Origin of the sequence: Planococcus chinensis (genome assembly GCF_020071995.1) — a bacterium.
GTDB lineage: Bacteria > Bacillota > Bacilli > Bacillales_A > Planococcaceae > Planococcus > Planococcus chinensis_A.
Genome location: NZ_JABWTK010000008.1, coordinates 113923 through 171043, shown reverse-complemented (window position 1 = coordinate 171043; position 57121 = coordinate 113923). Strand labels below are relative to the sequence as shown.

Genomic DNA, 57121 nt, shown 5'->3' with positions numbered 1-57121 from the left:
CCGCTTTGTAAAGCCGGTATTTAATGACTCGCGGGATATTTCCATTATTGAAGGCCGCCACCCGGTTGTTGAGAAAATGCTGAACAAGCAGCATTATGTGCCAAATGACTGCGTGTTGACCGATAATCAGAACATGCTGCTCATCACAGGCCCGAACATGTCCGGTAAAAGTACGTATATGCGCCAAGTCGCATTGACGATTGTGCTGGCGCAAATCGGCTCATATGTACCGGCCGAGTCGGCAAATCTGCCGATCGTCGATCAGATCTTCACGCGCATCGGCGCAGCGGACGATTTGGTGTCCGGACAAAGTACGTTCATGGTGGAAATGCTCGAATCGCAGTACGCCATTACCCATGCGACGGAACGGAGCCTGCTGCTGTTTGATGAAATCGGACGGGGTACGTCTACATATGACGGCATGGCACTCGCGCAGTCGATGATTGAATACATCCACGAAAACATCGGCGCAAATACCTTGTTTTCAACGCATTACCATGAATTGACGGCATTGGACCAGTCGCTTGATAAATTGAGCAATGTCCATGTGGCTGCGATGGAACAATCCGGTAAAGTGGTATTCCTCCATAAAGTGAAAAAAGGGCCGGCGGACAAGAGCTACGGCATCCATGTAGCGGAACTGGCAGAATTGCCGCAGCCGATATTAGCGCGTGCACGTGAATTGTTGGTCAGCTTTGAAGCCGAAAACAAAAAGCATGTGAGCCAAGTGGAGCAATTGTCATTTTTCGACGACCGCGACACCGAAAGCGAAGAAGTGCTGCAAATGATTGCAGATGTTAACATAGCGGCCATTACACCGCTGCAGTCCCTGCAATTATTGAACGACCTGCAAGTGAAGTTAAGCAAAAAGGAGTGAGAATATGGGAGTCATTCGATTAATGGATGAACCGTTATCCAATAAAATAGCTGCCGGTGAAGTGGTTGAACGGCCTACTTCGGTCGTCAAAGAATTAGTGGAGAACGCCATTGATGCGGGTTCAACAGCGATCGAGGTGCTGTTGGTTGAAGCCGGACTCACCTCTATCCAAATCATTGATAACGGAGCAGGCATGGACTCGGAAGATGCATTATTGTCCTTTTCCCGCCACGCCACCAGCAAAATCGCCAACGAACACGACCTTTTCCGCATCCGGACGCTCGGGTTCCGCGGCGAGGCTTTGGCGAGTATTGCATCGGTATCAAAAGTGACGCTCCATACCTCCGACGGGGAAAACGGGACATTTGTCCAAATGGAAGGCGGACGCTTGATCGAGCACCGGGCAGGTTCGCTCCGAAAAGGCACGGATATTAAAATTGACCAATTGTTCTTCAACACGCCGGCGCGTTTAAAATACTTGAAAACGCTGCAGACGGAACTTGGCCATTCGATTGATTTGATGAACCGGCTGGCGCTCAGCTATCCGGCAATTTCGTTCAAATTGGTCCATGACGGCAGAACCATTCTGCAGACATCCGGCAGCGGGGAGATTAAACGGGTCATTTCGGATATTTACGGCGTGTCGATTGCCAAGAAAATGATTACGTTTGAAGCGGAGTCCCATGACTACAAGATCTCGGGCTACACATCCCTTCCTGAAGTGACCCGCGCCAATAAAAATTACATTTCACTGTTCGTCAATGGGCGCTGGGTCAAGCATTATGCCATCGCCAATACGGTGCATAAGGCGTATCACACGTTTCTGCCGCTCGAACGCCAGCCGATCACGATTTTGAACATTGAAGGCGATCCGTATTTGACGGATGTCAACGTCCACCCCGCCAAGCAGCAGATCCGCCTGAGCAAGGAAAAAGAATTGATGGACCTGGTCCATGAAACCATCCGCCGGACGATCAGCGGAGCGGTGCGGGCGCCGATCATTGAACAGCCGAAAGCGCCGAAGCAAGCACCGAGCAGACAGCTCGATTTGTGGAAAACAACGCATACGGTAAAGGAAACCGAAATGCAGCCGTCCCGTTCGTTTGTCCCGCCGGCCTCTGCCCGTACGTTCGACCCGACGCCGGTGCTGGAATCAATGGAAGTGGACAGCGCAAACGAAGCTGAACCACCGGTGATTGCCGAGCCGCCAATTCCTGAGGCAGAGCCTGAACAAATCCCTGAACCACCGGAACACCGTTTTGAAGATCCTTTTGAAGAAGAAAGCCCTCAATTTCCGGAATTGGAAGTGGTGGGGCAAATTCACGGCACGTATATTGTGGCGCAAAGCACCGACGGTTTTTACTTGATCGATCAGCACGCGGCGCAGGAACGCATCAAATACGAGTTCTTCCGGGAAAAAGTCGGGGAAGTCGATATCAGTGAACGCCAGGCTCTTTTGCTGCCGCTGACGTTCCACTACAGCCGCGATGAAGCCCTGCGCTTGAAAGAAGCGCTGGAAGTACTTGCGGAAAGCGGCGTCTTTTTGGAGGAATTTGGCGATACGTCCTTTATCGTCCGCGAATATCCGACCTGGTTCCCGAACGGTTTCGAACAGGAAGTCATCGAGGATTTAATCGAGCAGGTACTGAATGAGCGTAAAGTCGATGTGAAAAAACTGCGGGAAGATGCCGCCATCATGATGAGCTGCAAACGTTCCATCAAAGCCAACCATTATTTGCAAAAACATGAAATGGAACGCTTACTGGCCGATTTGAAACTTGCAGAGCAGCCGTTTACTTGCCCGCATGGCCGACCGGTAATCATCCATTTCAAAACTTACGATGTGGAGAAAATGTTTAAACGGGTTATGTAATAGGGGAGAGTTATTATATGGGATACCAGCCCGGCCGCTTGAAAAAGCGGTTATTTTCAACTGCAAAGGGGGAAGCGGAATGTTTTCAGCCAAACAGCGGAGTATGCAAATGAATTTATTGGCCCTTCGCGAATTTGATTTGCTTGTAATCGGAGGCGGCATCACGGGTGCCGGGATTGCGCTTGATGCCATATCGCGCGGCATGAAAGTAGCGTTGGTCGAAATGCAGGATTTTGCAGCCGGCACATCAAGCCGCTCAACAAAGCTTGTGCACGGCGGCTTGCGGTATTTAAAGCAGTACGAAGTGAAGATGGTGGCAGAAGTCGGAAAAGAACGGGAAATCGTTTATGAAAATGCGGTCCATGTGACCGAACCTCAGCAAATGCTCCTGCCGTTCCATAAGGGAGGGACATTCGGGCCGTTGATGACTTCTTTTGGATTGCGCTTTTATGATTTCTTGGCAGGCGTCAAGAAGGGGGAACGGCGCATCATGTTATCAGCGGATGAAGTGCTGAAACGGGAACCTTTGATCAAAAGCGAAGGTTTGCTGGGAGGCGGCACGTATGTGGAATACCGGACCGACGATGCCCGGTTGACGCTGGAAGTTTTGAAGAAAACGGCTGAACTCGGGGCGGTTTGCCTTAATTACATGAAAGCGGACGGCTTTCTTTATAAAGACGGAAAAGTTTCAGGTATACAGGCGACGGACACGGTTACCGGGAAAAAACTTGAGATCAGTGCACGAAAAGTAGTCAACGCGACGGGGCCTTGGGTCGATGGAGTAAGAGGGCTTGATTCGGCAGACGGAAACAAACAGCTCCGTTTGACGAAAGGCGTCCATATCGTTGTGGACCGCAGCAAACTGCCCCTGCGCCAAGCGGTGTATTTTGATGCGCCGGACAAACGCATGATCTTTGCGATTCCGCGGGACGATAAAGCTTATATCGGAACGACCGATACCTTTTATGAAGAAGACCCGGCCGAACCGGCAGCGACGGAAAAAGACGTGGAGTATTTGATTGGGGCAGTGGCTTCAATGTTTCCTTCTGTCCGTTTGGTTCCCGAAGACATCGAATCTACGTGGGCAGGGCTCCGGCCGCTGATTTATGAAGAAGGGAAAGACCCTTCTGAAATCTCGCGGAAAGATGAAATCTGGGAATCGGACAGAGGCTTGATTTCGATAGCGGGCGGCAAACTGACCGGCTACAGGAAAATGGCTGAAACGATCACGGATTTGGTGGCGAAGCGATTAAAGCAACAAACCGGCAAGAAGTACGGAAAAAGTTCGACCAAAAACCTTCCGTTATCCGGAGGGGATTTTGGCGGATCGAAGGAATATCCGCGTTTTGTCCATAAAACCGCTTTGGAAGCCGAGAAGTATGGGCTGTCGCCTGAAGAAGGGCAGATGTTTGCCCAGTTTTTCGGCACTAACGCCAAAAAAGTGTTCAAGCATTACAGCAAGCTTCCGGATGCAATTCCAGAAAACATTCCGAAAACCTTGGCGGCCGTTATCGAGTATGCGGTCGAAGAAGAGATGGCGCTCACGCCTGCCGATTTTTTCATCAGAAGAACCGGGGATTTGTATTTTCATATGGAAGACGTTTTAAAGTACAAAGAAGACGTACACCATTATATGAACCGCATATTGGGTTACACGCCGCAGCAGCAGCAAATGTACCGGGATGAATTGCAGCGGGAAATCGACAATGCGACCCGGTTCAGAGAAGGGGTGCAGTCTTGAAAATTACCAAGACCTTTTTAGAAGCATCCGATGGCCATGAAATTTACTATGAACTCTACGAACCGGAAGCGCCGGTGGGCCATGTCCATATTGTTCACGGCATGGCAGAACATATTGCGCGGTACGGAGAGTTCGCGCAGTTCCTTGCATCGCATGGATTCGCTGTGTCGGGGCACGATCAGCGGGGACACGGAAAAACCGCCGAGCGAAACGGCGTGCAAGGCTATTTCGGAGAACAAAAAGGTTTTGACCGGGTGGTTAAGGATGTCGAAGAAGTGATCGCTGTCGTGCAAAACCAGATTGGTCCTTTGCCGTTGATTCTCTTTGGCCATAGCATGGGCTCTTTTGTAGCGCGGCGCTATATCCAACTGCACAGCCAAGACATTAGCCGCGCCGTTTTATCCGGAAGCGGCGGCAATCCAGGTGCTGCCGGAAAAGCCGGTCTTGTAGCCGCTCTGGCAGCAGCGAAAGCTAAGGGCAAGGATCAGCCGAGCGCACTTCTCGGGAAGATGACATTCGGCAGCTTTATGAAGCCTTTTAAAGATGAGGAATCGCCTTTTGCATGGCTCAGCCGTGACCAAAACGAAGTGGCTGCGTATGAAGCGGATCCGATGTGCGGTTTTCCATCGACCAACCAATTTTATGTGGACTTGTTCACCGGCCTCGCTTTAATCCATAAAAACGCGGAAGTAGGAAAAATCCGCAAGGACTTGCCGATGTTATTGATCAGCGGCTCGAATGATCCGGTTGGCGCTAACGGCGAAGGCATTTTCAAAGCTGCCAAACAATACGCAGAAGCGGGATTGTCGGACGTTACCGTTTATCTCGCGGAAGATGCAAGGCACGAACTGCTGCATGAAACCGATAAAGAAAAGCATTTCGAAACAATTTTAGAATGGATGTTGGCAAATGATTGACGTATTAGCCATTGTCGGCCCAACCGCTTCAGGCAAGACCGCACTAAGCCTGGAACTAGCGGAACGGTTTGACGGTGAAATTATTAACGGAGATTCCATGCAGGTTTACCGGGAGATGTCGATTGGTACGGCGAAAATCGAGCCCCATGAAATGCGTGGAATCCCACACCATCTTTTGGATATCAAAGATCCGGACGAGTCGTTTTCGGTTGCGGAATATCAAAAACTGGTGCGTGAAAAAATCAAAGAAATCCAGTTGCGCGGGAAATTGCCGATCATTGTCGGGGGATCCGGCCTGTATGTACAGGCGGTGCTGTTTGATTACCGCTTTGCGGAAGAACAGGCGGATGAAGGCTTGCGCGCTGCTTTGCGGGCGGAACTGGCTGAGCACGGACCGCTTCACATGCATGCGCAATTGCTGGAGCTGGATCCCGAAGCGGACATCCACCCGAACAACACGCGGCGAGTTCTCCGGGCAATTGAAATCATCAAAAGCGGCCATGGAAAAAGCGAACGCAATTTGGCGCTTTCACCGATGTACAACGAAGTGATCATCGGCCTTGATATGCCGCGGGATATTTTGTATGACCGGATCAACCAACGGGTAGACATCATGATTGATAAGGGATTGCTGCAAGAAGTTCAAATGCTGCGTGAACGGGGAATCCGCGATGCGCAGTCGATCCGCGCAATCGGCTATAAAGAAATCTATGACTATTTGGATGGTAAAATGGATTGGGAACAGGCAGTGGTTTTACTGAAGCAAAACTCGCGGAAATACGCCAAACGCCAATTTACGTATTTCCGGAACAAGCTGCCGATTTTCTGGATTGATGCATTGGAAAATCCGGGAAAAAACATTCGGAAAATAGAATCCTTTATGCAGGAAAAAGATCGGCAGCGTCGAATTGGAATTATAGAACACCAAAATCTAGATAAGAGGTTATGAGGGGGATATTCATGAAGCCAGTAAACATTCAAGACGTTTATTTGAATCAGCTGCGTAAAAATAATATTTTTGTTACAGTCTTTTTATTAAATGGTTTCCAATTAAAAGGGACCATTAAATCCTATGATAATTTTACGGTGCTGGTTGAAACAGACGGCAAGCAACAATTGATCTACAAACATGCAATTTCCACTTTCTCGCCTGCAAAAGCGGTGCCGATTGAGCACCAGGAATAACTGGTAAACCAGCTGGAGAAGCTTCCAGCTGGTTTTTTATTATTCTGGAACAAATATGGGGTGAACAGCTGTGGAATAAAGCGGCGCTTTATTTGACAGCACCGCTTTTGGCAGTTAACATTTTCAAAGGAAAGCCATTTAAAGCAGGAGGCAATAACAGATGAAATCCATTACAACCGATGATTTGCTTGAAATTGTAGAAGCCGGACAGGAAATCCAATTGATCGACGTCCGTGAATATGAAGAAGTGGCATACGGCATGGTGCCGGGCGCGAAACACATTCCGCTTGGCGAATTGCCGGAACGCATAGAAGAACTGGATGCCTCTGCACCCGTTCATATCATTTGCAAAGCGGGGGGCCGCAGTGCGATGGCGTGCGACTTTTTGGAAACGAACGGCGTGGAAACAGTCAATGTTGAAGGCGGCATGATGAACTGGAGCGGTGAAACCATCGCCTAAATAAAAGAACGGCCCAGCGTAAGAGTGAACTGAACCCCAAATGGTAGACACTTTAAAAAAGTGACCCCATTGGGGGTTTTTTCTGTTTTCAGACCCCGGTATACTAAATTTAGCGAACTTGGACGGGAGAAGATCATATGAGTAAAATTATATTCAACGAACACCAACAACGGGTCTTGGAGGCGAATCCGAACGTCGCTTCCGTATCGGATCGAGCGATTCAATACACGCCGGAATTCAAAATCCATGCAGTGAAGGAATATCAGACAGGCAAAGGCCCTGCCCAGATCTTTAGTGAAAGTGGGTTTGACTTGACCGTTATCGGCTCCAAAAAAGCGACGTCTTCCTTGAACCGATGGCGGACGACGTATCGGACGTATGGAGAAGATGGCTTCTTTGAAGAGCGTCGTGGAAAAGGCAGTACCGGCCGACCTTCTGAAAAAGAGCTCTCAGCGGAGAAAAAGCTGGAGAAGACGGAAGCGCGCATCAAGTACCTGGAAGCGGAAAATGAGTTGCTAAAAAAGCTCGAGGCGCTCGAGAGGCAGGCGAAGAAACGCAGCTGACCCCGGCGGAAAAATTCGAAGCGATCAATGCCGTGGTCCGGAAATTCCAACTGAAGAATCTGGTGGGAACCCTTTGCCGCACAGCGGGTGTCAGCCGAAGTGGCTATTACGCTTGGCTGGAGAACGTGGAACAGCACGCCATCCGCGAAGAACAAGACTACGAAGATTACCGGTTGCTCAAAAGCATCTACGATGCGCATCGGGGGAAAATCGGGTACCGCACCTTTTACATGGTGCTCACTGAACTCCTGTTAACGCCGATGAACCACAAGAAGATTCTGCGCCTCATGCGCAAATTCAACCTATTTGCCAAAATCCGGCGTGCGAATCCCTATAAGCAAATCGCCAAAGCCACCCAGGAACACACCGTCTGCCCCAACCTGTTGAATCGCGCGTTTGAACAGGAGGAACCCGGCAAGGTATTCGTCACCGATATTACCTATCTGCCCAACCGTTCGGGGCAAATGGCGTATCTGTCCGCCGTGAAAGATGTCGCCACCCGGGAAATCGTCGCCTATGAAGTCATGACGACGCTCACGATGGAAATTGTGTACCGCACGTTGAAGAAACTGAAGGAAGCATTGGATGGCACTGTTCACCCGGAAGCGATGATCCATTCCGATCAAGGCTTCCACTATACCCATCCCGAATATCAACAACGCGTGAAGGAAATGGGATTGACCCAGTCGATGTCCCGACGGGGCAACTGCCTCGACAACGCTCCCATCGAATCGTTTTTTGGTCACTTTAAAGATGATGTCGAGTTTAAACAAGCAACCAGCCTGGATGAATTGAAAGGGCTAATGGATGAGTACATGGAGTATTACAACGGAACGCGCAAGCAATGGAATCTAAAAAAGATGACTCCGGCACAATACCGAAGTCATCTGATCGCAGCTTAGCTGCAGGGTACCTTTTTTATAAACTGTCCATTAAATGGGGCGCAGTTCAGAGCTGAGCCGTTCTTTTATTTATCTATACGGAGTGGATTTTGCGTGTCGGCAGTCTCCATTTATAGAGATAAGACAGAACGCGCAAAGTTGTAATGCAGATGAACAGTCCGTACAATATCAGATCGGTCTGGATCATATCGAAACTGATCAGAATTCCGGCAATGGCTGCCCAGACGGCATAAATTTCCGCCCTTAGCACCAATGGTTTTCTGCCGGCCAGCAGATCCCGCACCATGCCTCCGCCGGAACCGGTCAAGACAGCTGCCACGACGACGGCATAGACCGGCATATTCAAATCCACGGCGTAAAGCGCACCTTGGATGGCAAAAGCTGATAAGCCGATGGCATCGAAAAAATTCCCCCAGCGATTCCACGGGCCAAGCAGCCGGTTTGGAAACAAAAAGGCCAATGTAATCGATGCGAGCGCCAGCTGGAACATCATTTCCTGTTCCCAGAGCGCCGACACCGGAACCCCGATCAGCAAATTCCGGATCGCTCCACCTCCGAATGCCGTCACCACCCCTAATAAGTACACCCCGAAAATATCATATTCTTCTTCCATTGCGATAATAGCGCCGGACACCGCAAAAGCGATCGTCCCGATAGCACTCAATACTTCCCACGCCATTTTGGCATCCTCCCAATCTCTTCAACTCTATGAATTGTAGCAGAATTTGACGCATTTTCAAGTTTCCTTGCATAATAGATAAGTAAGTACACGAGAATGGAGAATTGGATGCAAACGATGATCAGAGATATAGAAGAAACCATACAAAACGAGCTAAGAAAAGCAGACGATATTGCTTTCCTCAATCAAAAGAAAGTACTGGATGCCTTCCACCGGCAGAAAGTCAGTGACCACCATTTTAATCCGTCGACCGGCTACGGATATGACGACGAAGGCCGGGATACATTGGAACGGGTGTATGCTGATGTTTTCCGGGCGGAAGCAGCGCTTGTGCGCCCTCAGATCATTTCCGGCACGCACGCCATCACGATTTCCTTGTTCGGCGTTTTGCGCCCGGGAGACGAATTATTGTACATTACCGGCAAGCCTTACGATACACTCGATTCCATAGTTTCCGGAGGGGAACAAGATACCGGATCGCTGAGAGACTTCGGCATCAGTTACCAGCATGTCCCATTGACGGAGACGGACGGGATTGACTGGGCTGCTGCCGAGGGCATGATCCACGCAAAAACGAAAGTCATTGCCATCCAGCGTTCGCGCGGCTATGACACACGCCCTTCATTTACGGTAGATGAAATCGAAGCCATGGTGACAAGAATCCGTGAGCTGAAATCCGATGTCATCATTTTTGTCGACAATTGCTACGGTGAATTCGTTGAAGAACGCGAACCGATTGAAGCAGGAGCAGATTTAATTGCCGGTTCGTTGATTAAAAATCCCGGCGGCGGCATGGCGAAAATCGGCGGCTATATTGCCGGAAAAAAAGATTTAGTTGAAAAATGCGGTTACCGCATGACTTCTCCGGGTATAGGAGGAGAGGCTGGGGCTTCTTTAAATGCGCTTCCTGATATGTATCAAGGATTTTTCATGGCTCCGCATATCGTATCGCAAGCGTTGAAAGGCGCTATTTTCACATCAGCCTTGCTAGAATCGGTCGGTATGCACACCACGCCTCATTATTCAGCCAAGCGGACAGACTTGATTCAATCTGTGTCGTTCAAAACAGCTGAGCAAATGATCGCTTTTTGCCAGACCATCCAAGCGAGCTCGCCGGTCAACGCGCAGTTCAAACCGGAGCCGGCCTATATGCCGGGCTATGAAGACGATGTCATCATGGCTGCTGGGACGTTTGTCCAGGGATCCAGCATCGAACTGACGGCAGATGGCCCGATTCGTCCGCCTTATACCGCTTTTATCCAAGGCGGCTTAACTTATGAACATGTAAAAATTGCCGTATTAAATTCAGTGGAGACCTTAAAAAACAGCGGATTGCTGTAAGCTTAGTCCCGCATTTAACTATGCGGGACTTTTATTGTGTCAGATTACCTAACATCGTGTTGACAGATTATCTAACATATCTTATACTGAAAGAGTAGTAATAAGTGAAAAGGGTGAAAATAATGACGAATCGGGTTCGCCGGACGATGCCGCTTCTTCCTATCAGCATTGTCATGCAGCTGACGGAACTCACAGCGCGCCAAATCCGTTACTATGAAGAGCACGAGTTGATCAGCCCTGCCCGGACAGAAGGAAACAAGCGCATGTTTTCATTAAATGACGTGGACACTCTTCTGGAGATCAAAGATCATTTGGATCAAGGACTCAATATCGCAGGAATCAAGAAAATCTTTGATATGAGAAACCAGCCAAAAAATGAAATGGCAGAACCGAAAAACTTAAGCGATGCCGAACTGCGGAAAATTCTGCGCGAGGAATTGCAAGGAACCAGATCGTATGAGCGCGGCGGTCTTAGACAAGGTGATTTATCCCGTTTCTTCAAAGGAAATGGGTAATTATAAAAACTTACATAGGAGAGTGGAAAGAACATGGGGAAATATTCAAAAGAAGACATTAAACGATTAGTAAAAGAAGAAGAAGTTAATTTCATCCGTTTACAGTTTACAGACATTCTTGGAGTAATCAAAAACGTGGAAATTCCAACATCTCAACTAGACAAAGCACTCGATAACAAAATGATGTTCGACGGTTCTTCCATCGACGGATTTGTGCGCATCGAAGAATCGGATATGTATTTATTCCCTGACTTGGATACTTGGGTTATCTTCCCTTGGATTACGGGCAAAGGAAAAGTGGCGCGATTAATCTGTGACATTTACCGTGCAGATGGAACTCCATTCGAAGGAGATCCACGCAATAACTTGAAACGCGTTTTAAAAGAAATGGAAGAATTGGGCTTCACTCATTTCAACCTGGGACCAGAACCGGAATTCTTCCTGTTCAAATTGGACGCGAGCGGCGAACCTTCTCTTGAGTTGAATGACAACGGCGGATACTTCGATTTGGCTCCGATGGACCTTGGCGAAAACTGCCGACGCGATATCGTATTGGAATTGGAAGAGATGGGCTTTGAAATTGAAGCTTCCCACCACGAAGTGGCTCCAGGACAACACGAAATCGACTTCAAATACGCAGATGCGGTCAAAGCCTGCGATGACATCCAAACATTTAAATTGGTTGTTAAAACCATTGCCCGCAAACACGGATTGCACGCGACATTCATGCCGAAGCCATTATTTGGTGTAAACGGTTCTGGAATGCACATGAACGTTTCATTGTTCAATGGAAAAGAAAATGCGTTCTTGGATGAAGACGGCGAATTGAAACTAAGCGAAACAGCTTACCAATTCCTTGCCGGCATCATGGAGCACGCACAAGGATTTACGGCGGTAACGAACCCGACCGTCAACTCTTACAAGCGCCTGGTTCCAGGATACGAAGCGCCTTGCTACGTAGCTTGGTCTGGACAAAACCGCAGCCCGTTGATCCGCATCCCGGCTTCACGCGGCTTGTCAACTCGTGTAGAAGTACGTTCTGTTGACCCGGCAGCTAACCCTTACCTGGCAATGGCTGTACTGTTAAGCGCTGGCCTTGACGGCATCAAAAAGAAAATGACGCCGCCAAAACCAGTTGACCGCAACATCTATGCAATGAACAAAAAAGAGCGCGAAGCTGTCGGCATCAAAGACCTTCCGCCAACATTGTATGCAGCTCTTCAAGAACTGCAAAGCGACGAAGTGATGACAAAAGCTCTTGGCGAGCACATCCTGAACAACTTTGTTGAAGCGAAAGAAATCGAGTGGGACATGTTCCGCATTGCCGTACACCCATGGGAGCGCGAGCAATACTTGAAGATGTATTAATATTTGACCTTAAACCGTACAGGCGTCTTGCCTGTACGGTTTTTTCCCTTTTAATGCATTTATTCTTTTCCCATATGAATAAAAATTTATGAGTGTAATATTATCAAAATATCTTTGGGAAACATTCTCTTCTCAAAGAATTCCAGTATATACCATGATAAACTTATATAAGGAGGGTGGTTATGAAGAAAAAGATATTTATAACCTTAGGATTGGTTTGTCTGGTTATACTAGGAATTGTTGGTTGGATTGCTTATCCATTTTTAGCTTTCTTTTATTATGCCAGTGATTCTGTGTCTGATGATGTGGCTAAGTCTTATATGAAAGAACATTATAATGTTGAAATCACAGTGGTTGATAAGTACTCAAATGCTATAGAACTTGGGGAAACAACCTTTACCGTCATGCCAAAAGGCGAGGAGAACAAGAAGTTTACAATGGTCTTCAGCACAACTGACGATTCCCTTATATCGGAGAATTATGTTTCGGCCGTTAAAGCGAATCAAGAGCTCGATAAGCTAGATAAAGAATGGTCGGCCATTGATAAATTAGGCTTTAAACCGGCTAAAGAGAACGGCGAAGAACAAGCGCTTTTTGTCTTTGAGAATTTCAAAGCGCTGAACTTAATGCCAAAAGAGGAAATCAAAGCGCCGCCGTTGAAAGATGAAGATTTGGACCGGTTTTATCAGCTTGCGGTAATTATCATTAACAGCGGGGCAAAGATTGATAATATCCATATAAGAGGATCAGAGGACGATGAATCCATTCAAGATTTTGTTATGGAGTTAACAAATCTCAACAAAAATGATACAAAAGAGGATTTTTTCATCATGCTGAAGCAGCAACATCCAGAACTTGCGGCATACGAGATCCAAACAGCTTGGAAAAATGATGTAAGGAAAATTGAGAATGAGCGCTTTCAGTTTCAGTTAGAGGGATTTGAAAAATGGATTTTTTGTGATTTTGTTGAAGAGAATGGAGTATGTTCATCCTTGCATATTTGTCTCGAATACGCAAAAGATGGATTAGTGCAAAGCAATCCTCATTTAAGAAACGATTTAGAAATCATCTTTAATTTCATTGATAAAAATACTCTACCGGGCACGATGACTGATATATCCTTTTCAGATGGGCAAGATGAAGTGTTTATTCGGCATGATGACCGTACGGCTTACCAAAATACAGATGAGCTGATCGAAGCTTTATTCGTGGAGTAGTCCTATTCATTTGTTGGGTTTTAAAGCTTGTCAATAGAGAAAGTCTTATTACGCCGTGTTATACTGATGCCAATAAGTAAGTACGCGCAGGAGGCACAACATGAAAAAGACATATATAGCATTTCTTTTAGCAAGCGGCATGTTGCTCAGCGGCTGTTCAGCGCTTGAAGGGGTCAACAATACATTAAATTACGCCACGGAAGCTTCCGAATACGCAAACGAGGCCACTGCTTTTGGCAAGGAAGTCCCGGACCTGGCGAAAAGAGCCGTCAGTGACGAACAGGCTGCCCAAGAACTGGAAACAAAGCTGGAGGAAATGAAAGCGAATATCGAAGAATTCAACGAGCTGGAGGCACCTGAAATCGGGACAGATCTCCATCAGCAAGTGGTAAACCAGAACAACCGCGCAATGGAAGGCATCGACTTGTATTTGAATAATATAGAGGGCGGCAAACTTAATGCAGAAGTGCTGAAAAACAACCAGGCTTTCCAATCCCTTCAGGAAATCACCGGCATCATTGAACAAATCAAAAACCTAGGCAATTAATATAGAATATTTTCAAAAAGGGACCGCCGGCAGAAAGTTGCTGGCGGTCTTAATGTGCGACTAAAAGCGGACATCTATCATAGGACATAAAGAAAATCGCTGAAATTCGTTATTTTTAAAGGATTCAAGCGGACGGTTGAAGAAAGTTTAAAGAGGAGGTGAGACCGTGAAGAAGTTTGTAATCCAGTATTTTTTGGAAAAAGGGCTTACTGTCGAAAGAACGGTAGAAGCAGAGTCAAGAGAAAACGTGGCTGCAATGGCTCTTTCTGAAAACATCGTCCAGTTTGAAGACGTCTTTGGCGAATTGAATATTTTCAACAAAACCGATATTAAATTAGTGAAAATCAAGAATTACACGGAACCGGTGACCACTTCGAGAAGAGGGGGTTAAAATAGCGCTAAACCGGGTATCAATAAAAGTACCCTTTTAATAAGTTAATAACTCGTACTGAATTTTCTATGGCATATTTGCCAGGAGGATTTTGTGGGGGTGATTAAATGAAAAAGATACAAGGGATAAAAAGCCTTCTGGAATACTTGGAAACAGTGGGTTACCCAATGACCGAAGAGCGGGTGCAGCACTTTATGGCCCAACGAAAGATTCCGCATAGCCAGGCATATGGAGACATGATCTTTTTTGATTCAAACCATATTGATTGGTGGATAGCTGAGCAGCGGAAACTGAAGAATGAAAACTAAGTGAGCATTGACCCCCAACACCCTGAAACTGGATCCTTTTCTAGAAAAGAGTCCAGGTTCAGGGTATTGTCGATTTAAGAGACTGTAACTTTTTGAATGGATCAGCGTCTTAATAGCAAAGACAAATTGGAGGATTCCTAGATGAAACTATTGAAAGTCTTAATTGTACTGCTCGTTGTGTTTTCTTTGGGCGCCGTTGCTGTTTATTACTTCGGAACAAATATGGCTTCGGAAAAAATCGTAAATGATGCAACTGAGCAAATGGAAAGCAGCGGGAAACTGGACGAAGTTAAGAACTATGTAGAAAATGATCCGGAACTCTCGGGTTATATCGAAGAGGCAAAAGCTGCAGATGAGAGTTCTTTGCCATTCAATACGACAGGACAGGCGACCCGGGTATTGGTAAAAAAAGTCGGCATGTCTGAACTGAATACTATCCGCACTGGAGTGCAGAACGGCACCATGACCCCACAGGAAGCCGTGCAGAAATTGGAAGGGAAACTGACCGAAGAAGAAATGCTGGCCCTGAAAGTTATTGCTTATAAAGAAATATATAATCAGCAATAATCGGTAGGTGTGTTACACTTAAGAAAGAGTCTCAAAGCGATAACAGAGGAGGTCATTGAATGAAAACATTTCAAGTGGAATTTTATTTCGACCAAGGCAATACAATTGTTCTTTCTGTACAAGCTGTAGACAAAGAATCCGCTTTAGCCAAAATCCCTTCGAACGGTACATATGATGTAGTGGATGAAGCAAGCAATAAAATATACCGGATCACGATTAATCTTGTAAAATATATCGTAGTCAATGAATCTTGATAAAACAAGCATCGCTCTCGCAGCGTATGCTTTTTTTATAGCCAAAAAGGGATGAAAAACTAAGGGGGAATCGCTGCAATGGAATTTAAAGGCTCCAGTGTTTATGATCAAACTGATTTTTTATCGAATTATTTAAAACGCAGAGGACGGCAAGAAAGTCCAAACAATGCAATTGAAAAGCCGATCATTTATGAACTGCTGGGAGAGGCGATGGGGAAACACATCTTGGATTTAGGGTGTGGTAATGCGGATTTTGGCCGAGAGCTTCTCGCCGCAGGAGCAGCTTCTTATGAAGGCGTTGAAGGATCTGAAGCTATGGCTTTATTAGCCGAAGAAGCTTTAAGAGAGACCCCTGGAACTCTTTTTCAAGGGACAATGGAAGAATACCCATTCCCCGAAAAACAGTTTGATTTAGTGACATCCCGTTTTGCGATTCACTATGTGGAAGATATCCAAACACTGTTTGCCAAAGTGCACCGCAGCTTAAAGGAGCAAGGACAGTTCTTGTTCAGTGTGCAGCATCCTTTGACGACTTCATCCTTTGCCAGCAAGCTTTCGGGAGAAAGAAGGGAAAACTGGCTGGTCGATGACTATTTTATCCAAGGTGAACGAAAAGAACCGTGGATTGATAAAATTGTCGTCAAGCACCACCGGACGATTGAAGCGTATTTTACGGCGTTAGCAAAAGCCGGCTTCAAAATAACCGCCTTGCGTGAAGGGGAACCGGATCGCCGATTATTCAACAGCGAAGAAGAGTATCAGCGGCGCCGGCGTATTCCGGTCATGCTTGTATTTTTGTGTGAAAAATAAATAGTCCGGACATTCTAAGATACAAAAAACGCTGAGAATGGCTTCTCAGCGTTTTTTCGTATGGTTCATTATGCTCTTTTATGCGGCTTAGGAAAAAACCGTCTGTTTTAGTGGATTTGGCGGTAAACGCCGACCACTTTGCCCAGAATGGAAACCTGGTCTACGATAATTGGATCCATCGATGAGTTTTCAGGCTGCAAACGGAAGTAGCCCTCTTCGCGGAAAAAGCGTTTGACGGTTGCTTCGTCATCAGCTGTCATTGCGACAACGATGTCTCCGTTGTTTGCGGATTGCTGCTGCCGGACGACAACATAATCTCCGTTCAGGATACCTGCTTCGATCATACTTTCACCCATGATTTCAAGCATGAAAATATGGTCTTCTTCCGTACCGTAGCTCTGAGGCAGCGGGAAGTATTCTTCGACATTCTCAATTGCCGTAATTGGTACACCTGCAGTAACTTTACCAATCAAAGGCACATGCAATACAGGGTTTTTTTCAATTAACGCATCGTCTGTGCTGATAATTTCAATTGCTCTCGGTTTTGTCGGGTCGCGCCGGATTAAGCCTTTGCTTTCCAATCTTGCCAAATGGCCATGGACAGTCGAACTTGATGCCAAGCCAACTGCTTCTCCAATTTCACGTACGGAAGGCGGATAGCCTTTTGCCCGAACTTCATCTTTTATGAAAGTCAAAATATCTTCTTGGCGTTTCGATACTTTTTTCAACAGTTTCACCTCTTTTTAGTTGTTCAGTTATGTTTTTCTACCCATAGTATATCAACTTGGGCTATGAAATGCAAACATAGGTTCGAATTTATTTGTTGACAAAAACACCTGTTCGCATTAACATAAGAACATATATTCCGAACACACATTCCTAGGAGGCGGTTCATATGACAATTATCCAAAAAAATTCTTATTTTACAGCATTATTTACATTGATACTTATATTCTCACTATTTACTGTGGTAAACCACAATAACGAAGAAGCTCAAATGAGCCATGTGCAAATTGAAGAAGGCGATACTTTATGGACACTTGCGGAATCTTTCAGCGGAGAAACTCCCCATCAGCAGTGGATTGACGAAATTATGAAGGAAAACGGTTTAACTACTTCGAAAATCGTCGCCGGTCAATCGATAAAGATTCCCAGTGATCGACTAAAATACGCCCCAGATGAAACCATCAAACTGGCAGGTGACGCAGAATGAAAAAGACTGCGTTAATTTATTGCCGTGTCAGTACCACGAAAGACACTCAAGAAACTTCGCTCGAAAGACAAGAAGAAGAACTGCTGAAATTTGCATTTGAACAATCGTATATCGTTGACCAGATTTTTTCTGATCAGCATAGCGGCTACGAAATGGATCGGGAAGGTCTGCTTGAAATGCTGAATTGCATCAAGACTGAAAAAATCGATGCGGTCTTTGTCCAGGACGAAACCCGTCTTGGGCGAGGCCATGCCCGCATTGCCCTTTTGCATGTCATGAAAAAATACGGAGTCGAAGTGTATACTCTGTCCGACCGGGGACCGATTGCGTTAAACGATATGGACGATATGGTCTTGGAAATTTTAGCAATTGTAGAAGAATATCAACGGAAAATACATAATGCCAAAATCAAGCGCGGCATGAAACGCGCAGTCGAAAACGGCTATAAGCCTGAAAAAAACTTAAAAGGCAAAGGCAATCCGGAAGGGCGGGAGCGCCTTGATTTGCCGATTGACCAAATTGTCAGCCTGAAAGAAAACGGACTGACGTTCCATGAGATTGCGGTCACCTTGCAAGGGTTTGGCTACAAGGCCAGCAAAGCGACCGTCCATCGCCGCTATAAAGAATTTGAACAGATGAAACAGGGCTAATATATTGCAGAAACGCCTCTTCTTTTGTACGATATGAAAGAAGAAAGGTGGTATTTGATGTTATCTCCAGACAAATTAAAACGAATTAACGAATTATCGCGTAAATCGAAAACTGCTGGCTTGTCCGTTGAAGAAGCAAAAGAGCAATCTTCCTTGCGGGAAGAATATTTGCAGGTTTTCCGCAAAACGATGCGCGGAACAATTGAAAACGTAAAAGTGATCGATCCGAACGGCGACGATGTAACGCCTGACAAAATTAAAAATATCCGCGAGAATAAGTATTTAAATTAATACTTATTCTTTTTTTATGTCCAGGCTTCAACGTCCAGCCCCTCGAGTCGCTTCAGCCTTTCCTGCAATGGCTAAAAGCGCCATTTCCGTTAAGGCTTCCAGCGCTTGTCGGGGCTAAAATGGCCGTTTACGCTTTTCTAGTTGTATTCTTTTCTATTGTTGACTACACTAGAAAGGGATGAAATTTTGTATTAGAGAGGATGTTTTTTTATGTCAAACCATGCAGATCAACTTGCAGTGACTACGATTCGCACACTTTCCATAGATGCTATCGAAAAAGCTAATTCAGGCCACCCTGGATTGCCAATGGGCGCTGCTCCTATGGCTTATACTTTATGGACGAAACACATGCACCATAACCCGAGCAATCCGGACTGGTTTAACCGCGACCGTTTTGTGCTTTCAGCGGGACACGGTTCCATGCTTCTATACAGCTTGCTTCACTTGAGCGGATATGGCTTGTCATTGGACGAAATCAAAAACTTCCGCCAATGGGATTCCAAAACACCTGGACATCCTGAATACCACCACACGAAAGGTGTAGAAGCCACTACTGGCCCGCTTGGACAAGGGATTGGGATGGCAGTCGGTATGGCGATGGCAGAACGCCATTTAGCAGCTACATACAACAAAGAAAACCTGGACATCGTTGACCACCACACATTCGCTTTATGCGGAGACGGGGATTTGATGGAAGGTGTTGCTGGTGAAGCGATCTCACTTGCCGGCCACTTGAAATTAAACAAATTGGTTGTCCTTTATGACAGCAACGACATTTCGCTTGATGGCGACTTGAGCATGAGTTTCTCGGAAGACATTCAAAAACGTTTCGAGTCTTACGGCTGGAACTACTTGCGTGTTAACGACGGCAATGAATTGGACGATTTGTCTGAAAAAATTGCTCAGGCTAAACAGTCATCCGACAAACCGACAATCATTGAAGTGAAAACCGTAATCGGCTACGGAGCTCCAAACAAATCCGGTAAAGCGGATGCGCACGGTGCACCACTTGGCGAAGACGAAATGAAACTGGCTAAAGAATACTACAAGTGGACATTCGACCAGGACTTCCACGTTCCTGAAGAAGTCTATGAAACATTCAAACAAGCAACTGATGAGCTTGGCGGCAAAGCGGAGGCAGCTTGGAACGAGCTTTACAAACAGTACGAATCCGAGCATCCGGAACTTGCGGCTCAACTTCAAAAAGCGATCAAAGGCGAACTTCCTGAAAACTTCGATGCGGAATTCCCGACTTATGAAGTTGGCAAAAAGCAAGCGACGCGTGCGTCTTCAGGCGATATGGTGAATGCCATTGCCAAAGCGGTGCCATCGTTCTTCGGAGGCAGTGCGGACCTTGCCGGATCAAACAAAACCAACATCAAGGGCGGAGGCGACTTTGACGCTGAAAACCCAGCCGGACGCAATATCTGGTTTGGTGTGCGTGAATTTGCGATGGGTACTGCGTTGAACGGAATGGCGCTTCACGGCGGCCTTCACGTATTTGGCGGCACGTTCTTCGTGTTCAGCGACTACGTACGCCCGGCTATCCGTTTGGCAGCACTGATGGGCCTTCCAGTAACGTTTGTCTTCACTCATGACAGCGTAGCGGTCGGAGAAGATGGACCGACTCACGAGCCGGTTGAACATCTTGCGTCACTTCGCGCAATGCCGAATTTGAGCGTTGTTCGTCCAGCAGATGCGAACGAAACAAAAGCAGCTTGGAAGTTGGCATTGACGGCAAAAACAACTCCGACTTTGCTTGTTCTTTCCCGCCAGGACTTGCCGGTGCTTGAGCATTCAGGCGAACTTTCCGAAAGCGGCGTGGAAAAAGGTGCTTATGTGGTTTCTCCTGCAGAAAATCCGCAAGCATTGCTTCTTGCGACCGGATCTGAAGTCAGCCTTGCTGTAGCGGCACAAAAGCAATTGGCTGAAGAAGGAATTTCGGTTTCTGTTGTATCGATGCCGTCTTGGGACCGTTTCGAGAAACAGGACAAAGAATACAAACAGTCAGTTATTCCAAAAACAGTGAAAAAACGTTTGGCAATCGAAATGGGATCTTCATTTGGCTGGGAACGCTACACAGGCGACGAAGGCGACATTCTTTCCATCGACCGCTTTGGTGCAAGTGCACCGGGCGAGCGCATCATGAAAGAATTCGGCTTTACTCCAGAAAACGTAGTGAGCAAAGTCAAGAATTTGATCAACGAACAATAATATGACAGAAAAGCGGAAGCGGAAGTTTGCTTCCGCTTTTATTATTTTCATCTTATAGTCACAAGAACGGATTTATAGTATAATCCATTGTGGTGCACTACTTATTTACGCAACACGAAGGAGGTAACAAGAATGGATACATGGATTTGGATCTTAATCGTAATCGTGGCTTTACTCGCAGGTGTTGCACTTGGATTCTATATCGCTCGCCGATACATGATGAAATATTTGCAAGACAATCCACCAATCAATGAAGAAATGCTGCGAATCATGATGATGCAAATGGGACAAAAACCGTCTCAGAAAAAAATCAACCAAATGATGGCTCAAATGAATAAAGCATCAACTAAACCTGGAAAACCAGCTAAAAAATAAAAAGCACTCAAGCGAGTGCTTTTTTTCATGGCCAAAATAGAGTTCTCAAAGGCAAATAGCGGATCGAATGTCTCCTAACGTTTCAATGGCGCATCAAACAGGTAAAAGGAGACTGAAAGAACTTCAGAAATGGGAGGGAACAATATGCCTGAACAAGAAGAGTTCGTCTTTTACATGCCGGTGGTTGAAAAAGAGGTCGGCAAAGAAAAGGAAAGTTTCAATACGGCAGGAGCTGGGAAAGTGCTGCCGGTGTCGATGGACCAAATCAATGAGATGGTGAAGGGATTGTCTGATTACAGCCTGGATACGATCGAACTGCATGTAAAAGGAGTTGCCAGAACCGGTCCGGTGGTGGAATTTTTCATTGGCGCAGAAGCCGAAGCTGGATTGAAGCTGGTGCTGAATAAAAAGAAATAAAAAGGTATGAAAAAAAGCACTCTCAATGAGTGCTTTTTTGCGTTTCGGGTGACAATAACCCATGTTCCATTAAAAATTCTGCGACAGTTTCTTCGTATTCTTCCGGATTCTTGTTGAACGACTGGGCGTGGGCCCCTTCATCGAACACTTTGAGTGCTTTAGGTCCATTCTTCAGCTCATACATTTCCTGCGACATTTCCGGCAAAACGAAATCATCATTTATGCTATGGATGAACAGTACCGGTTTTTCGATGTTCGGGACTGCATCAATCGGCGACACTGTGCTGATTGAGTATCCGTCCCGCAGTTTCATGAACACGGCCGCAAGTTTCAAGGCAAGTGAAGTGCGCAGCGGCGTCGTCGTTTTCATGACATGCAGGATTTGCTTGGAAATATCGGAATAGGCGCAGTCAGCGATGTAAAAAGCCGCGTTGTCTTCCATGCCGGCATAGAGGAGCGTTGTTGCCGCTCCCATCGATTCGCCGTGTATGCCGAATACCAAGTCTGGGCCGGCGTGCAGTTTCAGCGCTTCAACGACTGCTTTTAAATCCAGTTTTTCGTAATGGCCAAAGCTGGTGGTTTTGCCGCCGGTGTCGCCGTGGCGGCGATGGTCGTATACGACGGAATTGAAGCCGAGCCGTTCGAACATACGGGCATATTTAAACGAGTTCACTTTCGTTTCGGTAACGCCGTGGCAGATGATGACATAACGATTCGTGTTGTGCGGCTCTAGAAAAATCGCTTTGATCGGATAGCCGTTTTCCGACTCGATCCATCGTTCGCTTTTTTTAACCTTGGCATACCAGACCTCGTCGTAGCGTTTAGCAGAAGTTTCCCGCTCTAAAATGAGGCTTTCGTCTTTTTTCTTCACGTACATCAAGCGGTTGCTGGCGGCAATGCCGACTCCTGCGACAGCGACAGCAAGCCCGCTTGATACAATGGCTGAAACTTGCCAAAAACGTTTGTTCATATCCCGTTGCTCCTCTTAGGCCCGATTTTTATAAAGCCGATACATGCCGGTATCAACTGGATTCGATACATAAGGTTCAATTTTTTGGACAGCCTCGCACAAACGGTCGAGGTCGATGCCCGTTTCAATGCCCATCCGGTGCAGCATATTGACCACATCTTCGGTTGCGACGTTTCCTGTTGCGCCGGGTGCAAACGGGCAGCCGCCAAGTCCGCCGGCAGACGAATCAAACCGGTCAACGCCTGCTTGAAGCGCTGCAAAAATATTGGCCAGCGCCATTTTTCGTGTATCGTGGAAGTGGGCAGTCATCAACACATCCGGAAACGCTTCTTTTAATTGCGAGAAAAGTTCATAGCTTTCTTTCGGCGTCGCCATGCCGATTGTATCGGCAACGCTTAATTCGTCCACGCCCCAGTCGACAAACTGCCGGCAGAGCGCCTGTGTGTCTTCCGGTTTAATCGGCCCTTCAAAAGGGCAGTGGAACGCTGTAGATATGCAAGCCCGGACAAAGACGCCGTCTTGTTTTAATTGAAGGATAAGCGGTTTAAGCGCTTCCATACTTTCATTTGTTGTTTTATTAATATTTTTTTTGTTGAACGTATTCGACACCCCGACGAATACCGCAACAGCCCGGGCTCCGGATTCGAGTGCCGCATTGATGCCTTTCTCATTCGGCGTCAAGACAAATTGACGTCCGGTTTTTTCCGCATGGGCCATGATGTCCTTGGCGTCAGCCATTTGGGGAACCCATTTCGGCGATACAAAAGACGTCAGCTCCATTTCCTGGACACCTGCTTGCTGCAAGCTCTCGATAAATTGCAATTTGTGTTCCGTTGAAACCACTTTCGCTTCATTTTGAAGTCCGTCTCTTGGTCCGACCTCGATAATCGTTGCACTATTTGGTAAAATGAACATAGTATCCCTCCTGCTACCATTTTAGCCAGTAGAGGGAGAAAAGAGCAACCGGTAAACAACCAAACAAGGGGGAAAACAAAGTGTCACAAGAAATCGTTATCGTCAGTGCCGTTCGGACAGCAATCGGATCGTTCCAGGGAGCGTTAAAAGACGTACCCGCTACCAAATTAGGGGCGATTGTCATCAAAGAAGCCGTTGAAAAAGCGGGAATAGCACCGGAGCAAGTATCGGAAGTGATCATGGGCAATGTGCTGCAGGCAGGCCTCGGCCAAAACCCGGCACGCCAAGCATCCATTCAAGCGGGTCTTCCAGACACAGTGCCAGCCATGTCGATTAATAAAGTCTGCGGTTCAGGGCTGAAAGCGGTTCACTTGGCGTATCAGGCGATTTATGCAGGGGATGCGGAAATCGTGGTTGCCGGCGGAATGGAAAACATGAGCCAGGCACCGTATTTGCTCGAAAATGCACGCAGCGGCTTCCGCATGGGCGATCAAAAGGTAGTCGACAGCATGCTCGTTGACGGCTTGACTTGTGCGTTCAACGATTACCATATGGGAATTACAGCGGAAAACTTATGCGACCGCTATGAAATAACGCGTGAAGAACAAGATGAGTTTTCAGCCCGTTCGCAGGCTCGTGCGGCAGCGGCTATCGACGCAGGGAAATTTGATGATGAAATCGTGCCGGTCGAAATTCCGCAGCGCAAAGGCGAGCCGGTAATCTTTAAAACAGATGAATACGTAAAACGCGATTCCACTGCTGAAAAGTTGGGGAAATTGCGTCCGGCATTTAAAAAAGAGGGCAGCGTTACAGCTGGAAATGCTTCCGGCATCAATGACGGTGCTGCAGCTGTCGTCGTGATGTCAAAAGCGAAAGCGGATGAACTCGGGCTTACGCCGCTTGCGACGATTGTTGCGAATGGCAATGCAGGAGTCGATCCATCGGTTATGGGAATCGGACCTGTCCAGGCAGTGAAAAATGCCTTGAATAAAGCAGACTTGTCGCTCGAAGACATCGAATTGATCGAAGCAAACGAAGCATTTGCTGCACAGTCGATTGCAGTTGACCGGGAATTGAAATTCAACCACGACATCCTGAATGTCAACGGCGGCGCGATTGCCCTCGGTCATCCAATCGGCGCAAGCGGAGCCCGCGTCTTTGTGTCGCTTCTCCATGAAATGCAGAAGCGTGATGCGAAGACCGGCCTTGCGACATTGTGCATCGGCGGCGGCCAAGGCGTAGCGACCATCGTAAAACGCCCTTAAGGAGAGAACAAGCATGGCTAAGAAAAAAGCAGCAAAGCAAAATGCACCAAAGAAAAAAGAAGAAGCAAGCAGCCATTTGCCGGAAGACATTCTGGCAAAGCTGCAAGCCACCAAAAAAGAATTGCTGAAAGAAGAGCAGCAGCGCGAAGAAGAACGGGAAGCTCAACGAGTGTTCGAGCGCCAGCAGCGCGAAAAGAACCTGTCGTTTGAGGAATTATTGGAACGGCACGGGGATAAGGGCAATAAATATTAAGCAGTCGAATAACCATCTTGGCCATTCCTAAAAAGGAATGGAGGATGGTTATTTTTTATTGAGAAGAGGAAGGGGATGATGGTATTTAACGAACAGAAATTCCACGTAAAGGATATGGGGTATACAATCCGGCCCGCCCAAGTGGGGGATGCGGCGCAACTGTCAGAAGTTCGGCTGCAAATCGATGGAGAAACAGAGAACATGGACCGGGAAAAAGGGGAAGGGTTTATCGACATAGCAGGATTTGAACGGTTGATCGAAGAAGATGCGAATCATCCAAGGAATTTGTTTTTAGTCGCTGAAAGCCAAGGCCGGATTCTGGGTTTTTCTAGATGTGAGGGCAGCCATCTAAAGCGCTCTATGCATAAAGTGGAGTTTGGCGTTGGGGTGTTGAAGGAATATTGGGGGCACAGCATCGGAAGAAACTTATTGAACGAATCGATCGGATGGGCCAAATCAAACGGCATTAAAAAAATCGTTTTGTATGTCCTGGAAGAAAATCAAAAAGCAGTGGCGCTATATGAAAAGATGGGATTTGAAACGGAAGGGATATTAAAAAACGACAAATTCCTTTCAGACGGAAAATTCCATCATACACTCATAATGGGAAATTTATTGCACGAAAGCGGTAAGTGAAAATACCGGCAGAAGGAGAAGCGGATGCTTTTCCTTTTACCGGCAGAGGTGATTAATCAAATATCGCTTCTTTATGCGGGTCTCTAAAGAAATTGAACAGCAATTGAATTTGCGATTCGGTGTTCCGGTTAATGGACAATGGCGGCAGCTTGGCTTCTTCAAAAAACTCCACACCTTGGGTTTCCACACCGTTTGCGGCATTTCCGCCGACAATTTCGCACTGGATAAAGATTTTATAATAATGGAAAGCATGGGGCGGATGCGGATGTTTTTTCATATCCAGAACGGCTAAAAGTTTCACCGGCGCTACGTCAAACCCCGATTCTTCCTTGATTTCCTTTACGATATTTTCTGCAGGGGAAAGGCCAATGTCGCAAAATCCGCCAGGCAATGACCAGCAGTCATCGATTTTTTCATGCACCATCAGAATTTTTCCGTCTTTGAAAACGGCTCCGCGGATATCCAGTTTCGGCGTCTGGTAGCCGGTGTCGGTTGCGAACAAATCTTTGATTTTTTCCATTTCCATTTCCGTATGCTCTTTTAAAATTTCTACACTGATGTCCCGCAATTCTTCAAAGCGCTCCAAGTCATAGACGTTTTTGGAATAAGCCAGTCCAGCCTGGGACAGCGATTGAATTCTTTGTGCCCAATCGAGCCATTTTGTACTCATGCAAATCCCCTTTCTAACGCACCCTTGAAATCATTGACCGTTTTGAAATGAAAATCAGGCACAGCGGCAAACTCCAAAGTCTGAAAGTCCGGCAGCCACTGGACGCCGATTGTCAGGACGCCTGCTTCAATGCCCGCCAGTATATCCGCATCGCTGTCGCCAATGAAAACTGCTTCATTTTTTGTAATCCTTAATTGAGCCAAAGTTTTCAGCACGCCTTCTGGATCCGGTTTCGGCCGTGCCACATCGTCTCCCGTAATGATGGCGTCAAACAATCCTTCCCAGCCCAGCGCTTCGAGGGAGATGTCGAGGCTCCGTCTCGCTTTGCCGGTGACAATTCCCAATTTCATCCCGCTTTCTTTCAATTGGAGCAGCAAATCGTGAATTTCTTGATTGGGCTCCACCAGTTCGTCATGGCGCTCCAAGTACTTGGCGTAATATTGTTCAATCGCTTCATCTTTATCAGGATGATTGAGGTTTTTGCGGATAATGCCCGTTTCGGATGGGCCAAACATCGCGCGGACTTCAGCCGAAGAAAGTTCACGTCCGTCAAATTCCTTGAAGACATGCTGGAAAGCCACATCGCATACGGGCAGCGTATTGGCTAACGTGCCGTCAAAATCAAAAAGTATCGCTTTCATCGTTTTTCCCCTTTCCTTTCTTGAAACAAAAATATCTCTTAATCCCATACTAAATCTTATTGACTAAATATTCTATTTCAATTAAGCTGATAAAAATATAAATAACGAAATCAGACATTTTAAGGATTAGTAAATAGACGTTTCTTTTTCAGAGAGGGTCCCGGTTGGTGAGAGGAACCCAAAGAAAGCTATCGAACCTGCCTTTCATATTCTGCATTGAAAAATGCAGCGGTCCATACCGTTATCATGTTCGAGAGTAAAGCTTTGCTTTAAATTAGGGTGGTACCGCCTTCTGGGTCCCTTATTTTGAGCAGGGCTTTTTTTGTTTTACAAATTTCCGTCTGTTCATATGCATTATAGTCTGGCTGAGGAGGAGAACAAGGTGCAAAAAATCCGTTTAGTGAATCATGATTTAAAATATAGCGAACAAATCTTTAAGTTATCTTCCTTTCCAGCAGTGAAGAATGCACTGGGTTTGCCGGATGGAACAGTAGAAGATACGAAATTATTTATTAAAAGAGTACTAAAAGAAGAGTTTGAAGGTATAACGGTCTCCAAAGTAATAGTTAATGAACAAAACGATTTAGTTGGATTGACGGAACTGATGTTTATCGATCCGGAGAAAAAAATCTGCCATGTGGGCACATGGATTGGATACGAGTATTGGGGACTGGGGTACAATTTGGCATCTAAAATAGCCATCTTGGAAATTGCGTTTGAACAGCTCGAGTTGGATTATGTTTTTGCCGGTGCAAGAAAAGTGAATCTCCGGTCACAAAAAGCACAGGAAAAGCTTCCTTTTATCCGATTAAGTGTGGAAGCAGAATTTCCTAAAGAACACAAAGCCCTGGAATCAAAAGAAAAACAGGCCTGTATATTAAACGTATTTTATAAAGAAGATTTTTTCAGATATATGGAAAAAGCGAAGAGCTTTTCTACTTACTAAAAAAGCTTTTCAGTTAATAAATCGAAAAGGAGAATGGATATGGCAAAGAACCTAGTGGAACAAATTACGAATATGGATGAAGATTTTGCGCAGTGGTATACAGACGTGGTATTGAAAGCGGAACTGGTCGATTATTCAAGCGTGCGCGGTTCAATGATCATTCGTCCATACGGCTATGCCATCTGGGAAAATATCAAAAATGCTTTGGATGCGGAAATCAAAGCAACCGGACATGAAAATGTGTATATGCCGCTTTTGATACCGGAAAGCCTGCTGCAAAAAGAAAAAGACCATATTGAAGGCTTTGCGCCTGAAGTGGCATGGGTAACGCACGGCGGAGATGAAGAATTGGCGGAACGCTTATGCATCCGTCCGACTTCAGAAGTGCTGTTTGCCGAGCATTACAAAAACATCATCCATTCATACCGCGACTTGCCGAAGCTTTACAACCAGTGGGCGAACGTCGTCCGTTGGGAAAAAACCACCCGGCCGTTTTTGCGGACGCTTGAATTTTTATGGCAGGAAGGCCATACATGCCATGAAACCGAAGGGGATGCCCACGAAGAAACCGTAAAAATGCTGGAAGTCTATGCGGATATTTGCGAACGGGTGCTGGCTATTCCAGTCGTCAAAGGACAGAAAACGGAAAAAGAAAAATTCGCCGGCGCGAAATACACGTACACGATTGAAAGTTTGATGCACGACGGCAAAGCGCTGCAATCCGGAACTTCGCATAATTTAGGCACCGGTTTCGCGAAAGCCTTCGGCATTGAATTTTTGGACCGGGAAGACAAACTGCAGACGGTCCACCAGACCTCGTGGGGATTCACTACCCGCATTATCGGCGCCATGATCATGGTGCACGGCGATGACAAAGGGCTGGTTTTGCCTCCAGCTGTCGCGCCGACTCAAGTGCTGGTTGTGCCGATTGCCCAGCATAAAGAAGGCGTCCTGGATGCAGCGTATGAACTGCAGCAGGCGTTGAAATCGAAATTCCGGGTTGGCATCGACGCCAGTGATAAAAAGCCAGGCTGGAAGTTCAACGAATCGGAAATGAAAGGCATCCCGGTTCGCCTGGAAATTGGCCCACGGGACATTGAAGAAAACAAAGTGGTGTTAGTCAGAAGAGACACAGGCGAGAAATTGACGGTTGAGCAACAGAATCTGGAGACGGAACTCGAACAGCTGCTGGAAAATATCCAAAAAAATCTGTATGACAAAGCCCTGAAGCACCGGATCAATAAAACCCATGCTGTGGAATCGATGGACCAGTTTAAGGGAACACTGGCGAAAGAAGGCGGGTTTATTGAAGCAATGTGGTGTGGGAAACAAGCATGCGAGGACCGCATAAAAGAAGAAACACAAGCGACATCCCGCTGCATTCCGTTCGAACAGAAACGCATCTCAGAAACCTGCGTCTGCTGCGGCGAAGGAGCGGAACAGCTCGTCATCTGGGCGAAAGCCTATTAATTTATGAAAGAGCTAAACGAGCAAAGGAGAAACCTAAATGGAGCTAAAGGATTTGGCGAAGCGAGCGGCCACGATTTATATAGAGGATCCGAAAGTCGATGCTGTTTTGCTCGGCGGATCCGTTGCGCGAGAACTGCATGATGAATTTTCGGACATCGAACTGTTTATTTTTTGGAAAGAAGCTCCGGCAGATAAGGACAGGAAAGAGCCGATTGCCAGGCTCGCCGGCAAGCTGCTTGACTTTCATCGCTATGAAGACGAAGAATGGGCAGAAACCTATACCGTTGAAAATATCAAGCTGGAAATCAGCAGCTTCCTGTCGAGTACGGTTCAACGGTACATTGCAGATGTCACGCTTAAGTTTGACACCGACCTTGATAAGCAAGTGCTGATCGCAACTATGCAAGACGGTGTGCCGCTTGAAGGGATAAAGTCGATTTTAAAACTAAAGCAACAAATTGAGCAATACCCGAAAGGCCTTGCTGAAGCAATGATTCAGGAAAATGCAGAGCTCGGCAGCCGCTGGCAGAACCGCGAAGCACTCGTAGCCCGGCGTGACTGGCTCATGCTATACCAAACCTTTGTGGCAGTTGAAATCAAACTGATGGGAATCCTGTTTGCGCTGAACGGGGAATATGTCCACCATCCAGCTTTTAAATGGCAGAACCATGCACTCGGGAAAATGAACATTTTGCCGGAAAACAGTTCTGAACGCTTTGCATCGGTTTTGCTGGGAGATCCGCAGGAAAGCGTCAAGGTATTGGAAGAAATGGTCAGTGAAATCTTCCGATTGGCACGAAGCAATTATCCAGATGCCATTCGTCCTGGAGTGATGGAAAAAGCGCTTTGGACAAGGCCGAGAAATAACTAAGCAGGAAGGAAGATACTTTTGAAATTTACATGTCCTTGCTGCGGATATAAAATTTTAACCCAACAGCCGCCCGGTACTTTTGAGATTTGTACTATTTGCTTTTGGGAAGACGATGGGTATCAGTATGACAATCCTTCCGATAAAGGAGGAGCCAATGAGATGTCGTTAAAAGAGGCACAAGAGAATTTTTTGGCATTCGGTGCTTGTGATAAAGAAAGCGTTAAATTTGTCAGAGCGCCGACAAAAGAAGATGTGAAAGATGAGAATTTCATCCGCTGTGAACAACAGCGGCCTCATTAACAGCATGGTAAAGTAAATGATAAGGAGTGGGGGACAGGATAAGACTGTTTCCTGCTCTTTTTTAGAGGAACGCTCTGTAAAGAAATCGATTAATTTATTGAATGGATTTGAAAAATATCAATTTATTCCCTGTTCTTATGATATATTTGGAATATTAAAAAGGACTATTGGTTTATAGAAGGAGCGTTCGCTATGCAATTGACGATTCGTGCTACAGGAGAGAATGCCAAAATGGTTTCTTATTTATTGGCAAAGAACCCGAATAATATATATGAAAGAAATCAAAAAGGCCACTTGGTCCGGATGTTTTACAGCAAGTTCAACGACGAGGAACTTGAAGCAACCATCTTTGTCACTCCGGATCTGCTCGAAATGCTTCAAAACAAATCCAACTCTTATGACATCACGCATTATATTAATGACCGGGAATTTGCCGTTTCCAGCATTTTCTGTTCGTTTATCCGTTCAGCTCTTGGTACAGCATTGAATGGGCAGCCGAAAGAAGAATACAGCGAATGGGTCGGCCATCGATTCCCGCTGGCGCTTGAGTTCGGCCCGGTGTCTTCTTCTCTCTCTGATAAGCAATTGGAAGGGCTGTTTCAACCGATGGGATATGAAGTCGCAATTTCACGCCCGGAGATTCATTATTCTTTTGATTTAAAAGAAAAAAGTTCCGCTCGGACCCTTACATTGACAGGACATCAAACGCTGCAAAATGCCCTTCGCCATTTATTTGTCCTGATTCCGGTCATTGACAATTACAAACATTATTTCATCGATGAAAAAGAAATTGACAAGCTTGAACGATACGGAGAGGGGTGGCTCGAGGAGCATCCGCTCCGGGAATTGATTTACCGCCAGGCTCTCCGGTTTAAAGAGATATATAGCCTGGTGGAAAAACCGGCTGCCAATGAACTGATAGAAGAACCGGTAAAAAAAGCACGGTTGAATGATATGCGCTATGAAAAAATCATCGAAACAGCCAGCCGCTTAAAGCCGAAAAGCGTGGTGGATTTCGGTTCAGGCGAAGGGAAACTGGCCGTTCAACTAGGGTTTATGGACGGCATCCAGGAACTGCTCGCCGTGGAACCATCTCAGACTGAAACGCTGAAAGCCATCCGCCGTTTCGAAAAAGCTAAAGAACAAGCTGGTTTTGTAGAACCGGAAACTTTATGGGGCTCGCTGTTTTATTACGATGAACGGCTAAAAGGAAAAGACATGATCATTTTATGTGAAGTCATTGAGCACATTGATGCAGAGCGCCTGCCAAAAGCGCTGGACACGATTTTGCACGCTTACGAACCCGAGTCTTTGATCATTACTACGCCGAACCGCGAGTACAATGAACTTTATGATATGGACGACCATTTCCGCCACGATGACCACCGTTTTGAATGGACACGGAAGGAATTTCAGGACTGGTGCAGCGAACGAAATCATCAAGGCCACTATGAACTGGAGTTTTCAGGGATTGGGGAAGAACAGGAACTTCAAGGACAGCCGACACAAATGTGTATTTTTAAAAGGAAGGTGAACCAGCTATGAGAATCGGCTTGCCGCATGCCGGTATCGTGTTATTGGTCGGCCCGTCCAATAGCGGAAAGACAACATTACTAAGAAAGCTTGTGGACCAAAAAGAAATCCTGCCATCTGAAATCATCAGCTCCGATGACTTCCGCATGCTGGTCAGTGACAAAAACTTTATCGATTGGCGCAACCGTCCGCAAGATGAAGCTGCGGCGCTGATGGATGAATACCAGGAAATCTCAACGGAAGCATTTGAAATGATGGATGCGTTGATCGAAGCCCGGTGCCGGTTGAACAAACTGGTTTTGGTCGATGCCACGCATCTTTGGGGGGATGACCGGAAACGGTTTATTTCGCTGGCTCAAAAAAATCATGTGCCGATCACCGCACTTGTCTTTGATATTCCGGAGCGGGTGCTGTTGGACCGGGATGAGCTGCGTGACCAGCCGCGAGGGAAAAAGCGGATCAAACAGCAGTCGCAAGTATTCAGAAATGAAAAACGCTTTATCAAAAAAGAAGGATTTGCCTCGGTGTATACGATAAAGGAAACAGAAGGGCTGGAATTTTTCAGGCACGTCAATCCTTTGGACATCGAGCTGCAGGAAGGCATTGATGTCATCGGAGATATCCACGGCTGTTTTGCAGAGTTTATCGAATTACTGGAAAAGCTCGGCTATCAGGAAAATCCGGAAGGCTTGTATGTGCATCCGTTCGGCAGGCGGTTTTTATCGGTTGGCGATGTCATGAGCCGGGGGCCTCAATCGCTCGAGACGATGCAGTTTTTCTATAAGCATGTCAAAGAAGGTCTCGCTTATATGGTCGACAGCAACCACGGATGGAAAATCGCCAGATGGCTGGATGGCCGGCAAGTGGTCCTCAGCCACGGGGACGAAAAAGTGGAAGAAGAGTTCATCCAGTATGAAAAAGAAGCAGGAAGCGAGAAAACAGCGGAACTCAAACAGCAGTTAAAAGAGTTTCTCTTGAATGCGCCATCTCATTACGTCATTCATAAAAACGGCGTGCCGGTTCTTGCTGCTGCGCATGCCGGCATCAAAGATGCATTAATCGGCAAACAATCTCAGGCCATCAGTGATTTTTGCCGTTACGGCGATACCGGCGGCTTTAATGAAAATGGCAAACCGGTCCGAAAAGATTGGACCGTTTCACACAGCCGGAACCTCTTGATTGTTTGGGGCCATGATCCTAAACCGAAGCCCTTATTGATCAATAACACCATCAATATTGACCAAGGTGTCGTCTTCGGCGGGGAACTGACGGCATACCGTTATCCGGAACGGGATTTTGTGTCCGTGAAAGCGAAAGACATTTATACAGGAACTGTTGACAACCCTTTGGCAGAATGGGAAAAAAACCGGCTGAATCCGCCGAATATCGGCAAATTCATCCATGGCTATTCCGTTATGACCGAAGAACTCGGGGAAGTGAAAGTGCAGCCGGATATTGTCAAACCGGCGATCGATGCCGTGTCCCATTTCACTGTGCCAATTGAGCAATTGGTTTACATTCCGCCGACGATGAGCCCGACGCCAAAACCCTCATCGCTCGCCGGATATTTGGAACACCCGAAAGAAGCGATCGATTATTACCGGAGCCATGGCGTACAGCGTATGGTGGCCGAGAAGAAGCATATGGGAAGTCGCGCAATTTTGTTCTTGTTCAAAGACATGGACGCTTCGAGGAAGCATACCGGCATCGCTTCTTTAGGAACGATTTATACACGGACCGGCAAACGCTTTTTTGACGGGGAAACTGAATCGAAGATGGTCCGCCAGCTGAATGAAGAATTGGTGCGAATCAATTATTTCGAGCAGCATGAAACGGATTTTGTATTATTGGATGCGGAAATCATGCCGTGGAATTTAAAAGCGAAAGAACTGATCAGCAGCCAGTATGCCCATGTGTCGGAAAATGCACTGGTGGACAGAACCATGCTGAAAAGCAAACTGGAAGCGGCTGCGAAAGATAACGAAGAATTAACCGGCTGGCTGAAAGAGTATGAAGGAAAATTGGCAAATGCGCAGACTTTCAACGAAGTCTTTCAGAAATACTGCTGGAACGTGGAATCGACCGAATCCATCCAAATTGCGCCTTTCCATGTACTCGCTCACAGCAACCAGACCTTCTTTGACCAGCCGCATACGTGGCATGTGGAAATGAACCGGATGCTTGCGGGACAATCCGATTTGTTTGTGGAAACGGAGTTTAAAATCATTTCCGATGAAGCGAGCGAACAGGAAGTGGTGCAGTGGTGGCAGGTAATGACAGAAGACGGGCATGAAGGTGTCATCATTAAGCCCGAATTTTACATTCCAAAAAACAAAGGGAAGCTGCTGCAGCCGGCGATTAAAGTGCGCGGACAGAAATACTTGAGCATCATTTACGGCATGGATTATCTCGAAGAGAAAAACCTGGCCCGATTAAAGAATAGAAACACCGGCAAAAAACAGAAAATGGCCTTGAAAGAGTTCGCTCTTGGTATTGAGGGGCTGAACCGCTTTATTGGCGGTGAGTCAATCGAACGCGTACACGAATGCGTGCTTGGAACTTTGGCAATGGAATCCGATCCGGTAGATCCGCGGCTTTGATTTTCAACCAGAAGACGGATTCCTGTCTTCTGGTTACTGATTACGCAACGAGTATTCATAAAATATCTAACCAGCGAGAGAAAAATCTTAGATCCGGAATAAGGAGCAGCTAAAGTGAATCAATTAATTCTAGAAAAATTACAAGAAATCGAAAAACAGTTCCAAGTAAAGATTTTATACGCAGTAGAATCCGGAAGCCGGGCGTGGGGATTCCCTTCCAAAGACAGTGACTACGATGTGCGGTTCATTTACGTGCACCAGCCCGTTTGGTACCTCTCGATTGACCCGCAAGGAATCGGCGAAAAGCGCGACGTAATCGAAATGCCGATAAATGATCTTTTGGACATCAGCGGCTGGGAAATCACGAAAGCGCTCCGCCTGTTCCGGAAAAGCAACCCGCCTTTACTGGAATGGCTGAAAAGCGAAATTGTCTATTACGAGAAGTATTCGTTCATTGGGGATATGAAAAGCCTGGAATCGGACATCTTTTATCCGAACGCCAGCCTCCATCATTATTTAAATATGGCGAAGTCCAATTACCAAAGCCACCTGCAAGGGCCGACGGTGAAAATCAAGAAGTATTTTTACGCGCTGCGACCGGTGCTTGCCTGCAAGTGGATTGAGGAAAACCAATCCATCCCGCCGATCGATTTTGATGAGCTGCTGGAAGCGATGGTGCCGGAAGGAGAACTGAAAAAGGAAGTCCTTTTGCTGCTTGAACGGAAAAAAGCAGGCGTTGAGATGGATCTGGAAGAGAAAATCAGTGCCATCCATGACTTTCTTGAAATTGAAATTGTCCGGCTGGAGGCTTATGTCCGCACGCTGACCGAAAAACCGGAAGATTCAACGGCTAAACTGAACCGCTTGTTCAGAGACACACTGGAGGAAGTGTGGGGGAAGGTAGAAGAATTACAGATTCCAAATTAAAGCTAATCAGCTGTTTAGAAAACAGCAGTGATTCCGTATGATTGTTGAAATAGATGGTTATTTCCATTCGGCACTGATAACAGGGAAAAAGTTCACCAAAGAACAATTGAGAAAAAAGTACTTCCAGACAAAAAAACATAGCGCCGATATGAATAACTTTCCGGAGTTCTTCTGCCGGATGCATCATTTTGATCGGATTCCTTTTGATAGCGAAATAGAAGCTGAGGTTGTTATCGATACGGATACAGATCGGATTTATCAGCCTTCCTATTAAAACAAACTACAGAATTCCATGATAAATTTTAGACATGCTGGACATTCCAGCATGTTTTTTTGATTTGAACGGCCGGTTTCACATTTTCTCCACAGCCATCAGCCCTTCAAAATAGTACGATGTGAGGAGTTAAAAAAGAAAGAGGACTTTTATGGAACAAAAACCAAAACGGCGGGACCCTTCGCTGCAGCGCATTATCTGGAGATGGCATTTTTACGCAGGAATCATCTTTGCACCCATCTTGATCCTGCTGGCAGTGACCGGCTCCACTTATTTATTCAAGGCAGAAATCGAACAAGTTCTGTATGACGATTATTACGAAGTGGTTCCTCAAGAAACAAAACTGACAGCGGCCGAACAACTGGACAAGGTGACGGAACTTTATCCCAATGCCGTTGCCACGAAGTACCGCCCTGGTGAAGATGAACAGCGCTCTACCGAGATCAAGTTATTGGATGGAAACGAATCCTTCACTGTGTTTTTTGATCCTTATTCGGGTGAAGTCGTTGGGGAGCTGGCGGATCAAGACCGCATCATGGATCGGATTGAAGAACTGCACGGTGAATTGATGGCGGGCACAATCGGCGACCGGATCGTGGAACTGGCGGCGTGTTGGGCGCTTGTACTGATTGTCACCGGATTGTACTTGTGGTTTCCCAAAAACAACAGGAGCTTGTCCGGTGTTGTCTTTCCGCGATTCACAAAAGGCACTAAAATTTTGAGAAGAGATTTGCATGCCGTTCCGGCATTCTGGATTACCGGAGGACTGGTATTTTTGATTATGACCGGCCTTCCATGGTCCGGGTTTTGGGGCAACGGATTTCAAACGTTGATCACCAATTCCGGAGAAGGCTATCCGCCTTCTGTGTGGATCGGCGATGCACCGAAATCGTCGGCAGCTACAAAAGAAATAGCTGAAGTGCCATGGGCAGCCGAGAACCTGAATGTGCCCTTATCGAATGTGGAAGGGTTGGTCCCCCAGCCGCTGGACCAAATTATCGAAACGGCAGAGTATGAAGGCATTTATCCCGGCTATACCGTATTCCTGCCGCAAGAAAAAGACGGCGTCTATACGTTGTCGATCTTTTCGCCGAAAGCACAGGACGAAGCAACAATGCATATCGACCAATACACCGGGGCAATTCTTGCCGACTACCGCTACGGCAATTACGGAGTCATCGGCAAAATCGTCGCCTGGGGCATTACGCTGCACAAAGGCACGCAGTTCGGCTTGTTCAATCAGCTGCTCAGCCTGGCAATCTGCATCGGACTTTTGCTGGTCGTGTTTAGCGGGCTTTATCTATGGTGGAAGCGAAAGCCTGAGAAAGCTTTAGGAGCGCCCAAAGCTCCATCTGTAATTGAATCCAAGAAATTTCTATTGGTGATCGTTGCAATGGGTATTCTTTTTCCATTAGTCGGTCTTTCGATCTTAGCTGTTTGGCTGCTAGACCAAGCAATTATTCAACGGACAAAGCGGGTGAAAAAATGGCTGAATGCATGAGCGGAAAAACGAAGAAATTGAAGAGGAACCTAACACTTGGGCTTTCCGCTTTTCTATTCCTTGGCACCAGCGCCTGCGGCTTGCGGGAAGACGCAGCAACCCTTTACAAACAGGAAACGCCCCTCCAAGTGGAGATGAAAAATGAGCCGAAGATTTCTGCAAATCAAGAAACCGAAATCCAGGCAGTTCTTACCCAGAACGGACAAGCTGTAATGGATGCAGACTTTATGCATGTGGAAATCCAAAAACAAGACGGCACAGTTGCTGTACCGATGGAAGAAGCAAGAAACGAAGGGCATGGAATCTATAGCTTTTCCACGCGGTTTAAAGAAGACGGACTCTACTACATTCGGATTCATGCGGGAAATGAGGGCTCACTCATCAGCCCGCGCAAACAAATCATCGTCGGTGAACTGACGGAAGCAGAGTTGGAACTCTTAAAGCAAGGTCCGAAAAATAAGGGAGAGGCTTCCGGACATCATCATTAAAGGATAAGCGAAGAATAATACCAGAACTCAGCAGCCTGAAAATTCTCAGGCTGCTTTTTAAATGGATTTTTTCTTTCTTTACTTCTATGAATTAAAGGGATTCTTTTGGAAACAGTCGAATCAATAAAACAACTAGCTGAAATAAATTATTTTGCAGTGGAGTACAAAGATCTCGTTAACCGGCAGATAAAAAATGAATGGAGGCAGCTCAAAATAATGAAAAACCGGACAAAAATAAAATCAAAACTGTCAGTGGCATTTTCGGAGAACTTTCCAAACGCATACAATAAATTTACTTTAAAGCATGTCGACAAACAAACGGGACTTCCGGAAGCCATTCTGGAAAAGCCTATGTCCCAATGCAAAGTTGCTTTATTGTCTACTGCCGGGGTCCATCTGAAAACAGATATTCCGTTTAACATGGACCTCCATCCTGGGGACCATACGATCCGGATTGTACCGGGAGATGTCAGCGAAGAGGATTTGACAGTGACGCATATGTACTATGATGTAAAATCCGCTAAAAAAGACACGACGATTGTTTTCCCGATCCAGCAGCTGAAAGAGCTTGAACAGGCGGGTGTAATTGGCGAAGTCTCGGACGTACACGTCGGACTGTTCGGCGGCATTATGGATACCGAACACGTAGAAGCGGAATCGATTCCAAAAGTAGTGGAGCTGTTTAAAAATAAGAAAATCGACGTCGCTCTTTTGGTGCCTGGCTGAGGTACGTGCCATAACGTGCTTGGGCTGTATGCCCGGGCTTTAGAAGCTTCAGGTGTGGCGACATCCATGATTACCATTCTTCCAGAAGTCACTGAAAAAACGGGTGTGCCGCGCACTTTGCATGTGCCGTTCAAACTGGGCCGGCCATGCGGGGAACCGTTTGATTTTGGCACACGGAAAAAAGTGGTCAACCAATTGCTTGAAATTGCAGAAAAACCGGCGGGATCCTATCTGGAATATGAAAACTGAAACGTTCACCGCAAGATGGTGCAGTAAAAGGAGGTCCCCGATTGGAAATTAGTTTTGACAGCTATACGGATGTAGATTCAGCCATTGAAGACGGAACCGTGAATGGAATCATTGACTTGCATGAGTCCATCTTCGGCTGTTCGGAAGATTTAGCCGGCAGGATAGAAGAAAAAAAGGGCTTAAGAATAGACGTCGCAAGACAGGGCAAAAGGATTGTCGGCTATAAAATTGGCTATGCTTTGAACCATGGGCAATTTTACAGCTGGCTTGGCGGAGTCGATAAAGCTTTCAGAACAAACGGCATCGCTTCTCGCTTAATGGAAGAGCAGCACCAATATGCAAAAAATAGCGGCTTCAGAGCGATTCAGACAAAGACCAAAAATAAATGGCGAAGTATGCTTTTGCTGAACATCAAAAATGGATTTGATGTGATCGGCACTTATGCCGATCAGGACGGGGAAACTAAGATTATCCTGGAGAAATCTTTGCTGGGAAAATAGTAGGCGTCTGGCACTCATACGACAAGAATCAGTTTATGGATGATGAGGGGAAGAAAGAGATGTGGGTGATGGCATCATAAGACAGTTTAATGGCATAAACAAATCGGGCAATGTGGAAAAGTACCTTACCATTGCTTCAAAAGGGATAAATGAAGAAATAAAAAATAAAGTTATGGAATTGGAAAGTTTAGCTGAAAGATTGGCAGAGCAGTTTCAAATACACTACGCAGACCAGTTTGAAGCACAAAAAAAGAGGAATTTTTCCATTTGGGTTTCCCGTGATCTTGACGGCGATGAAATCAGCACTTTGACTGCTGACTGCTGCTTGGAAAAAGAATACCGGTCTCAGCTCGCCGTCAATTATAATGATCCAGGAGAAGATAACGATTTTTATGAAGCGACGATTACACTTTGGCATTACCGAAAAGGATTTTTTAGCAGTTCAGCTTTTTTGTATAACACGGCGAAATATGATTTGGAAAAAGATTTGGAAGCCGCTTTGGAGCACCTGCTTACCCGAACATTTCGCTAATGGCCGAGATGCCTTGGAAAGATAGTGTAGCAGTCCGCAAGCACTCAACGATAAACTCTATACTATGAAAAGTGAATTTTTTTAAGCTGCCTTAAGCAAAGGCAGCTTTTTTTAAAGCAATTTTACTGATGGAAAAATATTATTGTATAAATAATTAAAATATTCTTTCAAAGTCTATTGATTTCTGTTGTAAGCGCTTTTATAATGTAGCTAATAACAATTGTTACATGCTAGAACATATGTAAAGGGGAACGGAGGGGTTCATCTTGTGGGGCTGGTTTATCGTAATATTTGCAGGCATCTGGCTGCTCCAAATTATATTGACGAAAGTGCAATTGAAAAATTACCAAACAACGATTAAAAGAATGAGCAACAGGTCTTCCGGATACTTGGGAGTAGGCATCCAAAAACAAAAACTCGGAATCGGTGTGATTGCAATTGCAGTAACGGATGAAGACGGGGTAATTGTTGAATGCCAATTGATGAGAGGGGTGACAGTATTCAGCCGATTTGAACACTTTACTGAATACGATGGTTTGCACATGGAAGAAGTGAAGAGAAGTTTGGATCAGGAACCCGCTGGACAAGCATTTAATATGGCATTTAAGAAAATTGAAGGCCAAATGGAGAAGAAAACCAATCTGGCAGTTTAAGGAGGAAAGAAAATGGGAGTTTTTAATTCAATTATGGATTTTTTGGTTAGGCTCGCTGAAGGTTTTATTGGAATGTTCCAAGCGGGTGCCGACACGTTTACAGGACTCGTTACAGGAATTATTCCTTTGCTGATCGTATTGATCACCGCAATCAATGCATTGATCCGAATTATCGGTGAAGAACGCATCAACCGGCTGGCACGAAGAAGCACCAAAAACATTATTTTACGCTATTCGCTATTTCCGGTGTTGGCTGTGTTTTTCCTGACCAACCCAATGGCTTATACTTTTGGAAAGTTTCTTCCGGAAAAACAAAAACCGGCTTTCTACGATTCAGCAGTTTCGTTTGTGCACCCAATAACGGGTTTGTTCCCGCATGCGAACCCGGCTGAGTTGTTCGTCTACCTTGGAATTTCCGCAGGGATTACAACATTGGGCTTGTCGCTCGGGCCTTTGGCAATCCGTTACTTCCTTGTCGGGATCATTATCATTTTGATCCGCGGCATCGTGACAGAAATTATTACGGTCCGCATGATGAAAGCAAAAGGAATGGAAGTTTAAATCTTATAGATGCGCTCAATTGAAAAGGAGGCAAGCAAAATGGCAGGTACTCAAACACCATTGAATTTTAAGGCGGTTTCCGTCACAAAAGGCCGCGGAGGCTGGGGCGGCCCCCTTACCATCCGTCCAAACGAAGAACAGCGGTATATTGTGTCGGTCACAGGCGGCGGAATTCATCCGGTAGCGGAAGAAATTGCCCGGCTGACAGGCGCTGAAGCGGTGGACGGCTTTAAGGGATCTTATGCCAAAGAAACAATGGCATGTGTCATTATCGACTGCGGAGGCACCGCCCGCTGCGGCGTTTATCCGAAAATGGGGATTTTGACGATCAACGTCAATCCGACCTCTCCATCCGGTCCGTTAATGAAGTTTATCAATGAAGAAAATTTCGTATCTGGCGTAACAATTTCCGATATTCGGGCAGTGGCGGCCCCTTACGAAGACCAGGACGAAGTGCAAAGAGCGGTCGATGAAGTGGAAGCCCCGGCGGCCCAAAAAACCCCTCAGGAAATCAAAGAAGAAGCGAAGCGAAAAGCCGCTGAGACGTATCAGCAGCCGAAGAAAATGAACATTATCGAGCGGGTCGGCCGCGGCGCCGGTAAAGTGGTCGGTGTTCTTTACCAGGCCGGCCGGGAAACGGTTGACCAAGTGCTGAAAAACATCTTGCCGTTCATGGCGTTTGTTTCGATGTTGATCGGGATCATCACCTATACCGGAATCGGCGATCTTATTGCGAATTTCGTATCGCCGCTTGCGGGCAATATTTTCGGATTGCTTATTCTCTCCGTAATTTGTGCATTGCCGATTCTGTCGCCGCTGCTTGGTCCGGGTGCAGTTATCGCCCAGGTGGTCGGGGTATTGGTCGGGGTAGAAATCGGACGCGGCAATATTCCGCCAGCTCTGGCTTTACCGGCATTATTCGCCATCAACCCGCAAGTTGGAGCTGACTTTGTACCGGTCGGCTTGACTCTCGGGGAAGCGGAACCGGAAACAATCGAAGTCGGGGTTCCTGCGGTCTTGATTTCCCGTATGATCACAGGTCCGCTTGCAGTAGTCATCGCATATCTATTCAGCTTTGGATTGTACTAAGAAAAGCGGAGGCGCCTGGTCAGTCCCGACAGGCTTAAGGCAGAACACCGAAACGGCGTGTTTTTGCCGTACAGGTGGGCTGCCTTAAGACCCCGAGGGACTGGGCGCCGCAGCTGGACAATAAGAAAAGCGTAAACGGCCGTTAAGGCTCGATCGGCATAAGCCGGACCAGCGAAGTGGTGCTTTTTACCACACAGCTGGGCTGGCTTATGGCCCGAGAGCCTGGCCGTTGAGCTGGACAATAAGAAAAGCGTAAGCGCCCGTATAGCCCCGACAAGCGCTGGAAGACTGGCAGGTGATGGCGATCTTGGCCATCAAAGGCCAGTCTGAAGCGACCTCGAGGGGCTGGGCCCGCAGCTAGACACTAAGAAAAGCGGAAGCGCTCAACCCAGCAAATGAAATTAAGCACTGAAAGTTATACTTTTTGAGCATTTAAAAGGAGGCAGTTAGGTGGAGGATCTTATGATAAAGAAATACGAAGCTAAAATTACAGAAATTGGTGAAGAAGTGGAAATTTTCGCAGAGGAAAATATGATGGTCATTTTTAACAATACGGTGCCGGAAGAACTTCGTTCGTTTGCCGTGATCCATGAAAGAGCGGATCTCCACGAACCCGTAGAAGCTGGTGATGTACTGGAAATCAACGGGGAGCGCTACGAAATTCTTTTTGTTGGCAGCAAAGTGAATGAGACTTTGCAAGATATCGGCCATTGCACCATTTCCTTTACCGGAGATGTGGCAGCGGACTTGCCTGGAACGATGTGTGTAGAAAACAAACCCTTGCCTGAATTGGCACTGGGAGCTGAAATACGCATTTTAAAAGCCTGACAAAGAGGAGACGTTATAATGCTTGGTATTAATAGAAAACTACAAGAACTTGAGAACAAGGGAATCTTAATCAAAGTAGGGTTGGTCGGCGCTGGGCAAATGGGAAGAGGGATGGTATCCCAGATCGAAAATATGGTCGGCATGCGGGTGGTCATCACCGCAGACATTCAAATTGAAAATGTCGTCCACGCTTATACAAAATCCGGTGTAGCGGATGCAGACATCATAAAGACCGATAATCCAGAGGAAGCAGCAGAAGCTGTCCGAAATGGCAAAGTGGTTGCTACGACGGATGCGCAGCTCGTAACTTCTTTGACGGAAGTGGACGTGGTTGTTGATGCAACCGGTGTGCCGGATATCGGGGCAAAAATTGCATGGGATGCCATTTTGAACAAAAAACACATCGTCATGCTGAATGTAGAAGCGGATGTAACGATCGGACCGTTGCTGAAGAAAATGGCTGATGCCAGCGGGGTCGTCTATACCGGCACAGCTGGAGACGAACCGGGAGCCATTATGGAATTATATGATTTTGCGGATGCGCTCGGCTTTGAAGTGGTCGCACTTGGCAAAGGAAAAAACAACCCATTGAACTTGGATGCCAATCCGGATACCGCTGCAGAAGAAGCGGCCAGAAAAGGCGCAAGTGCAAAAATGCTGGCATCTTTCCAGGACGGCACCAAAACGATGGTTGAAATGACGGCTGTTGCGAATGCCACCGGATTCCTGCCGGACAAGCCGGGCATGAACGGCTTCGTCAGCGATGTCAAAGGGCTGCCGGAAATCTTTAAGTTGAAAGAAGACGGCGGACAAGTCGGCAAAAAGAAAATTGTGGAGTACATCAACGGCATCGCGCCTGGCGTATTTGCCATTGTGGCTTCGGAGAAAGATGAAGTCAACCACGAGATGCAGTATTTGAGCATGGGAGAAGGTCCGAATTACGTGCTGTACCGCCCTTATCATTTAACGAGTCTGGAAACGCCGATCTCCATTGCAAGAGCGTTCATCTACAACGAAGCGACCATTGCACCGTGGAAAGGCCTGCAGGCTGAAACAGTGACAGTTGCTAAGACGGATCTTGACGAAGGACAGTTTCTCGACAGCATCGGCGGCTTTACGGTATATGGAAGCATTCTGTCTGCCGCAGAAGCCAAGGAACAGAATGCACTGCCGATGGGGCTTGTAGACCGCAACGTACAGTTGAAGCGCTCCATTAAAAAAGGCGAAATCATTTCCTATGATGATGTGATTCAAACGAAAGAATCGACCATCTGGCGTCTGCGCCGCATGCAGGATGATACATTTGCCGCAAAAGCAGAAAAAGAAAATCCAGTAAAAGCTTAACTTTCTACGAATGCTTCAACGAGCGAAGAACAAGAACATTCTATTCATCGGGTAGAAACGTTAAACCACTAAACGAGAAGGTGTTCTAAATGAAAGTGAAAAAAATGGAAGCGGGATTGTATTGTGTTCACTGCAAAGAGGAAGTCGACCACGAAATCACGTACATCAACAGTGACATTAAAAGCATCAGGTGCCTTCAATGCAACCGGACAAAAGAACTGAAAGTGGATTTGAAAAAAGAGTTCTACCGGGAAATTTACGAACGCATTGCGACAAAACCTACCCGGATGACCAAAGAGTACCGGGAAGATCTGAGCCATTTGCTGTTTTCTCTTCCAGTACGGGCGATCAAAAAACCGTACCGGATTTTAAAAGACGTCAATTCATCCAGAAAAGTGATCAAGACTTACAAATCAAAGAAAAGCATAAAATAATACTCTCCTGTTCAAGGGCCAGGCTTCTCCACTTAGCAGAGGAGCCTGGCTCTTTTCTTTCTTGACGAATAGACTGAAAAGTCTTATGATATTTACATATGTTACGTATGTGAACAAATGTAAAAATAGAGGAGGATTTCGAATGGCACAATTAGTTAATTTACCACCCCGAGTCCAAGAAACAGATTTGAAGGGTTTATTGAAACAGATGTGGCTGATCCGCTATTTTGAAGAAAAAGTGGATGAGTTTTTTGCAAAAGGCATGATCCATGGCACAACGCATTTAGCGGTAGGCCAGGAAGCTTCAGCCGTGGGTTCCATTGCGGTGCTTGAAGGCAGAGACAAAATTACCAGTACGCACAGGGGCCATGGACATTGCATCGCCAAGGGAGCAGAAGTGAATAAGATGATGGCTGAATTGTTCGGCCGCACGACCGGTTACTGCAAAGGCAAAGGCGGTTCGATGCACATTGCGGATGTCGAACAAGGAAATTTGGGGGCGAACGGAATTGTCGGCGGCGGGTTTTCGATTGCAACAGGGGCAGCCTTAACTTCTAAAATGCGAAATGAAGGCTATGTTGTGCTTTGCTTTTTCGGAGATGGTGCTTCCAATGAGGGCAGTTTCCACGAAGCGGTCAATTTGGCCTCGATTTGGAAACTTCCGGTCGTCTTTATTTGTGAAAACAATCAATACGGTATGTCTGGGCCGGTGAAAGAAATGATGAACGTGGAAGACATTGCACAGCGGGCAGAAGCGTATGGCATTCCAGGGAAAGTCGTCGATGGCAATGATGTGTTTGATGTCATGAACGGTGTCGGAGAAGCAGTGGAACGGGCACGGAACGGCGAAGGGCCTTCCATTGTCGAGGCGAAAACGTACCGTTGGAAAGGACATTCGAAGAGTGATGCGAAAAAGTATCGGACCCGTGAAGAAGAGCAGGAATGGCGCGCGAAAGATCCGATTGCCCGCATGCGGGATGTATTGGTTCAGGAAGGCTTGCTGACGGAAGAAGAAGCAGACAGCATCAAAACCGAAGCAAAAAAAGAAATTGAGGAATCGGTGGAATTTGCAAAGGACAGCCCGATGCCGACACTCGATGATTTGATGGAAGATATTTATGCCTAAGACGGAGCAAAGGGGAGTAAAGCGATGAGAGAATTAACGTATTTAGAAGCGGTCAGAGAAGCGATGAGCCAGGAAATGCGCCAAAACGAAGATGTCTTTATTCTGGGTGAAGATATCGGTGTCTATGGTGGAGCTTTTGGGGTGACGCGCGGCATGATTGAAGAATTCGGATCGGAACGGATCCGCAATACGCCCATTTCTGAAGCGGCTATTTCCGGTACGGCAGTCGGCGCAGCATTGACCGGCATGCGGCCGATTCTGGAACTCCAATTTTCCGATTTTATCACAATTGCCATGGACAATATGGTCAACCAGGCTGCGAAAATCCGCTACATGTACGGCGGCAAAGGAAAAGTGCCAATGGTGCTGCGCACGCCGGCAGGTTCCGGAACAGGGGCAGCAGCGCAGCATTCTCAAAGCTTGGAGGCATGGATGGCCCATGTGCCGGGTTTGAAAGTGGTTCAGCCTTCAACGGCTTATGACGCCAAAGGGCTCCTGAAAGCAGCGATCGATGACGACAACCCAGTTATTTTTTATGAACACAAACTTTGCTATAAGACGAAGTCAGACGTACCAGAGGAACAGTATTCCATTCCGCTGGGGAAAGCGGATGTGAAAAGAGAAGGGTCCGATGTCACAATTGTTGCTACCGCGATTATGGTCCATAAATCACTTGAAGCTGCAGCAGAACTTGAAAAAGAAGGCATCCAAGTGGAAGTGATCGATCCGCGCACCCTTGTCCCGTTGGATACGGAAACAATCATCGAGTCCGTGAAAAAAACGAGCCGGCTGATTGTTGTGCATGAAGCGGTCAAGCGCGGCGGGTTCGGCGGAGAAATCGCCAGCACGATTGCAGAAAGCGAAGCCTTTGATTATCTGGATGCACCGATTAAGCGGCTGGGCGGCAAAGCGGTTCCGATTCCGTACAATCCGGAACTGGAGAAAGCGGCCATTCCGACGGTCAATGACATTGTGGCAGCTGTAAAAGAAACGCTAAACCGCCAGTAGGGAGGAGGAACTAACCAATGGCTAAAGAAATATTCATGCCGAAATTGAGCAGCACGATGGAAGTGGGAACGCTGCTGCAATGGTTCAAGAATGAGGGCGACTCCGTGGAAGTCGGCGAACCCTTATTTGAAATCATGACGGACAAGATCAATATCGAAGTGGAATCCTATGAAGAAGGCATTCTGTTGAAAAAGTATTTTGAAGAAGACGATGAAGTGCCGATCAACCACGTCGTAGGATATATCGGCGAAGCGGGTGAACAGGTGCCAGACACTCCCCCGGGCGAATCGGGAGCTGCAAAAGAACAGGAAGATGTAAGCGACTCAAGGCAGCCGCAAACAGAAGATCTGGCACAGCAAGGCATTACCGAAACCACGTCTGAAGAAGTGGAGAACGAGCCGGCCGGAACGGCGGGAACGGCTGAAAAACTCCGGGCGACACCTGCCGCACGCAGAGTGGCAAGAGAGGAAAGCGTTACGCTCGCAGAAGTGCCGGGCTCCGGTCCAAAAGGACGGATCCATCAAGGCGATGTAATGGCGTTTGCTTCTGCTTCTGCGGCACCTAAAGCGACGCCGCTTGCGAAAAAAGTGGCGGAAGCGGAAGGCGTTGACATGAATGCGGTGACCGGAACGGGATCACACGGGAAGATTTACCGTGCTGATGTGGAAGCGGCAAAACAAACTGCATCTGTAACTGCATCAACCACTGCCGCAGCTGGCGGCAAGCGTGTGAAAATGGAAGGTATACGGAAAGTGGTTGCCCAGCGCATGCTTCAAAGCAAAACGACTGCGCCTCATGTGACTTTGACAACCGAAGTGGACATGACAGAAACCATCGAGCTTCGAAAAAAATTGCTTGGCTCCATTGAACAGCAGACCGGCTTCCGGGTTTCGTATACGGAAATGATTATGAAAGCTGTGGCGGCATCACTTAAGCTGCATCCCAATGTCAATGTCTCATTGGAAGGAAATGAAATTGTTTACCGGGATGAAATCAACCTTGGCCTCGCTGTAGCAGTCGACAATGGGCTTTTGGTACCCGTGGTGAAAAACGCTGACCAAAAAGGCCTCTCCGCTTTGACAGCTGAATGCAAGCGCCTAGGCAAAGCGGCACGCGAAAGCAAACTGAAACCGGACGAAATGGCCGGCGGCACCTTTACCGTCTCCAATCTCGGGATGTATGCTATTGATGCGTTCACCCCTGTAATCAATCAGCCCGAATCCGCTATTCTTGGCGTCGGCCGCATCAATGAAAAGCCGGTGGGCGTGAACGGGGCAATTGAACTGCGCCCGATGATGGTCCTTAGTTTGTCATTCGATCACCGTGTGATTGACGGAGCTCCGGCAGCGGCTTTTTTGACTGAACTGAAAGAAATGCTCGAACAGCCGTTTAAATTATTGATTTAAGGAGTCGATCCTATTGAATACTTATGAAGTGGTCGTGCTTGGCGGTGGTCCGGCAGGTTATGTTGCCGCGATCCGGGCTGCCAAACTCGGGAAGAAAACGGCGCTGATCGAAGCCCGGGAACTTGGCGGGACATGTTTGAACCGCGGATGCATCCCGTCCAAAACACTGCTGCGGCATGCAGAAGTCATTGAGACCATTGAAAAGGCCAAAAGCTGGGGCATTGAAACAGGACCGGTGACATTCTCGCTGTCCAAAATGCTCGCCCGCAAAGATGCAGTGATCCAGCAATTGAGGAATGGCATTGCATATTTGCTGAAACAAGGGAAAATCGATGTATTCAACGGCTTGGGAGAAGTGCGGGCGGACCGGTCGATTGCCATCCAGCTGAAAGACCGGGAAGAAATGGTCCGAGGGGAACGAATTATTCTAGCTACAGGGTCACGTCCGATTGTTCCACCAATCCCTGGCATTGAAGACGCCATATACTCCACGAGTGATACAATTTTTAATATTGAAAAAATTCCCGAATCTATGGTCATTGTAGGCGGCGGCATCATCGGTGTAGAACTTGCTTGCATTTTTGCCAGTTTGAATGTGCAGGTCAGTATTGTCGAAATGAGCGGACGAATTGTTCCTAGCGAAGAGCCTGATGCGTCCAAAGCTCTTGCGAAATCACTGAAAAAGAAAGGGATTTCAATGCTTACAAGTACAAAAGTAACCAGCATTGAACAAAAAGAAAGCACCCAGCTGGTAACTGTCGAGACCGAAAACGGCAAAAAAGATGCCTTGGAAACAGACCTTATTCTAATGGCTGTCGGCAGAGCGCCGAATACGGCTGCCTTCACTGACTTAGGTTTGGAGATGAATGGACGGTTTGTCCAAGTGGATGAGCGAATGGCAACAAGCCAGCCGGAAATTTTTGCGGTCGGCGATGTCATTGGCGGCTGGCAGCTCGCCCATGTCGCTAGTGCTGAAGGCATCGTTGCAGCAGAGAATGCAGCAGGGGAAAACCGGGCAATTGACTATACCGTAGTGCCGCGCTGTGTTTATACAAGCCCTGAAATTGCCAGTGTCGGCCTAACGGAGGCAGAAGCAAAGCAACAGGGCATCGATTATAAAGTCGTACGGGTAGATCACGCCGGCAATGGCAGAGCCTTGGCTCAAGGGGAAAAGGATGGATTTACAAAATTGATTGCCGGCACAAAATACGGTGAAGTTCTCGGTGTGTTGATGGTTGGCCCCCATGTAACGGAAATGATTGCAGAACCATCGGCGTTTATCCATTTGGAAGGCACGGTCGAAGAAATGGCTTCCTTGATCCATGCCCATCCGACTGTCAGCGAAAGCCTATACGAAGCAGCTGCGTCGTGGCTTGGAAAAGGTGTTCATCAATAATTGCCAAATACTGCCTCTGCATCCTATAATAGAAGAGGATAAAAAGGGACGAAACGGAAGCGGTGGACGGACAATAAATATTCCGTGCAGCCTGATTCGGAAATGTAAGCGGTTTATCGGTCAGGTTCATCCGCTTTTAGTTGATTATGATGAGAAGGTGCAGCGATGATGAATTGGGAAGAGCGTAGACAAATTGTGAAAGTGTCGAGGCTGTATTATTTTGAAGGGCAGACACAGGCCGAGATTGCAAAGAAAATAGGGGTATCGCGGCCAGTGATTTCCAAATTGCTGAACAAAGCGCGGGAAACCGGCATTGTGGAAATTTATATTAAAGATGAAAATGCGCATACAGTTGAATTGGAGCACCGGCTTGAAAAAAAATATCAGTTGAAAGAAGCGATTGTCGTTCCAGCTGCCGGCCGGGATCCGGAGATGATCAAGCACTCTCTTGGCAAAGCCGCTTCCTTCTACATATCGAAAAACATCAACGGAAAAAAGTCGCTGGGCATTTCCTGGGGAAGCACATTGGCGAAATTTGTGCAGGAATATCCTTATGAACAGCATCAGCAACTGAAGATCATTCCGCTGGTCGGTGGAATGGGGCGGAAGCTGGTTGACATTCATTCCAATTTGCTCGCCTATCAGCTGGCGCAGAAAATGAATACGGATTGCTCCTATCTATACGCTCCGGCAATGGTCGAAACGACTGAACTGAAATCGCGTCTAATTCAATCGGAAGATATTGCAATGGTACTGGAAGAAGGGCGCAATGTGGACATGGCGGTTGTTGGAATCGGCAATCCGTTCGAAGGCTCCACGATGACGACGATGGAATACTTGAAAGAAGAGGATTTAAGATCCTTAAAACAAGCGGGCGCAATTGGAGACATCGGTTCGCGATTTTATGATCAAGCCGGAAACGAAATCAAGCATCCATTGAACGATTTGGTCATCGGACTGGACATCAGCGAATACAAAAAAATTCCTGAAGTCATCGGCATTGTGGAAGGCACACATAAAGTGGAAAGCATTCGGGCTGCGTTAAGAGGCGGCTACTTGGATGTTCTGGTAATTGACGATACGACCGCGGATTTGATTTCCTAAAAAAGAGGCTGCCGGGGCAGAAGTGTAAATTCTGCCCCGGCAGCTTTTTCTTTGGCTTAAACGGAGAATCTGGCAATTTTAAAGATAAACCGGGAATTTGTCTTTGACATCTGACTGAAAATAAAGTACATTATCATATGGACGAACAATTGATGAGTTATATACATAAAATATTCGTGTTTAGGAGTGTTTGAGATGGAAAACGTGTTTGATTACGAAGATATTCAATTGGTTCCTGCAAAAGCCGTGGTGGACAGCCGATCGGAATGTGATACATCGGTTGAATTCGGAGGGCGTACATTCAAGCTGCCGGTAGTGCCTGCCAATATGCAGACGATTGTCGATGAAACCATTGCATTATATTTAGCTGAAAATAATTACTTCTATATTATGCACCGCTTTGAGCCGGAAAAACGTTTGGAATTTGCGAAAGACATGCAGGCGCGTGGGCTTTACGCATCGATCAGCGTGGGCGTTAAAGAAGAGGAATATACGTTTGTCCAGCAATTGGTGGACGCAGGCGTGACACCGGAATACATTACGATTGATGTAGCGCACGGCCACTCCAACGGCGTTATCAAAATGATCGGGTTTATCAAAAAGCATTTGCCTGGAAGCTTCGTCATTGCCGGAAATGTGGGTACGCCGGAAGCGGTAAGAGAATTGGAGCACGCAGGCGCTGATGCGACGAAAGTGGGCATCGGCCCAGGGAAAGTCTGCATCACGAAAATCAAAACCGGCTTCGGTACAGGCGGCTGGCAATTGGCGGCTCTTCGCTGGTGTGCAAAAGCGGCCACCAAGCCGATTATTGCCGACGGCGGAATCCGGACACACGGTGATATTGCAAAATCAGTACGTTTTGGGGCTTCAATGGTCATGATCGGTTCTCTTTTCGCAGGACATGAAGAATCTCCGGGTCAAACCGTCGAGAAGGACGGCAAGCTGTACAAAGAGTATTTCGGGTCGGCTTCCGAATTCCAAAAAGGCGAAAAGAAAAACGTTGAAGGCAAAAAAATGTTTGTCGAGTACCGCGGTCCATTAAAAGATACTTTGGTTGAAATGGAACAGGATCTTCAATCTTCGATTTCGTACGCCGGCGGCGACAAATTGTCGGCAATCCGCACAGTGGATTATGTAATCGTAAAGAACTCGATTTTCAACGGCGACAAAGTTTATTAATCCAGTATACAAAAACAGGAAAAGGCGCAATTGCTGCCTTTTCCTGTTTTTTGTTTTCATCTCCGGACAAACTTATCGCTTGCTTTGAAGTTATAGACGGGTTTGATGATTTTTGATATTTCAACAGTCTCACCGATCTGGCCCATGATTTCTTCAAGTGGTTTATAGGCCATAGGCGCTTCGTCGAGTGTTTCAAGGGACACGGAACTGGTCCAGACGTTTTTCATCGTAGCCGTGAAGTCTTCCAGTCTCAGTGTATTGGAGGCTTGCGTCCGGCTCATCACCCGTCCGGCGCCGTGCGGGGCCGAATAGTTCCAATCGCTATTGCCTTTGCCAGTCGCAAGGATGGAACCGTCGCGCATATTGATTGGAATGACAAGCTGTTCGCCTTTTTGCGCAGAAGTGGCGCCTTTTCGCAAGATCATGTTTTCGGTGTCGATATAGTTATGAATCGAATCAAATGAATCAGCTTGGCTCAACTTCATCCGGGAAAGGATGGTTTCCGCAATCTGGTTCCGGTTGGCGAGTGCATACTGCTGGGCCAGTTTCATATCATGAATATAATCGTGGAAAGCTTGGCCTTCCAAATAAGCCAAATCTTTTGGAATCGGCGGGTGTTCGTCGCCAAAGCGTTTAATGGCGGACTGGATTTCCGAATGCCGGTTTTCCATCTTCAATTGGGCAATGATGTCTGAAATGCCGCTGCGGTTCAATGAATCAAACGCCAGTTTTTGATAATGCTGCGCAATCTTTGCGCCGACATAGCGGCTGCCGGTATGGATCAGCAAATAATGGCGGCCTTCTTCATCCTGTGACACTTCGATAAAATGATTGCCCCCGCCCAAGGTGCCAAGGCTAAAGCGGCTTCGGTCATTGTTCAATATATGCCCGGCTTTAAAGTCTGCGGCTGCCGGAAATTCTTCCTTAACCGATCCTACGGTTTCTTCGGAATGCAAGTCGATGCCGCTCGGCACAAACTGGCGGACAATCTGGTCCAACTCATTGAAATCGATCGAGCGGTCATCCAGCTGCACCACTTTCACGCCGCAGCCGACATCGACCCCTACCAGATTAGCGACGACTTTATCGGTTAACTCAATCGTGGTTCCGATGACACAGCCTTTTCCAGCGTGATAATCCGGCATGATGCGGATCTTGGCATCCTTCAAAAACGCCTGGTTGCATAATTCTTCAATCTGTTCAATTGCAGTTGGCTGAGGGGAATCTGAATAAATCAACGCTTCAGTCTGTGTTCCCGATACTTTAATCATTGGAATCTCCTTTTCCTGACCATTTTCATTTTGCAGCAAACGGGAGATTTCCCGCTTTCAAACCGATTATTTTCTAGTTTTCAAATTGCCTTTATTAAACATTACAACGGCATTAAAGCTTTCGTATAAAGCATACAGCAGATAGCAAAATGCCAGAAAAACCAATGCGGTCGGCACTCCATCCATTATAGGAATAATGCCGGCCAAGAAAGTTTTGATGGTGATGCCTAGAACAATGAGCAAAGGTACGGCAACGGCGGCGAGCAAAACCAAAAAAGGCGTAACTTTGGTTTCCTTGAGCTTTGCGCTGCAATGCAGGCATTTCATGGTAAACGGAGAAGTAAAGTCTTCGAAATGTTCAATAGTCAATGGTTTCTGGCAATTTGGGCAGGCCGTAGAAGTTTTCATCTGGTTCTCCTTGAATAGGTAAATTTTCTTTATTATAGTTGTTTTTACCTGTTAAGGAAATAGCTTTTTTATGTCAAAAGAAATAAATCTAAGGATTAATCGGGTTTAACCAGTCACAGTCGAACCTTAAAGTAAGGTTCGGCTGCATGATGAAATTAACTGACCTATTGATCATAGTACCCTTCGTACATTTTTCGGGTTTTCTCTTTGAATTCTTCCATATGGACAAAGCGTGCATCCCGCTGCATTTCTTTTCCATCTGCAAAAAGGAGCAGGACCGGAGCCGTGAAAATCGATAGTACCCCGGCAAGCTCCGGAATGCGGGAAGCATCCGCTTCTCTTGCCTGGATCTGTGGGAATTCAGTTAAAGCATCCTCAACCTGAGGAAGCAGCGCATGGCAGACGCTTCAAGAAGGGGTAAGCACATATAAAAAATTCAATCCCGGTTGTGCGATAAAGCTTTCAGTTTCTTGTAGAGAAGTGAGTTCTTTCATTCAAAGCACCTCCAGTAATAAGTTATTAAATGTTTTCCCCGACTTTTCCTAAACTATGCTTAAGAGCAGTTTATTGGGTAAAAGAAGGGGAATTTACTAAACAATAGGCTTGATCAATAGAGAACGGCAATATAGGCTTCACGAATTCAGGAGGTGCGGCAAATGGAGAAAGTGGTTATATTGGGAACAGGTCCGGCAGGGTTGACAGCAGCCATTTATTTGGCGAGAGCCAATATGAACCCCTTGGTCATTGAAGGGGCAGAACCGGGCGGGCAATTGATCCTGACAACCGAAGTGGAAAATTACCCGGGTTATACGGATGGCATACTCGGACCCGAATTGATGGATAATATGCGGAAGCAAGCAGAGCGGTTTGGTGCGCAATTTAGGCGCGGATGGGTCACAGGAATCGATGTAAAGAAAAAGCCGTTTAAAATCACTTTGCAAAAAGGCGATGAACTGACAGCTGAAGCCGTCATCATTTCCACGGGCGCCAGTGCAAAGATGCTCGATATTCCCGGGGAAACGGAAAACTTGGGGAAAGGGGTCAGCACGTGTGCCACATGCGATGGCTTTTTCTTTCGAAACAAGAAAATTATTGTCGTCGGTGGAGGAGATTCGGCGATGGAAGAAGCGAGTTTCCTTACCCGGTTTGCTTCTGAAGTGGTAGTCGTCCATCGGCGGAATGAATTGAGGGCTTCGAAAATTATGCAGGAACGGGCGCGGCAAAATCCGAAAATCACTTGGGCGCTTGACCGGATTCCCTTGCGGGTCGTCACGAAAGACGACAAAGTGTCGGGGTTGAAGGTACGGGACAACGAGACCGCGGAAGAAGAAGTCATTCAGGCAGACGGCATCTTTATAGCAATCGGCCATTTGCCGAATTCAAGCTTTTTGGATGGGCAAATCGAGACAGATGCACTTGGCTACATCAAAGTGAACCCTGGGACAACCGAAACGAATATCCCCGGTGTGCTCGCATGCGGAGATGTACAGGACAGCACATACCGCCAAGCCGTCACTGCCGCCGGAACAGGGTGTATGGCGGCGCTTGATGCGGAACGGTTTTTGGAAGGACAGGAAATCGTCGATTGGAGCCAGTCACTGCCTTAAACCGTTTCCGGTCACTTTACGTTTACGCAGCCAAACGAACAGCACTGCCAGGCAGACGGCAATCCCTACGGTGTACTGAACAGCAGCGGGCACCGTTTCGATAATACCGTAGACGATGGCTGCTTCAAGAAAGACAGCCGGAATTTTTCCGAGGCTGCTGGCGATGAAAAACAACAGCCCGTTGATCGGTGTCAAAGCCGCGCCTGCTGTGATCAGTCCGGAAGGGACAAATGGAAGTAATCGAAATAGCAGGATGCCCCAGAATACGGTTGCTGCCGGTTGCTCATGCATGTAATTCCAAAAGCGGGACTGTTTCCAGGAAGGCTGCACTTTTGAAAAACCGAACCGATAGAGATAAAAACCGAGAATGGCGCCGAAGATTTCGCCAGCGAGCGACAGCACAGTCCCGGTGGCAACACCGAAACTGCTTATATTCATACCGGTCAATAAGAAGCTTGGGATAAATCCAAGCGCACCGGCGGCCAAGTTGGCCAGCAATAATATGATAAATTCAAGTGAGATGTCCAAGCTGCCCAATCCTTTCATTGATTTTTAAAGTTTGAGTTTTTTCTATTATAAAGGATACATCCAATTTGTCAGAAGAAAGTGGCACCGTGGCCTGTGAGAAGAAGGAAAGGGGAAGGGGAAGGGGACATGACAGACGGATTTATGGGAATAAATGGTCGATCAAAAAAATCTCTGGAGAAAAAAACATCCCTCAATTAAGAGCGGCGATTGGTGAAAAGGCATATGGTCATGTGTTGGAAATCGGTTCCGGTACAGGCGCTAATTTTCCATACTATACTGACGCTCTAAGAGTAGATGCCATTGAACCGGATCCAAAGAGAGGAAAGAGGTCCCGGAGCCAGATTAAAAAGGCAAAGGTACCAATTCATCTTCATACCGCTATAGCAGAGCAGCTGCCTTTCGATGAAAACGCCTTTGACAGTGTAGTAGCGACTTTGGTTTTCTGTACCATTCCGGATCCCCATAAAGCACTTCAGGAAATTCGGCGCGTGGCCAAGCCAGGCGCGCGCATTCTTTTTCTGGAACATGTGCGAATGCCGCAGCAAGTAATGGGGAAAGTTCCGGATTTCATGGCTCCGCTTTGGAAAAAAGCATTTGCCGGCTGCCATTTAAATCGGGACACATTAAGCGTAATCAAAAATTCGGAGCTGTCGGTAACCAAAGTGGAATTGCATTATAAAGGATTTTTGCTGGCAATCAACTGTGTAAATGATAAACAGAGCACGCCAGCGCTATAGAACAAAAATACAGGGTGCCAGCGAACATGCTGGCACCCTGTATGAATTAGTCACGGTGCTCTTGGTACCGGCCTTGTTTGGTTAAGCTGCGGGCTTGTTCAATTTGTTCAACGGACACAGCAGTTTCATAAGCCTTCAGCGTTTCCTGAATTTGTGAAGGTGAACTGGCACCGGCTACTACAGAAGCGACAGCCGGCTGCTGCAGCACACTGTGCAAGGACAAGGCATGAAGATTCGGATGGATATCCATCAGTTGCTGCACAGTATGGGTCAGCTCTCCTTCGCCGTAAGCCATGTAACTGCCTGTTTGATTGGCGCGCTCCAAACCTTGGTTAGTCAAAAGCCCTTTTGCCAGACTGCCGCGGGTGACGACAGAGCGGCCGGCAGCATGGATTTCCTCCAAGTACTCCTCCGGACGGCGGTCGAGCAGGCTGTATTGCATCATGATGGACACAATATCGCTGTTTTCTAAGAAACGGCGGATGACATTCGGGCGGATG

General features: G+C 46.8%; 65 protein-coding genes and 1 other annotated feature (2 of these 66 running past the window's edge). Of the genes, 55 read left to right on the top strand and 10 right to left on the bottom strand.

Annotated elements, in window-relative coordinates; all coding sequences use genetic code 11:
- The 8 genes from mutS to HU147_RS14285 all read left to right on the top strand — a co-directional run.
- Positions 1-877, top strand: partial view of a DNA mismatch repair protein MutS gene (gene mutS / locus HU147_RS14320; protein ID WP_224076880.1) — the 3' portion only. Its footprint begins 1649 nt before the window's first position; only the last 877 of its 2526 coding nucleotides appear in the window; the start codon falls outside the window, past its left edge; it ends in the stop codon at positions 875-877.
- Positions 878-881: 4 nt separating this feature from the next.
- Complete coding sequence (gene mutL, locus HU147_RS14315) at positions 882-2750, top strand: DNA mismatch repair endonuclease MutL (protein ID WP_224076879.1); 1869 nt, start codon at positions 882-884, stop codon at positions 2748-2750.
- A 79-nt stretch (positions 2751-2829) separates the two neighbouring features.
- Positions 2830-4491, top strand: coding sequence for a glycerol-3-phosphate dehydrogenase/oxidase (locus tag HU147_RS14310; protein ID WP_224076878.1), 1662 nt, complete (start codon positions 2830-2832; stop codon positions 4489-4491).
- Positions 4488-5408: an alpha/beta fold hydrolase gene (locus tag HU147_RS14305; RefSeq protein ID WP_224076877.1), complete on the top strand. Its 921-nt coding sequence runs from the start codon at positions 4488-4490 to the stop codon at positions 5406-5408. The genes HU147_RS14310 and HU147_RS14305 overlap by 4 nt, the downstream gene beginning before the upstream one ends.
- Positions 5401-6357, top strand: a complete 957-nt coding sequence (gene miaA / locus HU147_RS14300; protein WP_224076876.1) for a tRNA (adenosine(37)-N6)-dimethylallyltransferase MiaA — start codon at positions 5401-5403, stop codon at positions 6355-6357. The genes HU147_RS14305 and miaA overlap by 8 nt, the downstream gene beginning before the upstream one ends.
- Before the next feature lie 11 nt (positions 6358-6368).
- Positions 6369-6593 carry an RNA chaperone Hfq gene (gene hfq / locus HU147_RS14295; RefSeq protein WP_036806542.1) on the top strand — a complete coding sequence of 75 codons (225 nt, stop codon included), beginning with the start codon at positions 6369-6371 and terminating at the stop codon, positions 6591-6593.
- A 160-nt stretch (positions 6594-6753) separates the two neighbouring features.
- Complete coding sequence (locus HU147_RS14290) at positions 6754-7053, top strand: rhodanese-like domain-containing protein (protein WP_036806539.1); 300 nt, start codon at positions 6754-6756, stop codon at positions 7051-7053.
- 137 nt (positions 7054-7190) lie between these two features.
- Positions 7191-8518, top strand: a protein-coding gene (locus HU147_RS14285) for an IS3 family transposase (protein WP_224076875.1) whose coding sequence is annotated in 2 segments (ribosomal slippage) — positions 7191-7569 and positions 7569-8518 — 1329 coding nt in all. Because the reading frame shifts where the segments join, the coding sequence is not laid out codon by codon here.
- 73 nt (positions 8519-8591) lie between these two features.
- Here the strand turns inward: HU147_RS14285 and HU147_RS14280 are convergent.
- The gene (locus tag HU147_RS14280; RefSeq protein WP_176295094.1) at positions 8592-9197 is read right to left on the bottom strand and encodes a trimeric intracellular cation channel family protein; all 606 of its coding nucleotides are present in this window, start codon (positions 9195-9197) and stop codon (positions 8592-8594) included.
- A 108-nt stretch (positions 9198-9305) separates the two neighbouring features.
- On the opposite strand from HU147_RS14280, the gene HU147_RS14275 reads away from it, so the two are divergent.
- From HU147_RS14275 to HU147_RS14230, 10 genes are all read left to right on the top strand, one after another.
- Complete coding sequence (locus tag HU147_RS14275; RefSeq protein WP_224076874.1) at positions 9306-10538, top strand: methionine gamma-lyase family protein; 1233 nt, start codon at positions 9306-9308, stop codon at positions 10536-10538.
- 122 nt (positions 10539-10660) lie between these two features.
- Positions 10661-11053 (top strand): MerR family transcriptional regulator, encoded by a 393-nt coding sequence (locus HU147_RS14270; protein WP_036806530.1) that lies wholly within the window; start codon positions 10661-10663, stop codon positions 11051-11053.
- Between the two features lie 33 nt (positions 11054-11086).
- Positions 11087-12421 carry a type I glutamate--ammonia ligase gene (gene glnA, locus HU147_RS14265; protein ID WP_224076873.1) on the top strand — a complete coding sequence of 445 codons (1335 nt, stop codon included), beginning with the start codon at positions 11087-11089 and terminating at the stop codon, positions 12419-12421.
- A gap of 182 nt (positions 12422-12603) precedes the next feature.
- A complete protein-coding gene (locus tag HU147_RS14260) occupies positions 12604-13638 on the top strand; it encodes a hypothetical protein (RefSeq protein ID WP_224076872.1) in 1035 nt (344 codons plus the stop codon).
- Positions 13639-13738: 100 nt separating this feature from the next.
- Positions 13739-14185 (top strand): DUF6376 family protein, encoded by a 447-nt coding sequence (locus HU147_RS14255; RefSeq protein ID WP_224076871.1) that lies wholly within the window; start codon positions 13739-13741, stop codon positions 14183-14185.
- A gap of 166 nt (positions 14186-14351) precedes the next feature.
- Entirely contained in the window at positions 14352-14576 is a 225-nt protein-coding gene (locus HU147_RS14250) for a hypothetical protein (RefSeq protein ID WP_053165723.1), read from the top strand.
- A 107-nt stretch (positions 14577-14683) separates the two neighbouring features.
- Positions 14684-14884 (top strand): hypothetical protein, encoded by a 201-nt coding sequence (locus tag HU147_RS14245; protein ID WP_224076870.1) that lies wholly within the window; start codon positions 14684-14686, stop codon positions 14882-14884.
- Positions 14885-15025: 141 nt separating this feature from the next.
- A complete protein-coding gene (locus tag HU147_RS14240; RefSeq protein WP_224076869.1) occupies positions 15026-15451 on the top strand; it encodes a hypothetical protein in 426 nt (141 codons plus the stop codon).
- A 59-nt stretch (positions 15452-15510) separates the two neighbouring features.
- The gene (locus HU147_RS14235; protein ID WP_036806512.1) at positions 15511-15705 is read left to right on the top strand and encodes a hypothetical protein; all 195 of its coding nucleotides are present in this window, start codon (positions 15511-15513) and stop codon (positions 15703-15705) included.
- 78 nt (positions 15706-15783) lie between these two features.
- The gene (locus HU147_RS14230) at positions 15784-16515 is read left to right on the top strand and encodes a class I SAM-dependent methyltransferase (protein ID WP_224076868.1); all 732 of its coding nucleotides are present in this window, start codon (positions 15784-15786) and stop codon (positions 16513-16515) included.
- A gap of 107 nt (positions 16516-16622) precedes the next feature.
- Here HU147_RS14230 and lexA read toward each other — a convergent pair whose 3' ends face one another.
- Positions 16623-17243, bottom strand: coding sequence for a transcriptional repressor LexA (gene lexA / locus HU147_RS14225; protein ID WP_176295089.1), 621 nt, complete (start codon positions 17241-17243; stop codon positions 16623-16625).
- A gap of 167 nt (positions 17244-17410) precedes the next feature.
- On the opposite strand from lexA, the gene yneA reads away from it, so the two are divergent.
- The 6 genes from yneA to HU147_RS14195 all read left to right on the top strand — a co-directional run bounded on the left by yneA (position 17411) and on the right by HU147_RS14195 (position 21675).
- Positions 17411-17728 (top strand): cell division suppressor protein YneA, encoded by a 318-nt coding sequence (gene yneA, locus HU147_RS14220; RefSeq protein ID WP_036806503.1) that lies wholly within the window; start codon positions 17411-17413, stop codon positions 17726-17728.
- Positions 17725-18378 carry a YneB family resolvase-like protein gene (locus tag HU147_RS14215; RefSeq protein WP_074509473.1) on the top strand — a complete coding sequence of 218 codons (654 nt, stop codon included), beginning with the start codon at positions 17725-17727 and terminating at the stop codon, positions 18376-18378. The genes yneA and HU147_RS14215 overlap by 4 nt, the downstream gene beginning before the upstream one ends.
- Positions 18379-18435: 57 nt before the next feature.
- Positions 18436-18669: a DUF896 domain-containing protein gene (locus tag HU147_RS14210; protein ID WP_036806497.1), complete on the top strand. Its 234-nt coding sequence runs from the start codon at positions 18436-18438 to the stop codon at positions 18667-18669.
- A 210-nt stretch (positions 18670-18879) separates the two neighbouring features.
- A complete protein-coding gene (tkt, locus tag HU147_RS14205; protein WP_224076867.1) occupies positions 18880-20883 on the top strand; it encodes a transketolase in 2004 nt (667 codons plus the stop codon).
- A gap of 132 nt (positions 20884-21015) precedes the next feature.
- A complete protein-coding gene (locus HU147_RS14200; RefSeq protein ID WP_036806491.1) occupies positions 21016-21258 on the top strand; it encodes a YneF family protein in 243 nt (80 codons plus the stop codon).
- Positions 21259-21402: 144 nt separating this feature from the next.
- Positions 21403-21675: a hypothetical protein gene (locus HU147_RS14195; protein WP_224076866.1), complete on the top strand. Its 273-nt coding sequence runs from the start codon at positions 21403-21405 to the stop codon at positions 21673-21675.
- Positions 21676-21697: 22 nt separating this feature from the next.
- Here the strand turns inward: HU147_RS14195 and HU147_RS14190 are convergent, their stop codons facing one another.
- Both HU147_RS14190 and HU147_RS14185 read right to left on the bottom strand, forming a co-directional pair.
- Complete coding sequence (locus HU147_RS14190; RefSeq protein ID WP_224076865.1) at positions 21698-22645, bottom strand: alpha/beta hydrolase; 948 nt, start codon at positions 22643-22645, stop codon at positions 21698-21700.
- Positions 22646-22660: 15 nt separating this feature from the next.
- Positions 22661-23560 carry a hydroxymethylglutaryl-CoA lyase gene (locus HU147_RS14185; RefSeq protein WP_224076864.1) on the bottom strand — a complete coding sequence of 300 codons (900 nt, stop codon included), beginning with the start codon at positions 23558-23560 and terminating at the stop codon, positions 22661-22663.
- Between the two features lie 80 nt (positions 23561-23640).
- Between HU147_RS14185 and HU147_RS14180 the strand changes: the two genes are divergently transcribed.
- From HU147_RS14180 to HU147_RS14170, 3 genes are all read left to right on the top strand, one after another.
- Complete coding sequence (locus tag HU147_RS14180; RefSeq protein ID WP_224076863.1) at positions 23641-24825, top strand: acetyl-CoA C-acetyltransferase; 1185 nt, start codon at positions 23641-23643, stop codon at positions 24823-24825.
- Positions 24826-24838: 13 nt separating this feature from the next.
- Positions 24839-25078, top strand: a complete 240-nt coding sequence (locus HU147_RS14175) for a DUF3886 domain-containing protein (protein WP_224076862.1) — start codon at positions 24839-24841, stop codon at positions 25076-25078.
- A gap of 78 nt (positions 25079-25156) precedes the next feature.
- Positions 25157-25714 (top strand): GNAT family N-acetyltransferase, encoded by a 558-nt coding sequence (locus HU147_RS14170; RefSeq protein WP_224076898.1) that lies wholly within the window; start codon positions 25157-25159, stop codon positions 25712-25714.
- Positions 25715-25766: 52 nt separating this feature from the next.
- On the opposite strand, the gene HU147_RS14165 is transcribed toward HU147_RS14170, so the two are convergent.
- A complete protein-coding gene (locus HU147_RS14165) occupies positions 25767-26384 on the bottom strand; it encodes an NUDIX hydrolase (RefSeq protein ID WP_224076861.1) in 618 nt (205 codons plus the stop codon).
- Complete coding sequence (locus tag HU147_RS14160; protein WP_224076860.1) at positions 26381-27025, bottom strand: HAD family hydrolase; 645 nt, start codon at positions 27023-27025, stop codon at positions 26381-26383. The genes HU147_RS14165 and HU147_RS14160 overlap by 4 nt, the downstream gene beginning before the upstream one ends.
- Positions 27026-27132: 107 nt before the next feature.
- Positions 27133-27330 (top strand) — a binding site (T-box leader).
- Positions 27331-27407: 77 nt separating this feature from the next.
- Between HU147_RS14160 and HU147_RS14155 the strand changes: the two genes are divergently transcribed.
- The 26 genes from HU147_RS14155 to guaC all read left to right on the top strand — a co-directional run bounded on the left by HU147_RS14155 (position 27408) and on the right by guaC (position 52070).
- Positions 27408-27971: a GNAT family N-acetyltransferase gene (locus HU147_RS14155; RefSeq protein WP_224076859.1), complete on the top strand. Its 564-nt coding sequence runs from the start codon at positions 27408-27410 to the stop codon at positions 27969-27971.
- A 39-nt stretch (positions 27972-28010) separates the two neighbouring features.
- Entirely contained in the window at positions 28011-29441 is a 1431-nt protein-coding gene (gene proS / locus HU147_RS14150; protein WP_224076858.1) for a proline--tRNA ligase, read from the top strand.
- Between the two features lie 37 nt (positions 29442-29478).
- Positions 29479-30312: a nucleotidyltransferase domain-containing protein gene (locus HU147_RS14145; RefSeq protein WP_224076857.1), complete on the top strand. Its 834-nt coding sequence runs from the start codon at positions 29479-29481 to the stop codon at positions 30310-30312.
- Between the two features lie 18 nt (positions 30313-30330).
- On the top strand, positions 30331-30612 hold the full coding sequence (locus HU147_RS14140) for a CPCC family cysteine-rich protein (protein ID WP_224076856.1): 282 nt from the start codon (positions 30331-30333) through the stop codon (positions 30610-30612).
- A gap of 192 nt (positions 30613-30804) precedes the next feature.
- Positions 30805-32157 carry a 3' terminal RNA ribose 2'-O-methyltransferase Hen1 gene (locus HU147_RS14135; RefSeq protein ID WP_224076855.1) on the top strand — a complete coding sequence of 451 codons (1353 nt, stop codon included), beginning with the start codon at positions 30805-30807 and terminating at the stop codon, positions 32155-32157.
- The gene (locus tag HU147_RS14130) at positions 32154-34745 is read left to right on the top strand and encodes a polynucleotide kinase-phosphatase (protein WP_224076854.1); all 2592 of its coding nucleotides are present in this window, start codon (positions 32154-32156) and stop codon (positions 34743-34745) included. Before HU147_RS14135 ends, HU147_RS14130 begins: the two co-directional genes overlap by 4 nt.
- A 114-nt stretch (positions 34746-34859) precedes the next feature.
- Positions 34860-35672, top strand: coding sequence for a nucleotidyltransferase domain-containing protein (locus HU147_RS14125; protein WP_224076853.1), 813 nt, complete (start codon positions 34860-34862; stop codon positions 35670-35672).
- Between the two features lie 37 nt (positions 35673-35709).
- Positions 35710-35946, top strand: coding sequence for a hypothetical protein (locus HU147_RS14120; protein ID WP_224076852.1), 237 nt, complete (start codon positions 35710-35712; stop codon positions 35944-35946).
- A gap of 151 nt (positions 35947-36097) precedes the next feature.
- The gene (locus tag HU147_RS14115) at positions 36098-37447 is read left to right on the top strand and encodes a PepSY-associated TM helix domain-containing protein (RefSeq protein WP_224076851.1); all 1350 of its coding nucleotides are present in this window, start codon (positions 36098-36100) and stop codon (positions 37445-37447) included.
- 17 nt (positions 37448-37464) lie between these two features.
- The gene (locus HU147_RS14110; protein WP_224076850.1) at positions 37465-37935 is read left to right on the top strand and encodes a FixH family protein; all 471 of its coding nucleotides are present in this window, start codon (positions 37465-37467) and stop codon (positions 37933-37935) included.
- Positions 37936-38151: 216 nt separating this feature from the next.
- Positions 38152-38661: a glycine/sarcosine/betaine reductase selenoprotein B family protein gene (locus tag HU147_RS14105; RefSeq protein WP_224076849.1), complete on the top strand. Its 510-nt coding sequence runs from the start codon at positions 38152-38154 to the stop codon at positions 38659-38661.
- A 54-nt stretch (positions 38662-38715) separates the two neighbouring features.
- On the top strand, positions 38716-38910 hold the full coding sequence (locus tag HU147_RS14100) for a hypothetical protein (protein WP_224076848.1): 195 nt from the start codon (positions 38716-38718) through the stop codon (positions 38908-38910).
- A gap of 41 nt (positions 38911-38951) precedes the next feature.
- Positions 38952-39410: a GNAT family N-acetyltransferase gene (locus HU147_RS14095; protein WP_224076847.1), complete on the top strand. Its 459-nt coding sequence runs from the start codon at positions 38952-38954 to the stop codon at positions 39408-39410.
- A 172-nt stretch (positions 39411-39582) separates the two neighbouring features.
- Complete coding sequence (locus HU147_RS14090) at positions 39583-39942, top strand: hypothetical protein (protein ID WP_224076846.1); 360 nt, start codon at positions 39583-39585, stop codon at positions 39940-39942.
- Positions 39943-40208: 266 nt separating this feature from the next.
- Positions 40209-40595 carry a transcriptional regulator GutM gene (locus tag HU147_RS14085; protein ID WP_224076845.1) on the top strand — a complete coding sequence of 129 codons (387 nt, stop codon included), beginning with the start codon at positions 40209-40211 and terminating at the stop codon, positions 40593-40595.
- 33 nt (positions 40596-40628) lie between these two features.
- A complete protein-coding gene (gene srlA / locus HU147_RS14080) occupies positions 40629-41156 on the top strand; it encodes a PTS glucitol/sorbitol transporter subunit IIC (RefSeq protein WP_224076897.1) in 528 nt (175 codons plus the stop codon).
- A 39-nt stretch (positions 41157-41195) separates the two neighbouring features.
- The gene (srlE, locus tag HU147_RS14075) at positions 41196-42245 is read left to right on the top strand and encodes a PTS glucitol/sorbitol transporter subunit IIB (protein ID WP_224076844.1); all 1050 of its coding nucleotides are present in this window, start codon (positions 41196-41198) and stop codon (positions 42243-42245) included.
- A 450-nt stretch (positions 42246-42695) separates the two neighbouring features.
- Entirely contained in the window at positions 42696-43073 is a 378-nt protein-coding gene (locus tag HU147_RS14070) for a PTS glucitol/sorbitol transporter subunit IIA (RefSeq protein ID WP_224076843.1), read from the top strand.
- An 18-nt stretch (positions 43074-43091) separates the two neighbouring features.
- The gene (locus tag HU147_RS14065) at positions 43092-44417 is read left to right on the top strand and encodes an NAD(P)H-dependent oxidoreductase (RefSeq protein WP_224076842.1); all 1326 of its coding nucleotides are present in this window, start codon (positions 43092-43094) and stop codon (positions 44415-44417) included.
- An 89-nt stretch (positions 44418-44506) separates the two neighbouring features.
- The gene (locus HU147_RS14060; RefSeq protein ID WP_074509450.1) at positions 44507-44851 is read left to right on the top strand and encodes a bh protein; all 345 of its coding nucleotides are present in this window, start codon (positions 44507-44509) and stop codon (positions 44849-44851) included.
- A 142-nt stretch (positions 44852-44993) separates the two neighbouring features.
- A complete protein-coding gene (locus HU147_RS14055; RefSeq protein ID WP_224076841.1) occupies positions 44994-45977 on the top strand; it encodes a thiamine pyrophosphate-dependent dehydrogenase E1 component subunit alpha in 984 nt (327 codons plus the stop codon).
- Positions 45978-46001: 24 nt separating this feature from the next.
- On the top strand, positions 46002-46985 hold the full coding sequence (locus HU147_RS14050; RefSeq protein ID WP_224076840.1) for an alpha-ketoacid dehydrogenase subunit beta: 984 nt from the start codon (positions 46002-46004) through the stop codon (positions 46983-46985).
- A gap of 17 nt (positions 46986-47002) precedes the next feature.
- Positions 47003-48391, top strand: a complete 1389-nt coding sequence (locus tag HU147_RS14045; protein WP_224076839.1) for a dihydrolipoamide acetyltransferase family protein — start codon at positions 47003-47005, stop codon at positions 48389-48391.
- 13 nt (positions 48392-48404) lie between these two features.
- The gene (gene lpdA / locus HU147_RS14040; protein WP_224076838.1) at positions 48405-49787 is read left to right on the top strand and encodes a dihydrolipoyl dehydrogenase; all 1383 of its coding nucleotides are present in this window, start codon (positions 48405-48407) and stop codon (positions 49785-49787) included.
- Between the two features lie 165 nt (positions 49788-49952).
- Positions 49953-50891 (top strand): sugar-binding transcriptional regulator, encoded by a 939-nt coding sequence (locus tag HU147_RS14035; RefSeq protein WP_224076837.1) that lies wholly within the window; start codon positions 49953-49955, stop codon positions 50889-50891.
- 195 nt (positions 50892-51086) lie between these two features.
- The gene (gene guaC, locus HU147_RS14030; RefSeq protein WP_036804032.1) at positions 51087-52070 is read left to right on the top strand and encodes a GMP reductase; all 984 of its coding nucleotides are present in this window, start codon (positions 51087-51089) and stop codon (positions 52068-52070) included.
- Positions 52071-52126: 56 nt separating this feature from the next.
- On the opposite strand, the gene HU147_RS14025 is transcribed toward guaC, so the two are convergent.
- Together HU147_RS14025 and HU147_RS14020 are read right to left on the bottom strand one after the other, a co-directional pair.
- On the bottom strand, positions 52127-53341 hold the full coding sequence (locus HU147_RS14025) for an RtcB family protein (protein WP_224076836.1): 1215 nt from the start codon (positions 53339-53341) through the stop codon (positions 52127-52129).
- Positions 53342-53407: 66 nt separating this feature from the next.
- Positions 53408-53749 carry a hypothetical protein gene (locus HU147_RS14020; RefSeq protein WP_224076835.1) on the bottom strand — a complete coding sequence of 114 codons (342 nt, stop codon included), beginning with the start codon at positions 53747-53749 and terminating at the stop codon, positions 53408-53410.
- A 656-nt stretch (positions 53750-54405) separates the two neighbouring features.
- On the opposite strand from HU147_RS14020, the gene trxB reads away from it, so the two are divergent.
- Positions 54406-55356, top strand: a complete 951-nt coding sequence (gene trxB, locus HU147_RS14015; RefSeq protein ID WP_224076834.1) for a thioredoxin-disulfide reductase — start codon at positions 54406-54408, stop codon at positions 55354-55356.
- On the opposite strand, the gene HU147_RS14010 is transcribed toward trxB, so the two are convergent.
- Entirely contained in the window at positions 55345-55902 is a 558-nt protein-coding gene (locus HU147_RS14010) for a TVP38/TMEM64 family protein (protein ID WP_224076833.1), read from the bottom strand. The genes trxB and HU147_RS14010 overlap by 12 nt on opposite strands.
- Positions 55903-55949: 47 nt before the next feature.
- On the opposite strand from HU147_RS14010, the gene HU147_RS14005 reads away from it, so the two are divergent.
- Entirely contained in the window at positions 55950-56621 is a 672-nt protein-coding gene (locus HU147_RS14005) for a class I SAM-dependent methyltransferase (RefSeq protein WP_224076832.1), read from the top strand.
- 46 nt (positions 56622-56667) lie between these two features.
- On the opposite strand, the gene HU147_RS14000 is transcribed toward HU147_RS14005, so the two are convergent.
- Positions 56668-57121: the 3' portion of an aldo/keto reductase gene (locus tag HU147_RS14000; RefSeq protein ID WP_224076831.1), read on the bottom strand. Its footprint extends 449 nt past the window's final position; the window shows 454 of its 903 coding nt (coding positions 450-903); its start codon lies off the right edge, out of view — the gene reads right to left on this strand; its stop codon occupies positions 56668-56670.

Coding starts and splice junctions, on each gene's coding strand:
- mutL (WP_224076879.1), top strand. CDS start 882: ATGGGAGTCATTCGATTAATGGATGAACCGTTATCCAATAAAATAGCT.
- HU147_RS14310 (WP_224076878.1), top strand. CDS start 2,830: ATGTTTTCAGCCAAACAGCGGAGTATGCAAATGAATTTATTGGCCCTT.
- miaA (WP_224076876.1), top strand. CDS start 5,401: ATGATTGACGTATTAGCCATTGTCGGCCCAACCGCTTCAGGCAAGACC.
- hfq (WP_036806542.1), top strand. CDS start 6,369: ATGAAGCCAGTAAACATTCAAGACGTTTATTTGAATCAGCTGCGTAAA.
- HU147_RS14290 (WP_036806539.1), top strand. CDS start 6,754: ATGAAATCCATTACAACCGATGATTTGCTTGAAATTGTAGAAGCCGGA.
- HU147_RS14280 (WP_176295094.1), bottom strand. CDS start 9,197: ATGGCGTGGGAAGTATTGAGTGCTATCGGGACGATCGCTTTTGCGGTG.
- HU147_RS14275 (WP_224076874.1), top strand. CDS start 9,306: ATGCAAACGATGATCAGAGATATAGAAGAAACCATACAAAACGAGCTA.
- HU147_RS14270 (WP_036806530.1), top strand. CDS start 10,661: ATGACGAATCGGGTTCGCCGGACGATGCCGCTTCTTCCTATCAGCATT.
- glnA (WP_224076873.1), top strand. CDS start 11,087: ATGGGGAAATATTCAAAAGAAGACATTAAACGATTAGTAAAAGAAGAA.
- HU147_RS14260 (WP_224076872.1), top strand. CDS start 12,604: ATGAAGAAAAAGATATTTATAACCTTAGGATTGGTTTGTCTGGTTATA.
- HU147_RS14255 (WP_224076871.1), top strand. CDS start 13,739: ATGAAAAAGACATATATAGCATTTCTTTTAGCAAGCGGCATGTTGCTC.
- HU147_RS14245 (WP_224076870.1), top strand. CDS start 14,684: ATGAAAAAGATACAAGGGATAAAAAGCCTTCTGGAATACTTGGAAACA.
- HU147_RS14240 (WP_224076869.1), top strand. CDS start 15,026: ATGAAACTATTGAAAGTCTTAATTGTACTGCTCGTTGTGTTTTCTTTG.
- HU147_RS14235 (WP_036806512.1), top strand. CDS start 15,511: ATGAAAACATTTCAAGTGGAATTTTATTTCGACCAAGGCAATACAATT.
- HU147_RS14230 (WP_224076868.1), top strand. CDS start 15,784: ATGGAATTTAAAGGCTCCAGTGTTTATGATCAAACTGATTTTTTATCG.
- yneA (WP_036806503.1), top strand. CDS start 17,411: ATGACAATTATCCAAAAAAATTCTTATTTTACAGCATTATTTACATTG.
- HU147_RS14215 (WP_074509473.1), top strand. CDS start 17,725: ATGAAAAAGACTGCGTTAATTTATTGCCGTGTCAGTACCACGAAAGAC.
- HU147_RS14210 (WP_036806497.1), top strand. CDS start 18,436: ATGTTATCTCCAGACAAATTAAAACGAATTAACGAATTATCGCGTAAA.
- tkt (WP_224076867.1), top strand. CDS start 18,880: ATGTCAAACCATGCAGATCAACTTGCAGTGACTACGATTCGCACACTT.
- HU147_RS14200 (WP_036806491.1), top strand. CDS start 21,016: ATGGATACATGGATTTGGATCTTAATCGTAATCGTGGCTTTACTCGCA.
- HU147_RS14195 (WP_224076866.1), top strand. CDS start 21,403: ATGCCTGAACAAGAAGAGTTCGTCTTTTACATGCCGGTGGTTGAAAAA.
- HU147_RS14190 (WP_224076865.1), bottom strand. CDS start 22,645: ATGAACAAACGTTTTTGGCAAGTTTCAGCCATTGTATCAAGCGGGCTT.
- HU147_RS14185 (WP_224076864.1), bottom strand. CDS start 23,560: ATGTTCATTTTACCAAATAGTGCAACGATTATCGAGGTCGGACCAAGA.
- HU147_RS14175 (WP_224076862.1), top strand. CDS start 24,839: ATGGCTAAGAAAAAAGCAGCAAAGCAAAATGCACCAAAGAAAAAAGAA.
- HU147_RS14170 (WP_224076898.1), top strand. CDS start 25,157: ATGGTATTTAACGAACAGAAATTCCACGTAAAGGATATGGGGTATACA.
- HU147_RS14165 (WP_224076861.1), bottom strand. CDS start 26,384: ATGAGTACAAAATGGCTCGATTGGGCACAAAGAATTCAATCGCTGTCC.
- HU147_RS14160 (WP_224076860.1), bottom strand. CDS start 27,025: ATGAAAGCGATACTTTTTGATTTTGACGGCACGTTAGCCAATACGCTG.
- proS (WP_224076858.1), top strand. CDS start 28,011: ATGGCAAAGAACCTAGTGGAACAAATTACGAATATGGATGAAGATTTT.
- HU147_RS14145 (WP_224076857.1), top strand. CDS start 29,479: ATGGAGCTAAAGGATTTGGCGAAGCGAGCGGCCACGATTTATATAGAG.
- HU147_RS14135 (WP_224076855.1), top strand. CDS start 30,805: ATGCAATTGACGATTCGTGCTACAGGAGAGAATGCCAAAATGGTTTCT.
- HU147_RS14130 (WP_224076854.1), top strand. CDS start 32,154: ATGAGAATCGGCTTGCCGCATGCCGGTATCGTGTTATTGGTCGGCCCG.
- HU147_RS14120 (WP_224076852.1), top strand. CDS start 35,710: ATGATTGTTGAAATAGATGGTTATTTCCATTCGGCACTGATAACAGGG.
- HU147_RS14115 (WP_224076851.1), top strand. CDS start 36,098: ATGGAACAAAAACCAAAACGGCGGGACCCTTCGCTGCAGCGCATTATC.
- HU147_RS14105 (WP_224076849.1), top strand. CDS start 38,152: ATGAAAAACCGGACAAAAATAAAATCAAAACTGTCAGTGGCATTTTCG.
- HU147_RS14090 (WP_224076846.1), top strand. CDS start 39,583: ATGGAATTGGAAAGTTTAGCTGAAAGATTGGCAGAGCAGTTTCAAATA.
- srlA (WP_224076897.1), top strand. CDS start 40,629: ATGGATTTTTTGGTTAGGCTCGCTGAAGGTTTTATTGGAATGTTCCAA.
- srlE (WP_224076844.1), top strand. CDS start 41,196: ATGGCAGGTACTCAAACACCATTGAATTTTAAGGCGGTTTCCGTCACA.
- HU147_RS14065 (WP_224076842.1), top strand. CDS start 43,092: ATGCTTGGTATTAATAGAAAACTACAAGAACTTGAGAACAAGGGAATC.
- HU147_RS14060 (WP_074509450.1), top strand. CDS start 44,507: ATGAAAGTGAAAAAAATGGAAGCGGGATTGTATTGTGTTCACTGCAAA.
- HU147_RS14055 (WP_224076841.1), top strand. CDS start 44,994: ATGGCACAATTAGTTAATTTACCACCCCGAGTCCAAGAAACAGATTTG.
- HU147_RS14050 (WP_224076840.1), top strand. CDS start 46,002: ATGAGAGAATTAACGTATTTAGAAGCGGTCAGAGAAGCGATGAGCCAG.
- HU147_RS14045 (WP_224076839.1), top strand. CDS start 47,003: ATGGCTAAAGAAATATTCATGCCGAAATTGAGCAGCACGATGGAAGTG.
- HU147_RS14035 (WP_224076837.1), top strand. CDS start 49,953: ATGATGAATTGGGAAGAGCGTAGACAAATTGTGAAAGTGTCGAGGCTG.
- guaC (WP_036804032.1), top strand. CDS start 51,087: ATGGAAAACGTGTTTGATTACGAAGATATTCAATTGGTTCCTGCAAAA.
- HU147_RS14025 (WP_224076836.1), bottom strand. CDS start 53,341: ATGATTAAAGTATCGGGAACACAGACTGAAGCGTTGATTTATTCAGAT.
- HU147_RS14020 (WP_224076835.1), bottom strand. CDS start 53,749: ATGAAAACTTCTACGGCCTGCCCAAATTGCCAGAAACCATTGACTATT.
- trxB (WP_224076834.1), top strand. CDS start 54,406: ATGGAGAAAGTGGTTATATTGGGAACAGGTCCGGCAGGGTTGACAGCA.
- HU147_RS14010 (WP_224076833.1), bottom strand. CDS start 55,902: ATGAAAGGATTGGGCAGCTTGGACATCTCACTTGAATTTATCATATTA.